The following is a 42,610-nucleotide window of genomic DNA, read 5'->3' as shown; positions in this document are numbered from 1 at the left end:
CCATACCGATCCGCCGCGGCGGATAAGCCCCTCATGTTATGGTGGTACTGCACAACAATGTGGGAGAGTAGGTAGCCGCCATATTTATTTAAGAAAAGCCTTTCAGTAATGAGAGGCTTTTTTTATGCATCTACTTCAAATAGTTGATCATCCATCTAACTCCAATCCTCTCTACCCCCTTGACATCATAAACATTTTATTATGCAGACCATACCGATCCGCCGCGGCGGATAAGCTAATCTTGATATGTTGTTACTGCACAATAATGTAAAAATGAATGTTGAAGTTAAATTGATGCTCGAAATGCCTTCTTGTATGCAGATGCTTTTTTGCATCCACTTGAAATACTTGATCATCCATCTAACTCCAATCCACTCTACCCCCCTGAAATCATACACATTTTATTATGTAGCCCATACCGATCCGCCCCGGCGGATAAGCCCCTCATGTTATGGTGGTACTGCACAACAATGTAAGAGTGAAGGTTGTAGTAATATTGATGCTAGAAATGCCTTCTTGTATACAGATGCCTTTTTGCATACACTTGAAATAGTTGATAATTTATTTTTAAGTATTGGTAAGATGTGCTTCTCGAAGAGGATTAAAATTTATAAGGAAAATGACACTTTATCGTTTTAATCTAACAAAATACCAGCTTATTTACTCCTGAATAACAGCTTTATACAGCTATCACAACTTTTTTCAACGTAACGCTTTTATTTATTCTGTAATGAAGAAATTAATAAATTATAAATGTTGTTGTTTTTGAATTTGTTTGTTAGTATTGAGAAATTTATTTCGCATGTGGTTTAGTATGTTATGCTTTTCTAGTAACATGTGTAATGCATTTTTTAGTGTAATGCGCTTACTTTTTAAAATATTAAACAGCATTATTTATTTTATAAATAATACAATATTCAGAGGACTTAGTATTTTCATTAGAAAATATGACTATAACACAACAAGCCTGTCAGAAAGTACCTGGTTTTGAAAATTTTTATAATAAATTTTTAAGAAGGATGTGTATAGATGACAGAGCGGATAGTACAAGTAAAAATTATGGGAGAAGTTTAGCTCATTTAGCATTACATTATTTGATTATTCCTATTCATTTAAGTTTAGATGAGATACAAGATTATTTGTATTTAATTAAACCTAAAGTAGACGGTGCTTCTTATAGCAATTTTAAATTTACAGTTTGTGCGTTGCGTTATGTATATAGAATGGAAGGATTAGATGAATTACGCATTCAACTTCCTGTATTAAAGAAAGGGAGGAAGTTGCCTATTGTATTAAGTAAGCAAGAAATAACTGCAATGATGAACTGTGCTTGTTTAATGAAACATAGGGTATTAATTGCGCTATTATATGGATGTGGTTTGCGTTGTTCAGAGGTTAGAAATATAAAGGTATATGATATAGACCTCGAAAGAGCTGTTGTACATATTAGACAAGCAAAAGGGCGTAAAGATAGATATGTTCCTTTGGGTACAAATTTGACAACCATATTAGAAAAGTATATTCGGCTATTTAAACCAACAGATTGGCTTTTTACTGGCAGTAGATGGGCCAATAATACTAGTAGATTTTTTTCTGTGTATGAACATCAATATGGACAGCGTAGTGTTCAATGGGCTGTTGCAAGGGCTGCACAACTTGCAGGCGTAAAAAAGCATATTAATGTGCATAGTTTACGGCATACTTATGCAACTCATTTACTTGAAGATGGTGTAAATATTTTGACAATAAAAGAACTTTTGGGGCATGCGAATGTGAAAACTACTATGATTTATTTACATGTTGCCCAGATTAACCATAGTAAAAGTTGTAGTCCACTTGATAGTTTAAAGGGATTAAAAGTAATTGGAAGTGTACAAGCAAGTTTGAATTTTGAATAAAATCGTATAGCTGTTTTATATGCACTACTGCTGATTAATGCTACACTGTTGACATAGCCCTGATAGTAGCGGCTACCCTGCAGCTGAAGCCCATGTGGGTGGGCTTTGTGGCGAAGCGTAGTAGCGAATAGCAGGATCAATAGTTGATTAATGGTTATTTGTTGGTAGCTCCAAAACTTTATTTTAATTATTATTTAATGTTTAAACATTGAAATTTATACTATATTTGTACTCTAAAAAATTAATTTATGAGTATTATTGATAATTTAAAATGGCGCTACGCTACTAAGCGTATGAATGGTAGTGTAGTTAGTGATGCAGATCTAGCTACTATATTAGAGGCTATAAACCTGACCGCAACTTCGTATGGTTTACAACCGTTTTCAGTATTGGTTGTAACTAATAGCGACATCAAAACCAAATTGCAAGCAGCGGCTTATGGCCAACCTCAGTTAGTAGAGAGTTCGCATGTATTGGTTTTTGCTATACCAGAAAAACTAACTGCTGCTGATGTAACCACATTTATTGAACATGTAGCTGCTGTAAGAAGTATACCTGTTGAAGCATTAGATGGGTATAAGCAAATGATTGTTGGTACTGTTGAAAGTTTAACAGCCGAACAACAACAAACATGGGCTGCTAAGCAAGCTTATATTGCCTTAGGTACAGCACTAACTGCAGCTGCAGAATTAAAAGTAGATGCTTGCCCAATGGAAGGCTTTAGTAAAGAGCAATTTGATGAAATTTTAGGTTTAAAAGCAAAAGGTTTAACATCAGCAGTGATTTTACCGCTTGGTTACCGATCAGAAGAAGATGCAACATCGCAATATATTAAAGTGAGAAAACCAATTGATACATTGGTACATTATGTAAAATAATAGTTAGTTAGTCAATAAAAAAATGCACTTTTAAAGTGCATTTTTTTTATTGACTATTATTTTGATTTATATTCTGCCAGGATAAATTTTAAGTGCTTCTTCTAAACACTCTGCAGCGGCTAAAATAGCATCAGTATTTAAAACATAGGCCAGCCTTACTTCATTTTTACCTAAACCTTTGGTACTGTAAAAGCCTGTTGCAGGGGCCATCATTAAAGTAGCACCTTCGTACGAAAACTCCTCTAATAACCACTGGCAAAATTTATCACAATCATCGATAGGTAATTTTGCCATTACATAAAATGCACCACCTGGGTTGGGGCAAAATACACCATCAATTTTGTTTAAAGCAGCAACAAGTGTGTCTCTCCTTAATTTGTACTCCGCTTTGGTAGTATCAAAATAATCATCTGGTAAATCAACAGCGGCTTCACCTAAAACTTGTGCATAGTATGGCGGACTTAACCTTGCTTGTGCAAATTTCATGGCAGCATCCATTACTGATTTATTTTTTGAGATGAAAGCACCAATTCGTCCACCACATGCACTGTAACGTTTGCTAATGGTATCCATTAATACAACATGTTGCTCTGCACCTTTAAGATGCATGGCACTGATATGTTGACCTTCGTAACAAAACTCCCTATAAGCTTCATCAGCAAATAAAAATAGTTGGTGTTTGATGATGATATTTTTGAGTGTTTCCATTTCAGCAGCACTGTATAAATACCCTGTTGGGTTGTTAGGGTTACACAGTACTATGGCTTTTGTTTTTGGTGTAATGGCTTTCTCAAATTCTTCAATAGGGGGTAAGGCAAAACCTGTTTCAATAGTGCTACTGATTGGTACAACTTTTACATCCGCTTGTACAGCAAAGCCATTATAATTTGCATAAAATGGTTCAGGAATAATGACTTCATCGCCAGCATCTAAACAAGCCATAAAACCAAAAAGTATTGCCTCACTGCCTCCAGTAGTAACAATAATATCGTTGGCTGTGATATCAATATTATTTTTAGCGTAGTATTCGGTTAACTTTTTACGGTAGCTTTCGTTTCCAGCACTATGGCTGTATTCCAGCACATGTACATCACAATTTTTTACAGCATCAATACATGCTTGTGGTGTTACAATATCAGGTTGGCCTATATTTAAATGATATACTTTAGTACCTCTTTTTTTTGCAGCTTCTGCAAAGGGAACTAATTTTCTTATAGGTGATGCAGGCATTGTAAGCCCACGTTTACTTATTTGTAGCATAATGTAAAGATACTATTTACTGCAATTTTAAAGTTAAAAAGCTGTTTAATTTATGGTGCCTGCAACCCATTGTAATGTTATGTTTGCTTTTTGTGCTTTAAATTTTAATTCGATTGATTTTTGTATTGATTCGAGTAACTTATTTTCTCGAGTGTTCACCAAAAATAAACTGCTTTCACCGTTATTAAATTTGAGTAACTCATTACGCAATAGTTGTGAATAATTGTTGATGATACTATTGGTTGCTGTCCATTGTGTTTGGTATGTAATAATTTGATTAGTATAATCGGCAATTTTATTATTGATTTCTTGTTGCTTTTGCTGTAAGGCTAATTGCGTTTCAGTAATTTTTAATTTAGCCATTTTGTAGGCGCCTCTACCTTCTCTAAAGCGTAAGGGAATTTTAATATCGATAGCCCATTTGTAATTGTTTTGAATAAAATTATTATTTACATTTTTAAGTACATTGTACTGATTATTTAAAAGGTTTGATTTTAAATTGACGGTTGGTAACAGGCTTTGAAATTTTAATTTTTTTTCAACATTTAAGCCATCTAGCTTAAAAAAGTACTGCTGAATTACCGGGTTGTTATTAGTACTATTAGGGTTTATGTTTAAATTGAGTTGCAATGAATCAGGTACCACATTTTCGAGTAAGTTGATGGGTGTTTGCTGTGGCGACCATAAAAAATTATTAATTTGATATTGAGCAGATTTCAATTTTATAAAAGCATCATTTTTTTGAATGATGAATGATTGGTACTGAGCATAAGCCTCAATAGTATCCATTAAAGGTTTATCGCCATTGATGAATTGTGATTTAACCAACTGCAAACGGTTATTACTATTGATAGCGTAGTTATTAAAAATCGTGAACAACTCATAGGCAGCGGCCCATTGATAGTAGGCTTCATAAGCATCTAACAATAAGTTGTTGATTAAAATTTGTTTTTGTGCATTATCATAACCCAATGCTATTTTGGCTTGTTGAAGTGTAGCCCTTCTACTATCAATGAAAAGCCCTTTTGCTAGTGGTATTTCAATACCAGCATAACTCGATTGGCCTTTGGTTACTTCTGTTGTAATAAATTGACCACCATTGTTTTCAATACCAGTTTTAATATCACCAATAGGTAATGGTATTTTTAATGATGCATCATTGTAGTAAAAATAATTTTTATCATTAAACGTTTTACGATCTGCCTCATATTGAATGGTTGGGTCAAAAGCACCTTTAGCCATTAAAATATTGGCATTGGCTTTATCAACCTGAATATTTGCAATTTTAGCAAGTGGATGATTGTTTTTTGTTTGTTGAATAAAATCAGCCAATGTTAAAATATTTGTTGCTTGTTGCGCCTTAACTTCAGCAATACATACAAGTGATAATACAATATTTAAAAATAATATTTTCATTATTTTTTTGGTTTTTCTTTTTGAACTGTGTAAAACTCAGGAGGAAAGCCATTAATGTTACGCCATAATTCGTAAATAATTGGTACATCTTTTAACAGTGCAATACCTTGTGCACCACTACCCATTTTTAAACTTTTTGGCCAAGGTTTATCTTTTTTATCCTCTGTAACCAATACTCTAAATTTACCATTGGTACTCACATTACTTTCAATTGCAGTGATAACACCCCCAAAGGTGCCGAAGCTGTTTTGCGGCCAACCACTAAAAACAATAGCTGGTATACCATCAAAAACAAATCTTACTTTTTGACCTTTATTAATGAGCGGTAAATCCATTGGCTCAACATACATTTCCACAGCGTAGTCAAAATGGTCAGGAACAATTTCAGTAATCATTTCACCTTCTTTCAAAAGCTCTCCAATACCGGCTTTTTTGGCTTTGGTAATTTGTCCGCTTTGAGGTGCTGTTATGTAGTATAGTTTATTACGAGCATCGTAGTTAGATAAAATATTTTCAAGTTTACTGATATCTGCTTGTGTAGATGCTGCATTTGAAAGTGATCCAAACTTTTCACCATTCGCTTTTGATATTTTATCAGCATACTCCATTTCAATAACTCCTTTTTCAATTTGTAAATTGAGTAGTTCTTGTTTGCTTTGCAATAATTTATTTTCCGCACCAACTTTTTTTGCAAAACCGTTTTGATAATTGATTCTTCGTTTTTCAAAATCAACTAATGAAATAGCACCACTGTCAAGCATATTTTTACCAGCATCTAATTGGCGCTTGTATACCATTAATTCGTTTGTTACGGCTATAACATCAATGCTATCGTTTTTAACTTTAAGTTGTTGTTGTTGAAATTTATTATTGATAGATGCTTGCTTTAAACTATTGCCCTGCGATAGTACACTGGTTTGAACAGTAGCGGTGGTGGCTTTGTTTTCATAAGCAGCCGCACTCATTTTTTTTGCTTCTATTTGTTGTTGTGTACGTTGAATGAGTGCAGGGTCAAAATATTCTACTTTTATTTCGCCCATTTGCAAAATGGTGTCACCTGCTTTTACAAAGTCGCCTTCTTTAACATACCACTTTACAATTTTTCCTGGAATGATGGTATTAATTTCTTGCGGACGTTGCTCTTGCATAATGGTTGTTACATTACCTTTTGCACGTATGTTTTGTGTCCACGGTAAAGCTAACACTACAATAAGTGTTATAAAAATTGCCCAACGCCACCATCTTCTTTTACTGGGTGCCCCAATTTTATAAATGTTTTTAAATGCATTTTGTTCGGCAATAGGTTCGGGTGTATCTAAATTTTTAAATAAATATTTGTGTTGTTGCATAGCTTATAAATTTATTTCAAGATGGTACCATCGGTTAATTCATGATAAGTAATATTGTTGACAGGTATATCGTTATTTGAAATAATGATACAAGTAATTTTTTTTGAGTGTATGTATTGTAACAATGCTTGTTGTTGAGCAGGTTTTAAATGACTTAGCGGATCTTCTAACAACAATATTGAAGGGTTACCTAACAGTGCTCTTAATAATAATAAGTTTTGTTTATTGTGTTGGTTTATTCTTTTACCTGTTGGTTCTATTTTAGTATTGTAACCATCTTTTGTGCCATTAATAAATTCATTAAAGCCAATTATTTTTGCAATAGGTAAAATTTCTTCCATCGTAATTAGTTTGTTACCCATTGTGAGGTTATCAATAATGCTGCCTCTAAAAATATCTTGCTTATTAAGCATAATGCCTGTTACTTTCCTTATTGATTGTATGTTGTAATTGTGTAACGGCACGTCGTTAAATGAAATACTACCACTGTAATTACTTAAAGCCCCAGTTAATATTTTTATGAGTGTAGATTTGCCTGCTCCAGATGAGCCTTTAATTATATTTATTTGATTGGCATTAAAATGAAGTGTAATATTTTTTAGCGCTTCACTACCATCAGGGTATGTATATGAAACATCTTTTAAATGTATATCAATTGGCTGTGTAGTGTTAAACTGTACGCTGCCATTTTCTTCTACATCACTATCGACAATTTTACCTAGTTTTTCAATGGATGTTAAACTTGTATAAACATGATCCATACTTACAATTAGTTTTTCAATTGAATTTATAATTAAAATAATCACAATATCTGCAGCAATAAATTGACCAATATTTATTTGTTGGTTTAGCAATAACCAAGTACCAACAATAAGCATGGCTGAAATGATGAGTATTTTAAAACCAACTAAGCTTTTAAACTGTGTAGCTAATATTTTAAAATGATTGGTGCGTTGGTTCAAATACCTCGATAGTAATTCATCCGTTTTTATATTATGCAATTGATTTTCTTTGCTGAATTTAAATGTATTGATAGTTCTAGCAACTTCTTGCAACCAATCTGCAATAGCATATTTGTAATTACTAGCTTGAATACTTGTTTCAAAACCTTCTGACGATGTTGCTTTTAAAATGATAGCCAATAGTATCAATAAAATTGCACCAAATGCTATAAATATGGGGTGATAAAATGAAAGTAGTAATAACCCTAAAGCTATTTGTGTAATAGCAGTTGGTACATCTAATAAAATTTTTTCGATACCTTTTATAAGATTGGTGATATCAAAATACCTGTTCACCACTTCTGGTAAATAAAACTGATCCATTTTTTGTAAATCAATATTGGGCAGCTTATCACTAATTTCAAAAGAATATCTTGCAAATATTTTTTGTCTTATACGTTCAATCACTTGCATTTGCCTTACTTGTACAATACCATTTACGATAACACCCAGTATCACAACTGTTATTAAAACAATAATTGATGTAGAGAGACTAGCTGCCATTACAAAACCAATAATGGATTGTATACCTAATGGTAAAGTGAGTGCAATTAAACCAGCAATAATGGCATAAAAGTAAACGCTGCCAACATCTTTTTTATCGACCAAAATGGTTTTATTAAGTTTTTTTATAGCGTTTCTCAATGAAGGTTTTTGAGCCATAATATTTTATTTTAAGCAAAGTTATAAAACTATTTTTAATAATAGTAATACTATTACAAATAATATTTTATTAACAATAAGTAAATGTTTTACTATATTTGCAAAAAGTAAGTGTATGCAGTTACAGTTTAATGTAAAAATGAACGACAAGCTATTTCTGCGCAACCCAGAAGGGACTGAAATAGGGAAACTTATTATTAGACAATCAATTAAAATGATTGCTGATATGGGTTATGAGTTATTTACTTTTAAGAAACTAGCCATAGAAATTAATAGTACGGAAGCTACTGTATATCGTTACTTTGAAAATAAACACAGGCTATTGATATACCTAGTTGATTGGTATTGGGCATTTATAGAGTTTCAAGTAATGTATCAAATAAATAACCTCACTACTGCTGAAGATAAAATAAAAAAGGTAATAGATATTTTAGTTTGGGAAGATAATGCTGCAACTGTTTTTAGTGAGTTAGATGTTACATCGCTTTACTACATTGCAATAGCAGAGGGCAGTAAAACTTATTTAAGTAAAGATGTTGATGTAAATAACAAAGACTTTTTATTTAAGCCTTACAAAGATTTATGTGCAAGGGTTGCTGGTTTATTTAAAGAGTATAATAAAAATTATAAGTATGCAGCATCTTTAGCAAGCACCATTATTGAAACATCGCACCAACAATATTTTTTCATGCATCATTTGCCTCGATTGTGCGACTTTTCTAAAAAGAAAAATCCAAAAGAGATTGAAGCATATTTAGAGCACATTGTTTTTAGTGCTTTAAATGTTCGTTAAACACAAGTATACCAATCAGCATTTTTAATTAATTGTGCAGGGTAATTATCTGGTTCATAGTTACCATGTAATACTTTTTGCAACATTGTTTTTTTGTTAGCACCTGTTACTAAGAATAACCTGTGTTGGGCATTATTTATAAATGGAGCCGTAAAAGTTATTCTATCCATATTTACTTCATTTACATAAATATTTTTAACCAATGCTGTGGTTTCATGTAATATACTTGTGTGTGGAAATAATGAAGCGGTATGTCCGTTATCGCCCATGCCTAGTAGTACAATATCAAATACAGGAAAATTGTTTTTAAAAAATTGTTGAATGGTTAGTTGATATGCAGCAGCAGCTGCTGCAGGTGTTAAGTGAACGGGTATAGTAAAAATGTTTTCTTTTGGTATGGGCACTTCATTTAACAGTACTTGATAAGCTTGGTAACTATTATTTTGAGGATCATTTGCAGGAACACAACGCTCATCACTCCAAAATATAAAAGTTTTTTTCCAGTCAATTTTGCTTTGATATGCTGGTTGTACCAATACTTGGTAAAGTATGTTTGGCGTACTTCCGCCTGAGAGGGCAACACAAAATCGTCCGTTTTTTTTTATGGCTGCTAATCCTGCAGCAATAATATAATCTGCTGCTGCTATGGCTAACGTATTTGTATTGCTGAAGTTTTTAATTTTATGTGCCATAATGTTAGTTTGAAATGGGTACGGTTGTCCAGTTATTACCATCTCTAGCAATTAAAGCTTCTGCGGTTTCTGGGCCATTAGTGCCTGCAACATAATTTGGGAAATTTACAGAAGGGTTGTCTGTCCATGTTTGTAAAATAGGATTGATAATTTCCCAAGCTGCTTCTACTTGGTCAGCCCTCATAAACAATGTGGCATCACCTTCAATAACATCTAGCAATAAGGTTTCGTAACCTTCAGGTATGCCAGCTGCATAAGTGTCTTTATAATTGAATACCATATCAACAGGCGATAGTTGCATTTTTAAACCTGGTTTTTTGGCTTGAAAACGAATGCGAATGCCCATTTCGGGTTGTATGTTAATAATCATTCTATTGGGTTGCCAGTTTTCAATGGCTTCATCGGGAAATGATTGGTGTGGTACAGGCTTAAATTGTACCGTAATTACAGAATTGGTTTGTTGCATGCGTTTACCGCTACGAACATAAAATGGTACGTTACTCCAACGCCAATTATCAACAAAAAATTTGATGGCTGCAAAGGTTTCAGTATTAGAGTTTGGGTCTACATTTTTTTCTGTTCTGTAACCAGGTACTTGGTCACCTTCTTGCCAACCTGCACCGTATTGCCCTCTAGCAGCATATTCATGTACCGCCTCTCTATTAATTTTTCTGATGGCATGTAAAACATCTGCTTTTTTATTGCGAATTTCATCCGCATCAAAACTTACGGGTGGTTCCATAGCAATTAAACAAAGTAGCTGCATTACGTGGTTTTGAATCATATCTCTCAGGGCTCCGCTATGGTCATAGTATGCACCTCTATCTTCTACACCAATTTTTTCGCTTACTGATATTTGAACATGATCAATAAAATTGCGATTCCATATAGGCTCAAATAATGCATTGGCAAAGCGAAATGCCAATATGTTTTGAACAGTTTCTTTACCTAGGTAATGATCTATTCTGTACAATTGTTTTTCATCAAATATGGATAATAATTTTTCGTTTAATTGTTTTGCAGTGGCTAAATCAGTACCAAATGGTTTTTCAATAACGAGTCTTGCAAATTCTTTATCAGCTGCTAAACCTGTTTCGTGCAATTTTTCTGCAATGTCTTCAAAAAATTGAGGATTTACAGCTAAATAGTAAATTTTATTAATTGATTCGCCAGCTTCTTTCTCAAATACTTGTATATCTTTTTTTAAATCGTTGTAAATCGTTTTATTATTGAAATCACCTGAACGATATTCAATAAATGGTGCAAAGGCATCCCATTCTTTTTTTTGTGCTTTGCCTCTTCTGCTAAATTGATTTACACCATCATGAAGTTTTTCAACAAATTTGGATGTTTCCATTTCTGTTCGTCCAATACAAATAATTTTAAATTGTTCATTAAGCCATTCATCAATATTTAAATTAAATAAAGCAGGTATTAGTTTACGCCAAGTTAAATCACCTGAACCTCCAAATATGGTAATAATGGTAGGTTTAGTTTTTGTTGCTGAACTCATATATAGGTATTAAAAAGTATTATAAAATTATTGAATATTGGTATGCCATTTTGTATGGAATGTACCTTCTTTATCGGTACGTTCATAGGTATGTGCACCAAAAAAATCACGTTGGGCTTGTATAAGGTTCGCTGGTAGCCAAGCACTTTTATAAGCATCAATATAATGTAAACTTGCTGTAAGCGACGGTGTGGGTATACTGAAGTTTATTGCATTTACAATGGTATCACGTAATGATGGTAATACTTTATTTATTTCAGTACTTATATGATTGCTTACTAAAATATTTTGAAGTGTAGGCTCTTGTTCGTATGCTTGCATAATAGTTTCAAGCATTGCTGCTCTTATAATACAGCCACCTCTCCAAATAGATGCAATTGTTTTCAAGTTTAAATCGTATGCATGGGTTGATGATGCATTTTGCAATAATGCTAACCCTTGTGCATAGGTAATTAAAAAGCCAGCATAGAGGGCATCTTCAATTTGTTGTATGTTAATATTTGCTGTTGATCCATTTGTTGTAGTTGCTAAAATTGAAGCAGCTTTCACTCTTTCGTTTTTCATTGATGATAATGTACGAGCTGCTACTGCGGCATCAATACTAGGTGTGGGTGATCCTATGGTCATTGCATCTTTACTCGTCCATGCACCTGTACCTTTTTGGTGTGCAGTATCAGCAATTTTATCAATTAACATTGCTTCACTTAAATCATCTTCTTGTAAAAAAATCGCAGCAGTAATTTCAATTAAAAAAGATTGTAGTTTGCCTTTATTCCATTCACTAAAAACTTCGTGTATGGCTTTGTTATTTAAGCCGCAAATATTTTTTAAAACATGGTAGGTTTCAGCAATCATTTGCATTAATGCATATTCAATACCATTATGTACCATTTTTACATAATGCCCAGCAGCACCTTTACCCATATAGGCTGTGCATGGTGTGCCGTTTACTTTTGCGGCGATGGCATTGAGCATAGGTGCTAATAGTTCATAAGCTTTTACATCGCCACCGGGCATAATACTAGGGCCAAAACGAGCACCTGTTTCGCCACCAGAAACACCTAAACCTACAAAATGGATACCGTCTTTTAATAAATAATCAATTCTGTTTTGGGTATCTGCAAAGTAGGAGTTGCCACAATCTACAATCACATCATCTTTACTAATAATTGGTTTTAAAGTTTCAATAACGGCATCTACAATTTTACCAGCAGGTACCAAAAGCATAATTACCCTTGGTGTGTTTAGTGAAGCTACAAATTGGTTAATGTTATCGAATGCTCCAATATTACTGTTGTTTGTTAATGATTTTAAACGATTGACTTGTTCGGTATTTTTATCGTACCCGGCAACACTAAAGCCGTGGTCGCTCATGTTAAGTACTAAATTGCAACCCATGGTGCCAAGGCCTATCATGCCATATTGGTATAATGATTTCTGCATATTTTTAAAGGCTAATTGAATATTAAAGCTAATAAAAAACCCCTGCATTGGCAGAGGTTTTTTAATTAAGTGTATGTTAAGTACTAGGCAGCAACTTTAGCTGGTTTTGTAGCTTTTACTTTTTTGGTTGTTTTGGTTGTTTTATTGGCAGCTTTAATAGGCGTTGCTACAGGTGCAGCTGCAGCTGGAGCAGTAGTGGTACCTTTTAATTTTGCATATTCTTCTGCCGTTAAAACTTCACCTTTAAAACCGATGCTTTTGGTATCATCAGTACCTGCAAATTTTACGTTCATGTGCTTGTCAATTGGGCCTAAACCTGCTGCATTAAATGTAGCGGTAATTTTACCTGTTTTTCCTGGCTTAATAGGCTCTTTCGTAAAATCGCCAATAGTACAACCGCATGTTGGCGTAGCTTGTTCAATAATTAAATCTTTTGTACCAATATTGGTAACAATAAAAGTTGCTACGGCTGGTACACCTTGTGGAATTTTACCAAAATCAATTACTTCGTTTGTGATTTTAGCTACATCGTCAGACTTTACTTGTGCAAATGCTGCTGATGACAATACTACTGCTGATAATGCAAAAAATAATTTTTTCATAATAACTATTGCTTTTGTGTTGTTTTAATTAATTTTTTAAATCGTTTACGGCGCCATTAGCTGGTGCACTAGTGGTAGGTGTTTTCCATACCTCACCTTTAATTAAGATTACTTTAGATTGTGTTCCGTTGTATGTAATGGTAATGGCTTTTGAAAATGGCCCTTCAGCAGCTGCATTGTATCCTACTTTAATTTCAGCTGATTTGCCTGGTTCAATTACATTTTCTTTATTCCATTCAGGAGTAGTACATCCGCAACTAGCTTGTACATTATCTAATTTAAAAGCTGTTTTACCTTCGTTAAATACAGTGAATGTATGCGTTACAGGTTTTCCTTGTGGTATTTTACCAAAATTATATTCGGTTTCCTTTACGCCTAAAGTTTCAACAGGTGCAACTGCAACAGGAACATCACTAGCTGTTTTAACAGTACTTACGCTTGTTTGTGCATTTGAAACGTAGCTAATTGCAAGTAAACTGAATGCAAAAAGTATTTTTTTCATATTATAAATTTTCATTTCAAAGATACAAAATTCATTTGTTTTGAAATAAATTCTATTCTCCTTAGGTGTTTTTTAACAAACCGCCTTAAAAACAATAAATTTGCAACTTCAAAGAGAAACGAAACCATGAATCAATCAGATATTACCTCACAAGAAAAGTTAAGTTTTGATACGTTTAAAGCAGCCGTATTAAATGATTACAAATATGCATGTATAAGTCGTGAAACGAGTTTGTTAGGTCGTAAAGAAGTATTAACAGGTAAAGCAAAATTTGGCATTTTTGGCGATGGTAAAGAAGTACCACAAATTGCAATGGCCAAGTTTTTTAAACCAGGTGATTTTAGATCGGGCTATTATAGAGACCAAACTTTTATGTTTGCAAGTGGTTTGGCTACTGTACAGCAATTTTTTGCACAATTGTATGCTGATGCTGATGTTAACAACGACCCATTTAGTGCTGGTAGACAAATGAATGCACACTTTGCTACAAAAATGGTTGATGAAAATGGTGACTGGTTGCCTTTGGCACAATTAAAAAATATATCAAGTGATATTGCGCCAACGGGTGGGCAAATGCCCCGTGCTTTAGGTTTGGCATTTGCATCAAAGTTTTTTAGAAACGTAGATGTGTTAGCAAACGAAACTACTTTAAGTAATAATGGTAATGAAGTATGCTTTTGTACCATTGGCGATGCATCAACAAGTGAAGGTCATTTTTGGGAAACAATAAATGCCGCAGGTGTTTTACAAGTACCGTTGGCAGTGTTTGTTTGGGATAATGGATATGGCATTTCTGTACCTAAAGAATACCAAACTACCAAAGGCTCTATTTCAGAAGCTTTGGCTGGTTTTCAAAAGCAAGATGGTACCAATGGTTTTGAAATATACAAATTAAAAGGGTGGGATTATGCTGGTATGTGTGAAGTATTAGAACCAGCAATCGAAAAAATTCGAAAAACCCATATCCCTGCTATTTTTCATATTGAAGAAATAACGCAACCGCAAGGCCACTCTACTTCTGGCAGTCATGAACGATATAAAAGTATGGATCGTTTATTATGGGAAAAAGAATGGGATTGTATTAAACAAATGCGTAGCTGGATTATTGAAAATGCCTTAGCTAATGAAACTGAACTCAGTAGCATAGAAGAAGAAGCTGTACAACACGTAAAACAAAGTAAACAACAAGCTTGGGAAGCTTATTTGCAACCTATTAAAGTAATGGTTGCTGACGCAGCTAACTTATTAGAAGCCACTGGTGATGCTACTGCAAGTAAAATTGCTGCTGATTTAAAAGCCCTAAGAGAGCCTTTGCGTAGGGATATTTTTAAAGCTTTGGCTACTGTTTTGTATACGTTACCTGTTGAGCAAGCAAAAAATGTTCAACAATATTATGATGAACAGTTGGCTGCAAATACAACCATGTACGATCAATACTTGTTTAATGAAGGACCAAAATCAGCATTAAAAGTACCTGTGGTACCAGCTAGTTTTGATGACAGTAATGCCACAATTAATGGCTACGAAGTGCTAAACAAATACTTTGATCAATTGTTTGCCAACAATAAAAAGGTGGCGGCATTTGGAGAAGATTTAGGCTTTATTGGCGATGTAAACCAAGGCTTTAGTGGCTTACAAGAAAAATATGGTAGTGAGCGTATTTTTGATACAGGTATTAGGGAACTCACCATTATGGGGCAGGGTATTGGTATGGCTTTGAGGGGTTTACGCCCCATTGCAGAAATTCAATATTTAGATTATTTATTATACGGTTTGCAACCATTGAGTGATGATGTAGCAACAACACATTTTAGAACAGCTGGTCAGCAAAGTGTACCGCTTATTGTTCGTACTCGAGGCCATCGTTTAGAAGGTATTTGGCATAGTGGATCACCAATGGGTATGATTGTTAATGCGTTAAGAGGCATGCACGTGTGTGTACCCCGTAACATGACACAAGCTGCCGGTATGTACAATACGTTATTACAAAGTAACGACCCTGGTTTGGTGGTGGAGTGTTTAAATGGTTATCGTTTAAAAGAAAAATTACCAACCAATTTATCAACTTTTACGGTGCCATTTGGTGTGCCAGAAATTTTAAAAGAAGGTACAGATGTTACAATAGTTAGTTATGGCTCAACATTAAGAATTATTCAAGATGCTATAGAAACACTAAACAAAATGAATATTAGTTGTGAGTTAATTGATGTTCAAACATTATTACCGTTTGATATTCATCATCAAATAGTAGCTTCTTTAAAAAAGACCAATAGAATTATTTTTATTGATGAAGATGTACCTGGTGGAGCAGCTGCTTACATGTTTAATAAAGTAATGGAAGAGCAAAAGGGTTACCGTTATTTAGATGTTGCACCACGAACTTTAACAGCAAAAGAACACCGCCCAGGCTACGGAAGTGATGGTGATTATTTTGCAAAACCAAATGCTGAAAATATTGTTGCTACTATAAAAGCAATGATGCAAGAATAATTTTTAAACAAACACTTTAAACTTTATGGAAACAAACAACAATTACGACATTTTAGAGCAAGAAGCTTTTAACTATGTGCCAGCAAGCCAAGGTAAACGATTTGCTAATTATCTAATAGATATGATAGCATTTTATTTACTGTTTTTTCTAATTGCTGTGCTTTTAGTAATAGCTAACCCCAATGCATTAGATGAACTAAATGATGACTCTGCAGCAGGTTCATTTTTTGATAGAATACTTTCGCTGGTAATATATGGCCTACTTATGGGTATTATTGAAGGAATTTTTAAGGGGAAAACTTTAGGGAAATTAATTACCGGTACTAGAGCTGTGCAAAATGATGGCTCACCACTTACGTTTTCAAAAGCTATGACAAGGGGTTTAAGCAGAATGGTACCTTTTAATGCTTTTAGTGCCTTAGGTTCACCTTGTAACCCATGGCATGATAGATGGACGGATACCACTGTAATTGACGAAAAGCAATCAACTTATTAAAATTAAAAAAGGCAACATTTTGATGTTGCCTTTTTTAATACATATAAAATGCTATTTTAAATTATGATATACTTTTTGTACATCATCATCTTGCTCTAAATTATCTACCATTTTCAAAACCTCATTAGCTTGCTCTTCATTTAGCTCAACAGTTGTATTGGGTATTCTTGTTAATTCAGCGCTTATAAGTTCTAGTTTTCGATCTTCAATGGCCTTGTTCATGGTACCAAATTCATTGAAAGCGGCACGTACAATAATATTTCCTTCAGCATCTTCACCAATTTCTTCTAACCCATAATCAATTAATTCAAGTTCAAGTTCTTCTAAATTTTGTCCGGTATTTTTTATTTTAAATTCACCCATTCGAGTAAAAGTAAACGCAACACTACCGCTGGTACCTAAAGCGCCTTTTCCTTTTGTAAAATGCATACGTACGTTGGCTACAGTTCTGGTGGCATTATCAGTAGCAGTTTCAACTAGTACGGCAACACCGTGTGGTGCATAGCCTTCGTACACCATTTCATCATAGTTGCTGGTATCTTTACCCATTGCTCTTTTAATAGCAGCTTCAACCCTATCTTTTGGCATGTTACATGCTTTTGCATTCAGGTAACAGCGGCGTAAAGCAGGGTTATTATCTGGGTCGGGCCCTCCAGCCTTTACGGCTATGGCAATTTCTTTACCAATACGAGTAAAATCTTTGGCCATTTTATCCCAACGAGCAAACATGGCACCTTTACGTACTTCAAATATCCTTCCCATTTGTAAATTTTTATTTAGGATTGCAAATTTAATAAGTATTGTGTAATTGTTAAGCAGATTTTAAAGTGATTGTTTTATAGCGCATCCATCATCATTGCTTAAATATAATACACTACTATTAATTCGCTTTGCTGTTTTTTTATTTAAGCGTACAAAAAAGGTAACTCACTTTTTACATTTGTTTAAGCAAACTGTTGGCCATTTTTTTATTACTTCGTTGCTTAAATTTTATTATTGCAATTTAATTGGGTGGTTAAACATGGCAACATTGTTTTAAAATTACCCCCAAGCAAAAAGTTAATTTCGAATGAATAGGTTCAATTTAGTACTAGCATTTTTGATGGTGTTTTTCATGGTTCCTTCAAATGCAGGCATTTTACCTAAGGCCGTATTGGTACAACCTAAAGGTTCAAATTTTGTTAAACAACATCATGCACATGCAGCTCCATCAGCCGATTTAATTGATGTTTATATAGATGAGGCATCTGATGATGTAGAGGAAGATAACGACAATCAACTAATTATTGCAACTCATTCCAACAGCAAAATTTTTATTTGTCCTCAAGATTATATTAGAAGCACTCCTCAATTATTTAATCTCACTTTTTATGGCCATGAATTTTGGCAAACGGGTATACTTTTCTTAGTATTTCAGCAATATCTACTATAGAATATTTTCTTTTTTATGATTGAGTAAGCCTTTGAAACGCCTTGGTTAACTGTAACCTTCATCAATCATATTTTTGGTGTTGTTGTCTTTTTGGTGGCGGCATCATTTCCCTTCTTTTTATTATATCATCTTTTAAAGTATGGCATATAGTGCATTACTATGTATGGCTATTGCTAAATAAAATATAACATTTAATGAAACAGTATTTCTATTGTACAATAGCCATTGGGCTTTGTTTGCTTCAAGCTTGTAAAAACAAAAAAGAGGTTGAACCCGAAAAAAATGTAATACCAATATCAACGCCGTTGGTAACTGATACTACTATAAAAAAAGAATATGTGGCAGAGATAGAATCAATGCAGAACATTGAAATACGTGCCAAAGTAAAAGGATATTTGGAAAAAATAAATGTAGATGAAGGCCAAAATGTAAAAGCAGGTCAATTACTATTTATTATTCGTTCTCGTGAGTATGATGCCGAATTAGCAAAGGCCGCAGCAGAAGTAAAAACCGCAACATTAGAAATGCAGAATGTGCAGCTACTTGAGCAAAAAAAAATTGTTTCAAAAGCTGAACTTGCTTTGGCAGTTGCCAAATTAAATGAAGCAAAAGCTGCTTTAGGTATAGCCGAAACTAATTTATCATTTACAAAAATTGTAGCGCCTTTTGATGGAATTATAGATAGGCTAAAATTTAAAATAGGTAGTTTGATTGATGAAGGTACGCTGCTCACATCATTATCAAATAATAAAAATGTATATGCATATTTTAATGTATCTGAGTTAGAGTATTTAAATTTTGTTACCAACAAAAAAAATAATCAAGAAAGTAAAGTGGGGTTGTTATTAGCAAATAATCAACTTCATAAATACCAAGGCGTTATACAAACTATTGAAGGTGAGTTTGATAAAAATACAGGTAACATACCCTTTAGAGCCATTTTTCCTAATCCTGATTTTTTATTAAAGCATGGTGAAACTGGTAAAGTACAACTCACCATTGATTTAAAAAACGTAATGCTAATACCACAAAAAGCTACTTACGAAGTACAAGATAAAACTTATGTATTTGTGGTAGATGATAACCAAATTGTACATGCAAAAAACATTCACATACAGCAAAGGCTCCCTAATTTATATGTGATTGATGATGGTTTATTGCCCAACGATAAAATTATTATAGAAGGTGTACAAACTGTTAAGGAAGATGATAAGGTAACTACCAGTTTAATGAATCCTCGAACAGTTATTAATAACCTACAATTAATAAAATAATAAGCCACTCAAAAAAAAGAATGTATGTTTAATAAATTTATACACCGTCCTGTATTATCAATAGTAATATCATTGATTATTACATTACTTGGCGGTTTGGCATTAACGCAGTTGCCTATAACGCAGTTCCCATCAGTATCTCCACCCAAAGTAAATATTAATGCTGAGTACCCAGGAGCAAATGGTGAACTATTAATTAAAGCTGTTGTTATTCCTCTTGAAAGGGCTATTAATGGTGTTCCGGGGGTTAAATACATTACGTCTGATGCAGGTAATGATGGTACGGCCACAATTCAAGTAGTGTTTAATTTAGGTACAGATCCTAATATTGCTTCCGTTAACATTCAAAATAGGGTAGCGGCAGTAATTAATAAACTACCACCTATTGTTGTAAGGGAGGGCGTTAAAATAACAAGAGAAGAGTCAAACATGCTTATGTATGTTAACCTCTTTAGTAAAGATAGTACCCTCGACGAAAAATTTTTATACAACTTTGCTGATATTAATTTGTTATCAGAACTTAAAAGAGTTGATGGTGTTGGCTTTGCTGATATTTTAGGTAATAGAGAGTATGCCATGCGTATTTGGCTGAAGCCCGATAGAATGATGGCCTACAAAGTATCTGCCGATGAGGTGCTAAAAGCGCTGGATGAACAAAGTTTAGAAGCCTCACCTGGTAGAACCGGCGAAAGCTCCGGCAAGCAATCGCAAGCATTTGAATATGTATTAAAATATCCTGGCCGTTTTACTACAAAAGAAGGGTATGAAAACATCATCTTAAAATCAACGGCCGATGGGCAATTACTTAGAGTGAAAGATGTTGCTGATGTAGAGTTTGGAAGTTCGTACTACGATTTATATTCAAAACTAAATGGTAAACCATCTGCCGCTATTGTAATAAAACAATCATATGGTAGCAATGCCAGTGTTGTAATTGAAAATATTAAAAAACGTTTGGCAGAAATAAAAGGAACTACTTTTCCTAAAGGGATGGATTATGAAATTAGTTATGATGTATCAAAGTTTTTAGATGCCTCTATTGAAAAAGTTTTACATACACTCATAGAAGCGTTTTTGTTAGTAGGCTTAGTTGTATTTGTTTTTTTAGGTGATTGGCGCTCTACACTAATACCTGCTATTGCAGTACCAGTATCATTAGTAGGTACTTTTTTATTCATGCAATTTTTTGGTATAACGCTCAATTTAATTACACTTTTTGCTTTGGTATTAGCTATTGGTATTGTGGTAGATAATGCTATTGTAGTGGTTGAAGCAGTGCATGCAAAAATGGAATTATTACACGTGAATGCTACTACAGCTACTGAAATTGCTATGAAGGAAATAAGTGGGGCTATTATAGCCATCACTTTGGTAATGGCAGCTGTGTTTATTCCGGTAGCGTTTATGAGTGGTCCCGTAGGTATATTTTATAGGCAATTTTCTGTAACCATGGCTACGTCTATTATATTATCGGGTATTGTTGCCTTAACCCTCACACCTGCTTTATGTGCTAGTATGCTAAAAAATACACATGGTACAAATAAAAAATCATCCATAATCAACTCATTTATTGCTGCATTCAATAACGCTTTTAATAAGTTGATGGGGCGTTATAAAAACCTTTTAACAAAAGTAGTTACCAGGCGCATTGTAACGTTTGTAGCATTAATTGCATTTTGTTTTTTTACATGGATACTCAATAAAAATGTACCAGCTGGTTTTATTCCAAATGAAGATCAAGGCGTTTTTTATGCAATTATTTTAACACCTCCTGGCTCTACATTAGAGCGTACTGATGATGTGGCATCGCAGGTACAAAAAATTGCAAGCGGTATTGATGGGGTACAATCTGTATCATCATTAGCAGGGTACGAAATTTTATCAGAAGGTACAGGTGCTAATACAGGTACATGTTTAATCAATTTAAAAAGTTGGAACGAACGCAAACACTCCATGCAACAAATTATGGATGAGTTAGAAGAAAAAACTAAGAATATTAAAGGAGCTACTATTGAATTTTTTCCGCCACCTGCAGTGCCTGGTTACGGTGCTGCTGGTGGGTTTGAGCTTAGGTTACTTGATAAGGCAGGTAGTGGCGATTATAAAAGAATGGAAACCGTAAGTAAAGACTTTGTAGCTGAGCTCAACAAGCGACCTGAATTAAGTTCGGTATTTACATTTTATAGTGCCAGCTTTCCGCAATACATGCTCAATATAGATAATGATAAAGCACAACAAAAAGGTATTACTATCGATAATGCGATGAATACCTTATCAACTTTAATTGGGAGTAATTACGAAACCAATTTTATTAAATATGATCGCCAATATAAAGTGATGGTGCAAGCCCTACCACAGTATAGAGCTTTGCCAGATGATGTTTTAAAACTATATGTAAAAAATGATAAAGATGAAATGATTCCGTTTTCTGCATTTATGACTATGGATAAGGTTTATGGTTTGTCAGAAATAACACGTCATAATATGTACAACTCATCAGAAGTAAGCGGTGGTGCTGCGCCTGGGTATAGTAGTGGTGCTGCAATTGCAGCTGTTACTGAGGTAGCACAACAAAAATTGCCAAGAGGTTTTGGAATTGATTGGGCTGGTATTTCAAAAGATGAAGTAGGCCAAGGCAACCAAGCGTTGTACATCTTTTTAATTTGTTTGGCATTTGTTTACTTGTTACTTGCTGCACAATACGAAAGTTTTATTTTGCCTTTACCTATTTTATTATCACTACCAACAGGTATTTTGGGGGCCTTTTTGTTCTTGAAACTTTTTGGTTTAGAAAATAACATATTCGCTCAAATATCAATGGTAATGCTCATTGGTTTGTTGGCAAAAAATGCTGTTTTAATTGTTGAGTTTGCGGTGCAAAAACATGCAGAAGGTGCTAGTATTTTAAATGCCACTATTGAGGGAGCTGCCATACGTTTACGTCCTATTTTAATGACCTCATTCGCTTTTATAGCAGGTTTAATACCATTAATGTTAGCAACTGGTCCGGGTGCTTTGGGTAACCGTACCATAGGTTCAGCTGCGGCAGGCGGTATGCTTTTAGGTACCGTTTTAGGTGTGTTAATGGTTCCAGGGTTATACTACATATTTGGTAGTATGGCAGCCAAAAAAAAGTTAGTTGATAACGAAACCGAAAATCCATTAACTGAGTCAATGTAAACAAGAGGGTTATTGCAACCACCACTGTGTTTAATTTTTTTAAAAAATACTTAAATCATTTTTCAAATTAATACAAATGAAAATTTTTAGAATAGGTTGTTTGTTTATACCAATAACCATTTTTTATTTAAGTTGTACTGTACCCAAAGCGGTACAGTCAACCTCAATAAAACCAGCCCCAGCAACATTTGCAAATCAAACAGATAGTACCAACAGTGCTCTTATTCAATGGCATCAATTTTTTAATGATACATGCTTGGTTGCATTAATAGATACTGCATTAAAAAATAATGTAGATATTGGTATTGCTTTGCAAAATATTGAAATCGCAAAAAGTAATGTACTCATTCGTAAAAGTGCTTTGTTGCCCAACATTAATATTGGCGGTGGTGCTGGTGTGGAAAAAGTAGGGCGTTATACATCACAAGGTGCAGGCGATGCTTCAACTGAAATTACACCTGGCAAAGAAGTACCTGATAATTTAACTGATTTTAATTTTAGCCTACAAACAAGTTGGGAGTTAGATGTATGGGGTAAATTACACACAGCCAAAAAAGCGGCCTTGGCTCAATATTTAGCAACAGTTGAAGGTAAAAATTTTGTAGTAACAAATTTGGTAGCAGAAGTAGCAAATACTTATTACGAATTATTAGGCCTCGATAACCAATTGGCTATAATCAAAGAAGCTATTCAATTACAAAAAAATGAGCTTGAAGTATTAAAAGTTCAAAAGGAAGCTGCTGTAGTAACAGAGTTGGCAGTAAAGCAATTTGAGGCGCAGGTTTATAATGCTGAAAGTCAAGCTTTTGAAGTTCAACAAAATATTACTGTAGCTGAAAATAAGTTGAATTTTTTATTAGGTCGTTATCCGCAATCAATAACTAGAGCAACAGCAAACTTTATGAATCAAATACCAACTTTGGTTAATGAAGGAGTACCTGCCCAATTGCTTAACAACAGGCCTGATATTCGGCAAGCTGCTTTGGAGTTAAAGGCTACTCAATTTGAATTACAAGTAGCCAAATTAGAATTTTATCCTTCAGTAAACATCACAGCCGCATTAGGTTTACAAGCATTTAAACCTAGGTATTTAACGAAACTGCCAGCTTCAGTGTTATATAATTTTGGTACAGATGTAGCTGCACCTATTATTAATAGAAATGCTTTGAAAGCTGCATTTAGTACTGCTAATGCTGTACAAATTCAAGCGATGTACGAGTACCAAAAACAAATTTTAAATGGTTTTGTTGAAGTAAAAAATGAACTATCAAATATTAATAATTTGCAACAACAATTTGAATTTAAAACAAAGGAAGTCAATACATTAACCCAATCGATAACCATTGCTAGTGAACTATTTAAATACGCTAAAGCCAATTATTTGGAAGTTTTAACGGTACAACGAGATGCAATGGCCGCTAAAATGGAACTAATTGCTGTAAAAAAAGAACAATTAAAGGCGGTAACAAACCTTTATAAAGCTTTGGGCGGTGGTTGGCAATAAATTCTAACAAACCTATTACATATTACTCCTACTGTTATTGTAATTTTGCAATATGAGTAAAGGAAAAGTTTTGATGGCTATGAGTGGTGGTATTGATAGTACCGTAGCTGCTTTAATGCTGCACAAGCAAGGTTACGAAGTAGTAGGCATCACTATGAAAACATGGGATTATGCCACTAGTGGTGGCGATACTGGTAAAGGAAAAAAAGAAACAGGTTGTTGTAATTTAGATAGTTTTAATGATGCCAGACAAGCTGCTGTACAACACGGTTTTCCGCATTTTATTTTAGATATTAGAGAAGAATTTGGCGATTTTGTAATCGAAAATTTTGTTGACGAATATATTGCTGGTCGTACACCCAACCCATGTGTAATGTGTAATACGCATATTAAATGGCGTGCCCTCTTAAAAAGAGCGGATGCTATGAACTGCGATTTTATTGCAACTGGCCATTATGCTCAAGTGCACCAACATACCAATGGAAGGTATTTTATTAGCAAAGGTTTAGATGATACCAAAGACCAAAGCTATGCATTATGGGGGCTTCAGCAAGATTTACTAAAGCGTACATTATTGCCTTTAGGTACCTACCACAAAACTGAAATTAGGCAAATGGCACATGATTTCGGTTACCCAGAGCTTGCTAAGAAAAACGAAAGCTATGAAATTTGTTTTGTGCCTGATAATGATTACCGAGGTTTTTTAAAACGCCGTGTTGATGGGCTAGAAGAAAAAGTAGCCGGTGGTAATTTTGTTGATACAAAAGGCAATATTTTAGGGCAACATAAAGGCTATCCTTTTTATACAGTAGGGCAACGTAAGGGCTTAGATATTGCTTTGGGAAAACCTGCATTCGTAACCAAAATTTTACCAGAAAGCAATACCGTTGTTTTGGGTGATGAGGCCGATTTAAACCAAACCACCATGAATGTTACGGGCATTAACTGGATGAAATACGATGGCGTTACCGATGGTATGGAAGCTGTAACAAAAATAAGGTATAAAGATAAAGGTGCTTTGAGCCAACTTTTTGCAAGCGATAAGGGTATATCAGTTCGTTTTTTTGAAAACGTAAAAGGTGTAGCACCTGGCCAAAGTGCCGTATTTTATGAAGGTAATGATGTTATTGGCGGTGGCGTTATTCAAAGAGATACTGAAACAATCACTTTTTCAAAATAGTAAGCCATATTTTACTGTAAAATAATTTAGTATATTTAATGTATGAAAACAGTATTAGCAGCACTTTTTTGTGTGATGATGTTTGCAGCTTGTAAAAAAGAAACGGCACAAGTACAGATTACACCTATTAGTGATTATGCGCCACTAAAGGCAGGGAAATATATTACGTACTTTATTGATTCATTGGTATATGTAAATTTTGGTGCAACAGAAGCACACCGTTTTTATGAAGTAAGGTATGCAACTGCTGATTCGTTTACTGATATTTTAGGAAGAAAAGCATTTAGAATTGTACGTTCTATACGTAATTTACCAAACGGTACTTTTACACCCGATAATACTTTTGTATCAGTAAATACAGGTAATACATTTGAGTTTACTGAAAATAACTTACGCTTTTTAAAACTAGTACAACCCATTCGTAACGATTTTGCATGGAAAGGAAATTCAGCTATTGATGTAACCTCTTTGGGTACTGAGTTACAATATTTATTTGATTGGAATTATACCTACACCAATGTTGGCGAAGCCAAACGTATAGGTAATTTTAACTTTAATAATACCCTTACGGTAAATCAAAGAGATGATTCATTAAACTTGCCGATTGTTTTTCCTGGCCCAGGTGTAAGCAACCCAACCAGTATTGCCTCTAAAGATTACTCACAAGAAATTTATGCAAAAGGTATTGGCTTGGTATACAAAAAGTTTCAACATTTTGAGTACCAACTTGCTTTTGGTGGTTTTATTGGTTACGGTGTAACCCTCACTGTGGTTGATTATAATTAAAAATTGATTTTATTTCTTTCTCAAAAAAGCAATCAAATCGGTATTAGGTATTATGGTTTCGCCTGTTTGTCGCATGAGTGTTACCAATTGCCCTCTGTGGTACGTTTGGTGGTTAAATAAATGTACCAGCATTTCGTAAACGGGTTGCTTAAACTGGTCTTTTTTGCTGTTTTTATAAATAAATTCATGTTGTAAAGCTGCTTCAGTAGCCACATCTACCCATTCTTTCCATTGTTTGCTTTGTTGCAATAAATTGTTGGTAAGTTCCATAATGCTGCCTTCAAAATCTTCGCCTACCCATACTTCTCTTTCAATTAGTTTAAGGCGCTGCCACCAAACATTTTCAACTGCCCATAAATGCAATACGGTTTTATGTATATCAGCAAAACTACTTTTAGCAGGTGTATTTATTTGATCATCAGTAAGGTTATTGATGGCTTCAGTAATACGTTGGTTGGCCCATAAATTATACGCTGCGTACTGTACAAATAGTTTTTTCATTGCCTACAATTTTAATATATAGTAAAGGTAAACTTAATGCTTGGTTATTGATTTTGTTTTACTTTCAATAAAAAAAGAATATGGAGGTTTTGATACGTAAAGCATTGCAACATGATTGTGCTGCAATGATGGGGCTTATAAAAGAATTAGCAATTTATGAGAAGGAGCCACATGCAGTAACCGTTACTTTAGCACATTTTGAAGAAAGTGGTTTTGGTGAAAAGCCCGTATGGGAAGCATTTGTAGCAGAGGTTGATGGTGCAGTTATTGGTTTTGCATTGTGGTACGTACGTTATAGCACTTGGAAAGGGCAACGTATGTATTTGGAAGATTTTATTGTAACAGAACAAATGAGGGGGCAACAAATTGGTAAGCAACTGTTTGATGCCTTGTTAGCAGAAGCTCGTAAAAGACAATACAGCGGTGTAGTATGGCAAGTACTCGATTGGAATACCCCTGCAATTAATTTTTATAAGAAGTACGATGGGGTTCAATTTGATGCTGGTTGGCTCAACGCAGCCATCAATTTATAGGGAGTAAATTGTTGAATTTTACTTTTATTTCAAAGCATATAAAAGGGTAAATGTTGTTACTTTTGCAACACAAAAAAAGCTCAATAAAGCTATACTGTTGAAGTGAGTGACACAACGCTGCTCCCCAAGGCTGCAATAGCTTGTAAAAAAAGAATACAATGGCAGAAAAAATAACAATGGGTGCCGATGGCAAATTACTCGTTCCTGATCATGTAATTGTTCCATTTATTGAAGGAGATGGTATTGGTCCGGATATTTGGAAAGTAGCACAACAAGTATTTGATGCAGCTATAGCAAAAGCTTATAATGGTAAACGTGCCATTGAGTGGAAAGAAATGTTGGCTGGTGAAAAAGCTTTCAAGCAAACAGGGGAGTGGTTGCCGGCAGAAACATTACAGATTGCTAAAGAATATATCGTATCCATAAAAGGCCCATTAACTACTCCAATTGGTGGTGGTATACGTAGTTTAAATGTAGCCATGAGGCAAGATTTAGATTTGTATGCATGTGTTCGTCCTGTTAAATGGTTCAAAGGTGTACCATCGCCAGTGGTGCACCCTGAGCAGGTTGATATGACTATTTTTAGAGAAAACACAGAAGATATTTATGCTGGTATTGAGTGGAAAGCCGGCAGCCCCGAAGCTCAAAAATTTGAAAAGTTTTTGGTGGAAGAGATGGGCGTAAAAAATATTCGTTTTGTAGGCGATAGTAGCTATGGAGTAAAACCCGTAAGTAGTCAAGGTTCAAAAAGATTGGTACGAGCTGCTATTAAATTTGCGTTAGAAAATAATTTGCCTTCTGTTACTTTGGTGCACAAAGGTAATATTATGAAGTATACTGAAGGTGGTTTTAAAACCTGGGGTTACGAAGTGGCTAGAGAAGAGTTTGGTGATAAAACATTCACTTGGGATGAGTGGGATCAATTAAAGAAACAGCATGGTGAAGCACATGCCAACGAAGTACAACGCAAGGCATTGCACGAGGGTAAATTACTGGTGAAAGATGTTATTGCCGATAACTTTTTACAACAAATTTTAATTGCACCAAAAGATTATTCAGTAGTAGCAACATTAAATTTAAATGGCGACTATATTAGTGATGCATTGGCTGCAGAAGTAGGTGGTATTGGTATTGCACCAGGTGCCAATATTAATTATAAAACAGGTTATGCGGTGTTTGAAGCCACCCATGGTACTGCCCCAAAATTTGCTGGTACAGATAGTATGAACCCATCATCAGTAATATTAAGTGGTTGTATGATGTTAGAATATATGGGTTGGAAAGAAGCGGCTGATTTAATTACCTCTGCATTGCAAGCTACCATTATGCGTAAACGTGTAACGATAGATTTTTACAGCTTAATGAGTGGCGCTACCTTACTTAAAACAAGTGAATTTGGTAAAGAAATTATAGATAATATGGGCATTGTTACCGAAGAGGTACAATTAAAACAAAGCAGTAGTTTATAATACTGCATATAAAAATTTATACGAATCATAAATAAAACAAACATGGCAAAAATTAAAGTAGATAACCCCGTTGTTGAATTAGACGGTGATGAAATGACCAGAATTATATGGAAGTTTATTAAGGATAAATTGATACTTCCATATTTAGAAGTGCCTATTCAATACTATGATTTAGGTATGGAGTATAGAGATGCAACCAACGACCAAGTAACTATTGATGCAGCAAATGCTATTAAAGCTTGTGGTGTGGGTATTAAATGTGCTACAATTACCCCAGATGAACAACGTGTACAAGAGTTTGGTTTAAAGCAAATGTGGAAAAGCCCTAATGGCACTATTCGTAATATTTTAGATGGTACTGTTTTTCGTGAACCTATTGTAATGCAAAATGTACCTCGTTTGGTAACCAATTGGACGGCTCCCATTATTGTTGGCCGCCATGCTTTTGGTGATCAATACCGTGCAACTGATACGGTAATAAAAGGCAAAGGAAAATTAACCATGACCTTTATACCAGAAGATGGTGGTGAACCACAAGTGTTTGAAGTGTTCAACTTTAAAGGTGATGGTGTTGCAATGAGCATGTACAATACAGATGAAAGTATTTATGGCTTTGCAAGAAGTTGTATGAATATGGCATTAGCCAAAAAATGGCCTTTGTATTTATCAACTAAAAATACCATCTTAAAAAAATACGATGGTCGTTTTAAAGATATTTTTGAAGAAGTATACAGCAACGAATTTAAAGCTGCATTTGAAGCGGCTGGTATTACTTATGAGCATCGTTTAATTGATGACATGGTAGCTAGTGCTTTAAAATGGAATGGCAATTTTGTTTGGGCTTGTAAAAATTATGATGGTGATGTACAAAGCGATACCGTTGCACAAGGCTTTGGTAGCTTAGGTTTAATGACATCAGTATTGGTTACGCCAGATGGAAAAACAATGGAATCAGAAGCTGCACATGGTACCGTTACTCGTCACTATAGAGATCACCAAAAAGGTAAACCAACATCTACCAACCCAATTGCATCGATTTTTGCATGGACAAGAGGGTTGGCATTTAGAGGTAAGTTAGATAATAACCAACCTTTAATTGATTTTTGTAACCATTTAGAAGCTGTATGTATTGAAACTGTTGAAAGTGGTAAAATGACCAAAGACTTAGCAGTATGTATACATGGTAATAAAGTAGAACATGGTACCCACTACTTATATACAGAGGAGTTTTTAGATGCTATTGACGAAAATTTAAAAAAGAAAATGGCGTAAAGGCTATTATGAAGTTATAAAAAAAAGAGGAAGCAAATGTCTTCCTCTTTTTTTATGCAAATACTTTTGTGTTATTAATATAATTCAAAACGTACTGGTAATGTAAAGTAGGTTTTAACAGGTTTGCCTTTTATTTTACCTGGTACCCAAGTAGGCATTTTATTTACTACTCTTAAAGCTTCTTGCTCTAAACCATAGCCATTGTTTTCGCCTACAATTTTAGGGTTTATCAACTTACCATTTTCATCAATGGTAAAACCTATTCTTACTGTTGCTTCAACACCTTGGTCAGCAGCATCAGTAGGATACTCTAAATTTTTATCGAAAAAGGCTTGCATGCCTTTATAACCACCTGGGAACGAAGGTATGTAATCTACTTTTTTGTATATACCATTTGCATCAGGCATGTTATCAGTGGTAGTACCACCTTTCATGTCAATATCAGCTTCATTAATGCTAGCTTTTCCTTTTAAACCCTTTTTAGCTGGGTTGGGTTTTGCAATAGCAACAGTTCCGTCTGATGTTGCTACTTTTGAAGTATCAGCATTGTTGGGCATTGGCTGCGCCATTTCATCAACCTTATTGGTAGGCATACTAGTATCAGCAGTGGCCACAGGTGTTTCATTTGTTTTGTAGTCGTTTGATGTACATGCACTCACAGTTATAGCTGCAACAATAGCAATACCACTGAAGAGTTTTGTTGGAAAAGTAATGTGTTCCATAAAAAATGTTTTAGTTTAAGTAAGTACCTATAACCAAACATGATGCCTTTATAATTATTTGTCTTAAATCAACGATTTTAAACATATAATTTTAAAAATGGGGAAATGCTTTGCACATTTTGTAGAAATTATACAGCTAATTTTTTAGCATCTCTTGTACCAGCATATAATTCGTACTCAAATAAGCGACAATCAATTTTACTGGTGTAGAATTCAATTCTGCGTTTTGGTTTTAAACCTATTTTTTTGGCTAGTTCTAAATTTCCTGTAAAAATATAGCCTGTGTATCCTTTACATTTTTTCTTTAAAAAGTCGCCCATTAAAGCATAAGTAGTTTGTAAGGCTTCTTCCACTCCCAAACGATCACCATACTCAGGGTTAAAAAATATAACACTGTTTTCAACAGCAGGTATAGTAGCATCTTGAAAGTCGCAACATGCGGTAACAATCATATCTTCCACACCAGCGATACCTGCATTTATGGTAGTAACGTTTATAGCATCTTCACTAATATCAGACGCATAAATTTTTAATGAGGGATTTTCTATTACCTGTGCTTCAATTTCTTTTACAACGGCATCGTATTGCTGCTCATTATACCCAACTAGGTGCATAAATGCATAGTTATTTCTGTACAAGCCTGGTACTCTATTGGTAGCTATAAGGGCAGCTTCAATTGCAAGTGTGCCCGAGCCACACATAGGGTTTACAAAAGGTGTTTCACGGTTCCAATTGCTGGCATAAATTACTGCTGCGGCCAACGATTCAAGCATAGGTGCTTTGCCAGGTATTTTTCGATATCCATGTTTCGATAAAGTTTCACCTGAAGTATCAATAAAAATTTCTGCAATACTTTCTTTCCAGTAAAGATGAATGACAGCGCCATTTAATAAAGCACCAGAATCTGGGCGACTGCCAGTTTTTTCTCTAAACCTATCAGCTATTGCATCTTTTACTTTTACGTTTGCAAATAAATTATTGGTAATGGTTTCGTTGCTTACATTGCTACTTATTGAGAAGTAACCATCGGCAGGAATAATGGTTTCCCATTCCATTGTTACCAAAGTTTTGTATAAGTCATCAGCATTAAAAGCTTTAAATTCATTTATAGAAAATAACACTTGGCTGGCACAGCGAAGGTGTGCATTTAACCGAATACAATCTTGCATATTGCCCTGTAATTCCACACCTGTTTTAAATACACGTACTGGAGTATAGCCTAAAGCTGTAATTTCTTTTTCTAAATAAATGGATAGTCTGTTGCTACAAGTAACTATTATACGACTGGTAATGTTGAATATTTGCACAAAGCAAAAATACCAAACTTAATTAGTAAAATGTAGGTGATTTATAAATGGCTTAAACAAGTTGTTAAGCTATGTTGCCATTGCGGTATATTATATTGAAATGTTTTTTCAAAACTTGCTACATCTAAAATAGAATAGGCTGGTCTTTTTGCAGGAGTAGGAAATTGGCTGGTATTAATAGCATTTACAATACAAGTTGTTTGAATATGGTTAGCAATTGCTTGTGCAAAACCAAACCATGTGGTATTACCATTATTAGTAAAGTGGTAAATACCCGGCTTAAATAATTGTGTTGTAATAATGTGTACTATGGCAGCTGCTAAATCTGGAGCATAGGTAGGCGTACCTTGTTGATCATGTACTACACCAATACTTTCTTTTTCATTCATTAAGCGTAGCATTGTTTTTACAAAGTTGTTGCCATGTAAACTATATACCCATGCTGTTCTAATAATGATGGTAGCTTCGTTTTCTTGAAAAGCTAATTGTTCACCCAACAATTTTGTTTGTCCATAATAATTAATCGGGTTAGTGTTTGCATCAGTTTTATAAGGTGTTGTAGCGGTACCATCAAAAACATAATCCGTTGAAATATGAATTAATTTGGTTTGATGTTGATGGCATGCTTGTGCTAAAAATTTAACGGCTGTTGCATTTGTGGCCAAGGCATTGGCTTTTTCCGTTTCAGCTTTATCAACAGCAGTATAAGCTGCACAGTTGATGCAGTAATCAAAATGTTGGTTAGAAAATATTTGTTGTATGGCTATTTCATTTGTTATGTTTAATGAACTGCTATTGGTAAATACAAATTGATATTGACTGGCTGGTAGGGTTGCCGCCACTTGTTGTATTGCATTACCTAATTGTCCATTAGCACCTGTAACTAAAATAGTAATTGCCATAAAAATAATTTAAAAATTGTTTTTACAATCTTTGAAAAATGGTTGGTTTAAATCTTTATCAGAAATAATGGCTTTATCAGTTGGTATTTTCCAATCAATATTTAAATGTGGGTCATTATATATGATACCAGCTTCAGTTTCTTTATTGTAGTATGCATCACATTTGTACAATACTTCTGCCGTTTTACTTAAAACAGCGTAACCATGTGCAAAACCTTTTGGAACTAAAAATTGTTTTTTATTTTCAGCAGATAATTCAATTGAAAAAGACTTACCATAGGTGGCTGAAGCTTTTCTTAGATCGACCACTACATCTAAAATAGTACCACTGAGTACCCTTACAAACTTAGTTTGAGCATGAGGTTCAAGTTGGTAATGCAACCCTCTAATTACACCATACTCAGAGCTAGCTTGATTATCTTGTACAAAATTTATGTCAACCCCATCAGCTTTACAAGTATTGTAATTATAACTTTCAAAAAAATAACCTCTATTATCTTCAAATACTTTCGGTTCAAAAATCAATAGTCCTTCAAAGTCTGTTTTTGCAAAAGGCATATACTTTTTTATTTTACTCAGCTTCGCTGTATTTGTTTTTAAAAAATGTAATGGTTTCTTTTAGGCCATCTTCAAATCTTTTGGTAGGTTGGTAACCAAGTAATTGTTGAGCTGCTGAAATATCCGCTAATGAGTTTCTAATATCACCAACTCTTGGTTCACGATAAGTTGCTTCCCAATTGCTTTGTAGGCTATCTTTACAAATTTGATATAAATAGTTAACTGAAAAATTTTCACCTACCGCTACATTATATACTTTGTTTAACGCTGCTTCATTTTTAGTGAGCATGCCTTTTACATTAATTTGCACAGCATTATCAACGTAAGTAAAATCCCTGGTTTGTTCACCATCGCCATTAATGTAAACGGGTAATTGTTTCATCATACCTTTTACAAAAAGTGGAATTACGGCTGCATAAGCCCCGTCTGGGTCTTGCCGAGGTCCAAAAATATTAAAATACCTAAAGCCCATTATTTTTAAACCATATACATCAGCAAAAATTTGAGCGTACAATTCATTTGTTTTTTTTGTAGCTGCGTAGGGTGATAAACAGTTACCAATTTTTGATTCAACTTTAGGGAGCGTAGGCTCATCGCCATACACTGATGATGATGAAGCATAAACAAATTGTTTTACCCCATTATCAACTGCTGCTTTCAGCATATTTACAAAACCGCCAACATTTACTTCATTGAAATAAATTGGTTCTATAATTGATCGTGGTACTGAACCTAAAGCAGCTTGATGACTTACATAATCAATGCCTTCACATGCTTGGTTACAAACAGCTGCATCTCTTATATCGCCTTGTATAAATTCAAAAGCAGGGTATTGTTTTAAAATAGCTAAGTTGGTTTCAAAACCATTTACCATATTATCAAGAACCCTTACTTTTTTAGCGCCATGTTGTAAAAGATATGCTGCAATATGGCTACCAATAAAACCGCCACCACCGGTAACCAAAAATGAAGTATTGCTTAAATCACCTTCGTGAAATGTGTTCATGCTGTTAGGTTTAAAACTTTTATAAACTTCTGTATGTTCTATTTTTTATACTGTTGCGATAAGTACCTTTTAAATCAAAAATTAAAGCATTGTCTTTAGTTATTGATGCAAAGTATGTATCATCTAAATTTTTATAATCAGCATGCGGTACGGTTACAATTACGGCATCGTATTGATTTTGTAAAGTGGGTGTAAGCGAAAAACCATATTCATGTTTTAACTCATCACTATTAGCATGTGGATCAGTAATATCAACATTTAATGAGAAAGATTGTAGTTCTTTCACAACATCTGCTACTTTACTGTTACGTATATCGCTTACATTTTCTTTAAATGTAGCACCCATTATTAGCACTCTAGCATCTTTAACGTTTGCGGTATGCTGAATAATGTGTTGTAATACTTTTTTTGCAACATAACCAGCCATACCATCATTAATATTTCTTCCGGCTAAAATAACTTGGCTATCATAACCTAATTCTTTTGATTTATAAGTTAGATAGTATGGGTCAACACCAATGCAGTGGCCACCTACTAAGCCTGGTTGAAAACGTAAGAAATTCCATTTGGTACCAGCAGCTTCTAGTACTTCAAATGTGTTAATATTCATTCTATCAAAAATGATAGATAGTTCGTTCATTAACGCAATGTTTAAATCACGTTGGGTGTTTTCAATAATTTTAGCTGCTTCAGCAACTTTTATGGATGATGCTCTGTGTACACCTGCTTTAACTACCAATTCATAAACTTTTGCAATAACATCTAAACTTTCATCGCAACAACCACTTACCACTTTTGTAATGGTAGTAATGGTATGTTCTTTATCGCCTGGGTTAATACGCTCTGGTGAGTAACCAATTTTATAATCAGTCACCATTTTTAAGCCAGATAGTTTTTCAATTACTGGTACGCAATCTTCTTCAGTACAGCCTGGGTATACAGTACTTTCATACACTACGTAATCACCTTTTTTGATAACTTTACCGATTGTTTCGCTTGCTCTAATAACAGGTTTTAAATCGGGCACATTATGTTCGTCAACAGGGGTTGGTACAGCAACTATAAAAAAGGTTGCTTGTTTTAATACTTCTAAATCATTCGTAAATTCAATATCGCAACCATCAAATGCACTACTTTCTAATTCTTTGCTGGGATCAATTTTTTGTTGCATCAACGCAACTCTATCTGCGTTAATATCGAAACCAATTACTTTTATTTTTTTAGCAAACTCAAGTGCAATAGGTAAACCTACATAGCCTAAGCCAATAACGGCTAATTTTTGTTCTTTATTAATTAATTGCTGGTACATTAAATGTTGAATGAATGATTATTTGTTAATAAAATCTTTTGGGAGTTTATGTAACTCAGAAGCAGGTAACTGTTTAAAATAGTTATAGGTTATTTTTAAGCCCTCGGCTCTATTTACTTTTGGTCCCCAATTAAGTAACGCTTTCGCCTTGCTGATATCTGGCTGGCGTTGTTTAGGATCATCAGCTGGTAAAGGTTTATATACTATTTTTTGTTGTGTACCCGTAAGTTGAATTATTTCTTCCGCAAAATCTTTTAAAGAAATTTCATCTGGGTTACCAATATTTACTGGTTCGGCACAGTCGCTCATCAGTAACCTATAAATGCCTTCTACCAAATCATCTACGTAACAAAAACTTCTGGTTTGGCTACCATCACCAAATACTGTTAAATCTTCACCACGTAATGCTTGACCAATAAATGCAGGTAATGCCCTTCCATCATTAAGCCTCATACGAGGGCCGTAGGTATTGAAAATGCGTACAATTCTTGTTTGTACTTGGTGAAAAGTATGGTAGGCCATGGTAATAGCTTCTTGAAAGCGTTTGGCTTCATCGTACACCCCCCTTGGCCCTACGGGGTTTACATTACCCCAATAATTTTCAGTTTGTGGATGCACTAATGGGTCGCCATATACTTCACTGGTACTTGCTACTAAAATTCTGGCATTTTTTGCTTTGGCTAATCCCAAACAGTTATGCGTACCTAATGAACCTACTTTTAATGTTTGAATAGGTATTTTTAAATAATCGATTGGACTTGCTGGTGAAGCAAAATGCAAAATATAATCAAGATGCCCAGTTACATGAATAAACTTAGAAACATCGTGATGATAAAATTCAAATTGAGGTAATTTGAATAAATGTTCAATGTTTTTTAAATCGCCAGTTATAAGATTATCCATGCCTATTACATGATAACCTTCGTTAATAAAGCGATCACTTAAATGTGATCCTAAAAAACCAGCAGCACCTGTTATGAGTATTCTTTTTTGCAACTAAATAATGTTTTATTTATTTGAAATTATTTTACGACCAATACTTTCATAATGGTAGCCCAACTCTTGCATTTGCGCTGGATCAAACACATTGCGACCATCAAATATTAATTTATTTTTTAAGGCACTACTAATTTTTTCAAAATCAGGAGTTCTAAATTCGTTCCACTCTGTTGCTATTAATAGAGCATCAGCATTAAAAAGTGCTTCATATTGGTTATTTGCGTACACAATTTTATTGCCATAAACACTAATGGTGTTATTGATAGCTTCGGGATCAAACACAGCAATTGTTGCACCTTCCGCAAGTAGTGCATCTATCATATAATAAGCTGGTGCTTCTCTCACATCATCAGTATTTGGCTTAAAAGCTAAACCCCACAAAGCAAAATGCTTTCCTTTTAAATTGTTATTAAAGTATTTTTTTATTTTAGGAATGAGATGTAATTTTTGCATTGCATTTACATCCATTACAGCATCTAATATTTTAAAATCGTAGTTGATATCATCGGCTGTTTTAGCCAAAGCTTGTACATCTTTAGGGAAGCAGCTACCACCATAACCAATACCAGGGAAAAGAAATCGTTTTCCAATTCTATCATCACTACCAATACCTTTACGTACCATATCAACATCGGCCCCTAAACGCTCACACATTTGAGCTATTTCGTTCATGAAACTAATTTTAACGGCTAAAAAAGCATTGGCTGCGTATTTGGTTAATTCTGCTGATTTTTCATCCATAAAAATTAAAGGGTTTCCTTGGCGTACAAAAGGAGTGTACAAATCGTTCATCACTTTTATAGCTTTAGGTGCTGTAGTGCCAATAACAACCCTATCAGGCTTCATAAAATCATCTACAGCAACACCTTCACGTAAAAATTCTGGATTGCTCACAACATCAAAGCAGTGCTCAATATTTTTACCTGCTTGGTGTATTGTTGCACTTGCTACAATTGCATTATGAACTTTATCAGCTGTGCCCACTGGTACGGTGCTTTTATCAACTATTACTACATAGTTGTTTGGGTTTAATAGTTTGCCTAAATCATTAGCTACTCCTAAAATATATTTTAAATCTGCTGCACCATCAGCACCTGGCGGAGTTGGTAGTGCTAAAAAAATAATTTGAGCATCTACAATAGCATCCGCCAATGATTGGGTAAATTTTAAACGACCTTCTTTTTGGTTTCTTAAAAATAGTTTTTCTAACCCTGGTTCATAAATCGTTATTTCACCAGCGTTGAGTTTATTTATTTTTTGTTGATCAACATCTACGCAAGTAACTACATTACCTGTTTCAGCAAAGCAGGTGCCTGTAACCAAACCAACATAACCCGTACCTATAACTGCAATTTTCATATAAAATTATGCTTGTTTATTTATGAATTCAATTACATGCTGTGCAATGAATGTTTGTTGTTCTTCATCAAGCTCCGTATGCATCGGTAATGAAATTACCCTTTTTGTGAGCCAATCGGTAATAGGTAGTTCGTAGTGGTTATCTTCAAAAATGTCGAACATTTTTTGTTTATGAGCTGGCACTGGGTAATAAATCATTGACGGTATATCATGTTCAGCTAAATATTTATTCAGTGCATCTCTATCAGTATCATGTAATATTAAAGTATATTGATGAAACACATGGTTATTATTGGTAGCTCTAAATGGTACTTCAATTTTTGGGTTGTTGGCAAATGCCTTATCATAAAAGTCTGCAGCTTTTCTTCTTGCTGCAATATATTCATCTAAATGTTTGAGCTTAATGTCTAAAATTGCTGCTTGCATTGCATCTAAACGTGAGTTACAACCAACAACATCATGATAATATTGACGGCTTTGTCCGTGAGATGCAATCATTTTCAATTGTACAGCTAGTGCATCATCATTTGTAAAAATAGCACCACCATCACCAAAAGCACCTAAGTTTTTTGAAGGGTAAAAAGAAGTACAACCAATATGACCAATACTGCCTGTTTTTTTAACGGTTCCATCAGAAAAAGTGTAATCATTCCCTATCCCTTGGGCATTATCTTCAATTACAAATAAGTTATGTTTAGCTGCAATTTTCATGATGGCTTCCATATCAGCCGCATGGCCGTATAAATGAACAGGAACAATTGCTTTGGTTTTAGGTGTTATTGCTTTTTCAACCGCAATAGGGTCAATACAAAAAGTTTTTTGATCCACTTCAACAAACACAGGTTTAATGCGAAGTAAAGCAGCTACTTCAACAGTAGCTATGTAAGTAAAAGAGGGTGTTATTACTTCATCGCCAGGTTGTAAACCTAGGGCCATCATGGCAATTTGTAAAGCATCAGTACCATTTGCACAAGGAATTACATGTTTTGATTGATGGTATGTACCCAAATTATTGGCAAAACCGTTCACTACATCGCCCCCAATAAATCGAGAACTTTCCATTACAGCAATTACTGCTGCATCTACTTCTGTTTTTATTTTAAGATACTGTGATTTTGTATCTACCATTTGTAATTGCTTCATACATGCTTTTTTGCGGCTGCAAAGATACAATTATTGCTCACTGAATGTACCACCCCTCAACAATTGGTTTAAGCCAATATTTGCCTTTACTTTTGCTGTAACCAATTTGTTATTGATGCTGTTTTTTTATAATTTATTTATTGCGTTGTACCAATTAGGTGTACGTATTGCAAGTTTTAAAAGTACAAAGGCTACTTTATGGCTTGAAGGAAGAAAAAATATTTTCAATAAACTTCAAGTATGGCGTAACGAACTACCAGCTGATAGTAATATTATATGGGTACACTGTGCAAGTTTGGGCGAATTTGAGCAAGGGCGCCCCGTTATTGAGGCCTTAAAAAAAGATTATCCTTTACATAAAATTTTACTTACTTTTTTTTCGCCAAGTGGGTATGAAATTAGAAAGCATTATCCGCAGGCAGATGGGGTTTTTTACTTGCCAATGGATGGTAAACGAAATGCCCAACGTTTTCTTGAAATTGTACAACCTGCATTGGTAATTTGGGTAAAGTATGAGTATTGGTATTATTACCTCACTACTTTAAAAACAACAGGGGTTCCTGTATTGTTGGTATCAGCAGTTTTTAGGGCTAGTCAGCCATTTTTTAAATGGTACGGTGGTTTATGGAAAAAAGTACTGCAAAGTTTTGAAACCATTTTTGTACAAAATGCTTCATCAATTGAGCTTTTAACTGAAATTAAATTGGCTCAAAATGTAGTATTAGCAGGCGATACAAGGTTTGATAGGGTAGTGGCTGTTGCGGCTACCACTCATTCGCTGCCTGAGTTGGTGATACAATTTTGTGCAAATAGTACAGTGATAGTGGCAGGCAGTACTTGGGAAGATGATGAAGAAGTTTTAAAACATTTTATAGTACAACACCCCCACATAAAATTTATTATTGCACCACATGAAATTGACGAGGAGCATTTATTTTCAATAAAAAAAATATTGCCACAGGCAGTTTTTTACACAACGCTCAAACAACATGATGTTACCGCTCAAGTGTTGGTGATTGATAATATTGGCATGTTAGCATCACTATATAAAATAGCCACTATTGCTTACATTGGTGGGGGCTTTAATGATAGTGGCATTCATAATATTTTAGAAGCGGCTGTGTATGGTATGCCTGTAGTATTTGGACCGGAGTATCACAAATTTTCTGAGGCATTGGCATTGGTGCAACAAAAAGGCGCTTTTAGTGTTGAAACAGCCCTTGAGCTTGAAAATACTTTAAATGATTTACTCATTAATACTAACACATACGATAAGGCTTGTAATGTTAATAAAGCTTATGTGTTACAAAATAAAGGTGCTACAGAAAAAATTATGTCGCATATTTATGCAAAACGCCTTTTAACCAATTGATCAAATTGTTGTACGGTATCGTTTTGATCGCTCCAACCGAGTTTCAGTTTTAATTCTCTTCTTATCCAATATTCTGCTTCTGGGTAAATGGCGAAATTATTGATGGTTTTAATACTGCGTTCGTACATAGCCTCATCACCCCTAAATAATTCATTTAAAAACCTAAACCTGTCGTTGATGCCGATGGCTTTTTTTAAATCTTTTACTGGTGCATCTTTTAAACTATCACTGAGCTCATGTTGGGTTGATTTTAAAACATCGTTTAAGGAAGTATTGTTGGTAGGTATTACCTCGTTAATTTCTTTTTTAGGTACATCATCAGTATTTAAAGCAACTGGCTTTGCCGTAGGTAAAGGCATTGTTGTTTCAATAGCAGTAGCAACTGGTGTAGCTGATTGTCTGTTTACCATGGTCGGAATTTCATCTAACACATCAAATGTTTGTACAGGTTTATTTTGATAAATTAAATGGTTACGCTCTTCCGCTATTTTTTTTATTTCTTCTAATTCAGCCTCAACTTCAGCTTCATCAACCTGTAGCATTACTACTGTTTTTTCTTCAACGGCTGTAGCTTCGTTGGGTGTTGCTTTTAAAGGAGTGGGGTTATTGTGTTTTGCAATATGAATGGCTGTACTCCTTGCGTTTGTCATTGTTGGCGGCGTTATTGTTTTTAAATGCAATAACTCTGACTCTAACATTTTTACAATATTCAACAACTCATTTATAGAGGCATTGTGCTGCAGTTTTGAAGCTAAAAGGTTGCTCAATGTTTCCACTCTATCCATTTGCAATTTTTTTATTTTTGAAGCTTAAACAATAAAATAATTTTTTATTTGCTTCGATTATATTCCTAATCTTTGCAATACTGCGTTAAAGTTACGCAACACTATCAAAAAAAAGTAAGAATGTTTATAGAACCTAATTTAAAGGGAGAAAGAAAAGGTTGGATTGAAGTGATTTGTGGTAGTATGTTTAGTGGTAAAACAGAAGAGCTTATTCGTAGATTAAAAAGAGTTAAGATAGCCAATTTAAAAGCTGAAATTTTTAAACCTGCTATTGATGTACGCTATGATGAAGTAAATATTGTTAGTCATGATACCAATAGTATACACAGCACACCCGTTGAAAATGCACATAGTATTTTATTAATGGCACAAGATGTTGATGTTGTGGGTATAGATGAAGCCCAGTTTTTTGATGAAGAAATTGCTTATGTATGTGAACAGTTAGCTTTAAAAGGCATAAGGGTTATAGTGGCTGGTTTAGATATGGATTATTTAGGAAAACCATTTGGCCAAATGCCTAACCTACTTGCCGTGGCGGATTATATCACCAAGCTGCATGCCGTTTGTATGCGTTGCGGTGGCATGGCAAGTATATCATACCGTAAAATTGCAACTGGCGGCCAAGTGCTACTTGGTGAAAAAGATATTTATGAGCCACGTTGCAGAGAATGTGCTCAACTGCCTGCATAATTAAAAAACGAAGCCCACAATTATACATGTGGGCTTCGTTTTTAATGAAAATATTGTTTTACAATACGGTTATTTTTTTGATATTGTTTTCATCTAATTTAATAAAATAAGTACCTGGCGCCATATTAGGCAACTTAAAGTTGATGCTGTTGTTACCTTCAAAACTAGTTATTTTTTGACTGTAAATATTTCTACCACTTAAGTCTGTAACTATAATTTGCTTTGGACTGTTGGTTGCCTCTGTAAATTGTAGTGTAATATTGCCGCCTCTTGCAACTGGGCTCGGGTATACATTGAAAGTATTGGGTGTTTTATTATCTTTTATAGAAAT

General features: G+C 34.4%; 38 protein-coding genes (1 of these 38 running past the window's edge). 16 read left to right on the top strand and 22 right to left on the bottom strand.

Features of this window, described 5'->3' with window-relative positions; all coding sequences use genetic code 11:
• Positions 1-947: 947 nt before the first annotated feature.
• Positions 948-1,898: a tyrosine-type recombinase/integrase gene (locus ACFOWM_RS13165; RefSeq protein ID WP_379710915.1), complete on the top strand. Its 951-nt coding sequence runs from the start codon at positions 948-950 to the stop codon at positions 1,896-1,898.
• A gap of 248 nt (positions 1,899-2,146) precedes the next feature.
• Positions 2,147-2,776 (top strand): nitroreductase family protein, encoded by a 630-nt coding sequence (locus tag ACFOWM_RS13160; protein WP_379710913.1) that lies wholly within the window; start codon positions 2,147-2,149, stop codon positions 2,774-2,776.
• A gap of 66 nt (positions 2,777-2,842) precedes the next feature.
• Here the strand turns inward: ACFOWM_RS13160 and ACFOWM_RS13155 are convergent, their stop codons facing one another.
• From ACFOWM_RS13155 to ACFOWM_RS13140, 4 genes are read right to left on the bottom strand one after another with little or no spacing between them, the layout of a single operon-like run.
• A complete protein-coding gene (locus tag ACFOWM_RS13155) occupies positions 2,843-4,036 on the bottom strand; it encodes a pyridoxal phosphate-dependent aminotransferase (protein ID WP_379710911.1) in 1,194 nt (397 codons plus the stop codon).
• A 45-nt stretch (positions 4,037-4,081) separates the two neighbouring features.
• Positions 4,082-5,452 carry a TolC family protein gene (locus ACFOWM_RS13150; RefSeq protein ID WP_379710909.1) on the bottom strand — a complete coding sequence of 457 codons (1,371 nt, stop codon included), beginning with the start codon at positions 5,450-5,452 and terminating at the stop codon, positions 4,082-4,084.
• Positions 5,452-6,801, bottom strand: coding sequence for an HlyD family secretion protein (locus ACFOWM_RS13145; RefSeq protein WP_379710907.1), 1,350 nt, complete (start codon positions 6,799-6,801; stop codon positions 5,452-5,454). Before ACFOWM_RS13145 ends, ACFOWM_RS13150 begins: the two co-directional genes overlap by 1 nt.
• An 11-nt stretch (positions 6,802-6,812) precedes the next feature.
• Positions 6,813-8,465: an ATP-binding cassette domain-containing protein gene (locus ACFOWM_RS13140; protein ID WP_379710905.1), complete on the bottom strand. Its 1,653-nt coding sequence runs from the start codon at positions 8,463-8,465 to the stop codon at positions 6,813-6,815.
• A gap of 115 nt (positions 8,466-8,580) precedes the next feature.
• On the opposite strand from ACFOWM_RS13140, the gene ACFOWM_RS13135 reads away from it, so the two are divergent.
• Complete coding sequence (locus ACFOWM_RS13135; RefSeq protein WP_379710903.1) at positions 8,581-9,258, top strand: TetR/AcrR family transcriptional regulator; 678 nt, start codon at positions 8,581-8,583, stop codon at positions 9,256-9,258.
• Here ACFOWM_RS13135 and pgl read toward each other — a convergent pair.
• The 5 genes from pgl to ACFOWM_RS13110 form a co-directional block, all read right to left on the bottom strand.
• Entirely contained in the window at positions 9,255-9,950 is a 696-nt protein-coding gene (gene pgl / locus ACFOWM_RS13130; protein WP_379710901.1) for a 6-phosphogluconolactonase, read from the bottom strand. The genes ACFOWM_RS13135 and pgl overlap by 4 nt on opposite strands.
• Positions 9,951-9,954: 4 nt before the next feature.
• Positions 9,955-11,463, bottom strand: coding sequence for a glucose-6-phosphate dehydrogenase (zwf, locus tag ACFOWM_RS13125; protein ID WP_379710899.1), 1,509 nt, complete (start codon positions 11,461-11,463; stop codon positions 9,955-9,957).
• 27 nt (positions 11,464-11,490) lie between these two features.
• Positions 11,491-12,906, bottom strand: a complete 1,416-nt coding sequence (gene gndA, locus ACFOWM_RS13120) for an NADP-dependent phosphogluconate dehydrogenase (protein WP_379710897.1) — start codon at positions 12,904-12,906, stop codon at positions 11,491-11,493.
• Between the two features lie 83 nt (positions 12,907-12,989).
• Entirely contained in the window at positions 12,990-13,508 is a 519-nt protein-coding gene (locus ACFOWM_RS13115; RefSeq protein WP_379710895.1) for a DUF1573 domain-containing protein, read from the bottom strand.
• A gap of 28 nt (positions 13,509-13,536) precedes the next feature.
• Positions 13,537-14,010: a DUF1573 domain-containing protein gene (locus ACFOWM_RS13110; protein WP_379710893.1), complete on the bottom strand. Its 474-nt coding sequence runs from the start codon at positions 14,008-14,010 to the stop codon at positions 13,537-13,539.
• 126 nt (positions 14,011-14,136) lie between these two features.
• Here ACFOWM_RS13110 and ACFOWM_RS13105 point away from each other — a divergent pair, with 126 nt between their 5' ends.
• Together ACFOWM_RS13105 and ACFOWM_RS13100 are read left to right on the top strand one after the other, a co-directional pair.
• Positions 14,137-16,500 (top strand): alpha-ketoacid dehydrogenase subunit alpha/beta, encoded by a 2,364-nt coding sequence (locus ACFOWM_RS13105; protein ID WP_379710891.1) that lies wholly within the window; start codon positions 14,137-14,139, stop codon positions 16,498-16,500.
• A gap of 25 nt (positions 16,501-16,525) precedes the next feature.
• A complete protein-coding gene (locus tag ACFOWM_RS13100; protein WP_379710889.1) occupies positions 16,526-16,996 on the top strand; it encodes an RDD family protein in 471 nt (156 codons plus the stop codon).
• A gap of 51 nt (positions 16,997-17,047) precedes the next feature.
• Here ACFOWM_RS13100 and ACFOWM_RS13095 read toward each other — a convergent pair whose 3' ends face one another.
• Complete coding sequence (locus tag ACFOWM_RS13095) at positions 17,048-17,758, bottom strand: YebC/PmpR family DNA-binding transcriptional regulator (protein WP_379710887.1); 711 nt, start codon at positions 17,756-17,758, stop codon at positions 17,048-17,050.
• Positions 17,759-18,065: 307 nt separating this feature from the next.
• On the opposite strand from ACFOWM_RS13095, the gene ACFOWM_RS13090 reads away from it, so the two are divergent.
• The 6 genes from ACFOWM_RS13090 to ACFOWM_RS13065 all read left to right on the top strand — a co-directional run bounded on the left by ACFOWM_RS13090 (position 18,066) and on the right by ACFOWM_RS13065 (position 26,352).
• A complete protein-coding gene (locus ACFOWM_RS13090; RefSeq protein WP_379710885.1) occupies positions 18,066-18,428 on the top strand; it encodes a hypothetical protein in 363 nt (120 codons plus the stop codon).
• A 194-nt stretch (positions 18,429-18,622) separates the two neighbouring features.
• Entirely contained in the window at positions 18,623-19,702 is a 1,080-nt protein-coding gene (locus tag ACFOWM_RS13085) for an efflux RND transporter periplasmic adaptor subunit (RefSeq protein ID WP_379710883.1), read from the top strand.
• A 24-nt stretch (positions 19,703-19,726) separates the two neighbouring features.
• Positions 19,727-22,882, top strand: a complete 3,156-nt coding sequence (locus ACFOWM_RS13080; protein WP_379710881.1) for an efflux RND transporter permease subunit — start codon at positions 19,727-19,729, stop codon at positions 22,880-22,882.
• A gap of 76 nt (positions 22,883-22,958) precedes the next feature.
• Complete coding sequence (locus tag ACFOWM_RS13075; protein ID WP_379710879.1) at positions 22,959-24,386, top strand: TolC family protein; 1,428 nt, start codon at positions 22,959-22,961, stop codon at positions 24,384-24,386.
• Between the two features lie 52 nt (positions 24,387-24,438).
• On the top strand, positions 24,439-25,566 hold the full coding sequence (gene mnmA, locus ACFOWM_RS13070; protein ID WP_379710877.1) for a tRNA 2-thiouridine(34) synthase MnmA: 1,128 nt from the start codon (positions 24,439-24,441) through the stop codon (positions 25,564-25,566).
• Positions 25,567-25,608: 42 nt separating this feature from the next.
• Positions 25,609-26,352 (top strand): hypothetical protein, encoded by a 744-nt coding sequence (locus ACFOWM_RS13065; protein ID WP_379710875.1) that lies wholly within the window; start codon positions 25,609-25,611, stop codon positions 26,350-26,352.
• Between the two features lie 9 nt (positions 26,353-26,361).
• Here ACFOWM_RS13065 and ACFOWM_RS13060 read toward each other — a convergent pair whose 3' ends face one another.
• Positions 26,362-26,853, bottom strand: coding sequence for a DinB family protein (locus ACFOWM_RS13060; RefSeq protein WP_379710873.1), 492 nt, complete (start codon positions 26,851-26,853; stop codon positions 26,362-26,364).
• 80 nt (positions 26,854-26,933) lie between these two features.
• Here ACFOWM_RS13060 and ACFOWM_RS13055 point away from each other — a divergent pair, with 80 nt between their 5' ends.
• The 3 genes from ACFOWM_RS13055 (at position 26,934) to ACFOWM_RS13045 (ending at position 30,127) form a co-directional block, all read left to right on the top strand.
• Positions 26,934-27,386 (top strand): GNAT family N-acetyltransferase, encoded by a 453-nt coding sequence (locus ACFOWM_RS13055; protein ID WP_379710871.1) that lies wholly within the window; start codon positions 26,934-26,936, stop codon positions 27,384-27,386.
• Positions 27,387-27,544: 158 nt separating this feature from the next.
• Entirely contained in the window at positions 27,545-28,855 is a 1,311-nt protein-coding gene (icd, locus tag ACFOWM_RS13050; RefSeq protein WP_379710869.1) for an NADP-dependent isocitrate dehydrogenase, read from the top strand.
• A gap of 42 nt (positions 28,856-28,897) precedes the next feature.
• A complete protein-coding gene (locus ACFOWM_RS13045) occupies positions 28,898-30,127 on the top strand; it encodes an isocitrate dehydrogenase (NADP(+)) (protein ID WP_379710867.1) in 1,230 nt (409 codons plus the stop codon).
• Between the two features lie 74 nt (positions 30,128-30,201).
• Here the strand turns inward: ACFOWM_RS13045 and ACFOWM_RS13040 are convergent, their stop codons facing one another.
• The 9 genes from ACFOWM_RS13040 to ACFOWM_RS13000 all read right to left on the bottom strand — a co-directional run bounded on the left by ACFOWM_RS13040 (position 30,202) and on the right by ACFOWM_RS13000 (position 39,432).
• On the bottom strand, positions 30,202-30,849 hold the full coding sequence (locus ACFOWM_RS13040) for an energy transducer TonB (protein ID WP_379710865.1): 648 nt from the start codon (positions 30,847-30,849) through the stop codon (positions 30,202-30,204).
• A gap of 128 nt (positions 30,850-30,977) precedes the next feature.
• On the bottom strand, positions 30,978-32,156 hold the full coding sequence (locus ACFOWM_RS13035) for a THUMP domain-containing class I SAM-dependent RNA methyltransferase (protein ID WP_379710863.1): 1,179 nt from the start codon (positions 32,154-32,156) through the stop codon (positions 30,978-30,980).
• Positions 32,157-32,197: 41 nt separating this feature from the next.
• Positions 32,198-33,058, bottom strand: a complete 861-nt coding sequence (gene rfbD / locus ACFOWM_RS13030) for a dTDP-4-dehydrorhamnose reductase (protein WP_379710861.1) — start codon at positions 33,056-33,058, stop codon at positions 32,198-32,200.
• A gap of 9 nt (positions 33,059-33,067) precedes the next feature.
• Positions 33,068-33,616, bottom strand: a complete 549-nt coding sequence (gene rfbC / locus ACFOWM_RS13025; RefSeq protein ID WP_379710859.1) for a dTDP-4-dehydrorhamnose 3,5-epimerase — start codon at positions 33,614-33,616, stop codon at positions 33,068-33,070.
• 13 nt (positions 33,617-33,629) lie between these two features.
• The gene (locus tag ACFOWM_RS13020) at positions 33,630-34,622 is read right to left on the bottom strand and encodes an SDR family oxidoreductase (protein WP_379710857.1); all 993 of its coding nucleotides are present in this window, start codon (positions 34,620-34,622) and stop codon (positions 33,630-33,632) included.
• A 19-nt stretch (positions 34,623-34,641) separates the two neighbouring features.
• Positions 34,642-35,931, bottom strand: coding sequence for a nucleotide sugar dehydrogenase (locus ACFOWM_RS13015; RefSeq protein ID WP_379710855.1), 1,290 nt, complete (start codon positions 35,929-35,931; stop codon positions 34,642-34,644).
• A gap of 18 nt (positions 35,932-35,949) precedes the next feature.
• Positions 35,950-36,927, bottom strand: coding sequence for a UDP-glucuronic acid decarboxylase family protein (locus ACFOWM_RS13010; protein ID WP_379710853.1), 978 nt, complete (start codon positions 36,925-36,927; stop codon positions 35,950-35,952).
• Between the two features lie 12 nt (positions 36,928-36,939).
• On the bottom strand, positions 36,940-38,289 hold the full coding sequence (locus ACFOWM_RS13005; protein WP_379710851.1) for a UDP-glucose dehydrogenase family protein: 1,350 nt from the start codon (positions 38,287-38,289) through the stop codon (positions 36,940-36,942).
• Between the two features lie 6 nt (positions 38,290-38,295).
• On the bottom strand, positions 38,296-39,432 hold the full coding sequence (locus ACFOWM_RS13000) for a DegT/DnrJ/EryC1/StrS family aminotransferase (RefSeq protein ID WP_379710849.1): 1,137 nt from the start codon (positions 39,430-39,432) through the stop codon (positions 38,296-38,298).
• A 115-nt stretch (positions 39,433-39,547) separates the two neighbouring features.
• Between ACFOWM_RS13000 and ACFOWM_RS12995 the strand changes: the two genes are divergently transcribed.
• Complete coding sequence (locus ACFOWM_RS12995; protein ID WP_379710847.1) at positions 39,548-40,804, top strand: 3-deoxy-D-manno-octulosonic acid transferase; 1,257 nt, start codon at positions 39,548-39,550, stop codon at positions 40,802-40,804.
• Here the strand turns inward: ACFOWM_RS12995 and ACFOWM_RS12990 are convergent.
• Complete coding sequence (locus ACFOWM_RS12990) at positions 40,777-41,589, bottom strand: hypothetical protein (protein ID WP_379710845.1); 813 nt, start codon at positions 41,587-41,589, stop codon at positions 40,777-40,779. The two genes, ACFOWM_RS12995 and ACFOWM_RS12990, sit on opposite strands and share 28 nt — an antisense overlap.
• A gap of 120 nt (positions 41,590-41,709) precedes the next feature.
• Between ACFOWM_RS12990 and ACFOWM_RS12985 the strand changes: the two genes are divergently transcribed.
• A complete protein-coding gene (locus tag ACFOWM_RS12985; protein WP_379710843.1) occupies positions 41,710-42,279 on the top strand; it encodes a thymidine kinase in 570 nt (189 codons plus the stop codon).
• 58 nt (positions 42,280-42,337) lie between these two features.
• Here ACFOWM_RS12985 and ACFOWM_RS12980 read toward each other — a convergent pair whose 3' ends face one another.
• Positions 42,338-42,610, bottom strand: partial view of a M4 family metallopeptidase gene (locus ACFOWM_RS12980; RefSeq protein ID WP_379710841.1) — the 3' portion only. Its footprint extends 2,058 nt past the window's final position; the window shows 273 of its 2,331 coding nt (coding positions 2,059-2,331); its start codon lies off the right edge, out of view; its stop codon occupies positions 42,338-42,340.

It is taken from the genome of Ferruginibacter yonginensis, assembly GCF_042651465.1.
GTDB lineage: Bacteria > Bacteroidota > Bacteroidia > Chitinophagales > Chitinophagaceae > Ferruginibacter > Ferruginibacter yonginensis.
Note: the sequence above shows the minus strand (reverse complement) of the source record. Positions and strands in the feature narration are given on the sequence as shown.

Excerpts from the sequence above, each read along its gene's own strand:
- ACFOWM_RS13000 (WP_379710849.1), bottom strand. The coding sequence starts at position 39,432 with ATGAAGCAATTACAAATGGTAGATACAAAATCACAGTATCTTAAAATA.
- ACFOWM_RS13145 (WP_379710907.1), bottom strand. The coding sequence starts at position 6,801 with ATGCAACAACACAAATATTTATTTAAAAATTTAGATACACCCGAACCT.
- ACFOWM_RS13060 (WP_379710873.1), bottom strand. The coding sequence starts at position 26,853 with ATGAAAAAACTATTTGTACAGTACGCAGCGTATAATTTATGGGCCAAC.
- ACFOWM_RS13090 (WP_379710885.1), top strand. The coding sequence starts at position 18,066 with ATGAATAGGTTCAATTTAGTACTAGCATTTTTGATGGTGTTTTTCATG.
- ACFOWM_RS13080 (WP_379710881.1), top strand. The coding sequence starts at position 19,727 with ATGTTTAATAAATTTATACACCGTCCTGTATTATCAATAGTAATATCA.
- ACFOWM_RS13045 (WP_379710867.1), top strand. The coding sequence starts at position 28,898 with ATGGCAAAAATTAAAGTAGATAACCCCGTTGTTGAATTAGACGGTGAT.
- gndA (WP_379710897.1), bottom strand. The coding sequence starts at position 12,906 with ATGCAGAAATCATTATACCAATATGGCATGATAGGCCTTGGCACCATG.
- ACFOWM_RS13105 (WP_379710891.1), top strand. The coding sequence starts at position 14,137 with ATGAATCAATCAGATATTACCTCACAAGAAAAGTTAAGTTTTGATACG.
- ACFOWM_RS13040 (WP_379710865.1), bottom strand. The coding sequence starts at position 30,849 with ATGGAACACATTACTTTTCCAACAAAACTCTTCAGTGGTATTGCTATT.
- ACFOWM_RS13160 (WP_379710913.1), top strand. The coding sequence starts at position 2,147 with ATGAGTATTATTGATAATTTAAAATGGCGCTACGCTACTAAGCGTATG.
- ACFOWM_RS13150 (WP_379710909.1), bottom strand. The coding sequence starts at position 5,452 with ATGAAAATATTATTTTTAAATATTGTATTATCACTTGTATGTATTGCT.
- ACFOWM_RS13110 (WP_379710893.1), bottom strand. The coding sequence starts at position 14,010 with ATGAAAAAAATACTTTTTGCATTCAGTTTACTTGCAATTAGCTACGTT.
- ACFOWM_RS13005 (WP_379710851.1), bottom strand. The coding sequence starts at position 38,289 with ATGAAAATTGCAGTTATAGGTACGGGTTATGTTGGTTTGGTTACAGGC.
- pgl (WP_379710901.1), bottom strand. The coding sequence starts at position 9,950 with ATGGCACATAAAATTAAAAACTTCAGCAATACAAATACGTTAGCCATA.
- ACFOWM_RS13085 (WP_379710883.1), top strand. The coding sequence starts at position 18,623 with ATGAAACAGTATTTCTATTGTACAATAGCCATTGGGCTTTGTTTGCTT.
- icd (WP_379710869.1), top strand. The coding sequence starts at position 27,545 with ATGGCAGAAAAAATAACAATGGGTGCCGATGGCAAATTACTCGTTCCT.
- mnmA (WP_379710877.1), top strand. The coding sequence starts at position 24,439 with ATGAGTAAAGGAAAAGTTTTGATGGCTATGAGTGGTGGTATTGATAGT.
- ACFOWM_RS13020 (WP_379710857.1), bottom strand. The coding sequence starts at position 34,622 with ATGAACACATTTCACGAAGGTGATTTAAGCAATACTTCATTTTTGGTT.
- ACFOWM_RS13140 (WP_379710905.1), bottom strand. The coding sequence starts at position 8,465 with ATGGCTCAAAAACCTTCATTGAGAAACGCTATAAAAAAACTTAATAAA.
- rfbD (WP_379710861.1), bottom strand. The coding sequence starts at position 33,058 with ATGGCAATTACTATTTTAGTTACAGGTGCTAATGGACAATTAGGTAAT.
- ACFOWM_RS13015 (WP_379710855.1), bottom strand. The coding sequence starts at position 35,931 with ATGTACCAGCAATTAATTAATAAAGAACAAAAATTAGCCGTTATTGGC.
- ACFOWM_RS13155 (WP_379710911.1), bottom strand. The coding sequence starts at position 4,036 with ATGCTACAAATAAGTAAACGTGGGCTTACAATGCCTGCATCACCTATA.
- ACFOWM_RS13055 (WP_379710871.1), top strand. The coding sequence starts at position 26,934 with ATGGAGGTTTTGATACGTAAAGCATTGCAACATGATTGTGCTGCAATG.
- ACFOWM_RS13115 (WP_379710895.1), bottom strand. The coding sequence starts at position 13,508 with ATGAAAAAATTATTTTTTGCATTATCAGCAGTAGTATTGTCATCAGCA.
- ACFOWM_RS13065 (WP_379710875.1), top strand. The coding sequence starts at position 25,609 with ATGAAAACAGTATTAGCAGCACTTTTTTGTGTGATGATGTTTGCAGCT.
- ACFOWM_RS13135 (WP_379710903.1), top strand. The coding sequence starts at position 8,581 with ATGCAGTTACAGTTTAATGTAAAAATGAACGACAAGCTATTTCTGCGC.
- ACFOWM_RS12995 (WP_379710847.1), top strand. The coding sequence starts at position 39,548 with ATGCTGTTTTTTTATAATTTATTTATTGCGTTGTACCAATTAGGTGTA.
- ACFOWM_RS13165 (WP_379710915.1), top strand. The coding sequence starts at position 948 with ATGACTATAACACAACAAGCCTGTCAGAAAGTACCTGGTTTTGAAAAT.
- rfbC (WP_379710859.1), bottom strand. The coding sequence starts at position 33,616 with ATGCCTTTTGCAAAAACAGACTTTGAAGGACTATTGATTTTTGAACCG.
- ACFOWM_RS13095 (WP_379710887.1), bottom strand. The coding sequence starts at position 17,758 with ATGGGAAGGATATTTGAAGTACGTAAAGGTGCCATGTTTGCTCGTTGG.
- ACFOWM_RS12990 (WP_379710845.1), bottom strand. The coding sequence starts at position 41,589 with ATGGATAGAGTGGAAACATTGAGCAACCTTTTAGCTTCAAAACTGCAG.
- ACFOWM_RS13075 (WP_379710879.1), top strand. The coding sequence starts at position 22,959 with ATGAAAATTTTTAGAATAGGTTGTTTGTTTATACCAATAACCATTTTT.
- ACFOWM_RS12985 (WP_379710843.1), top strand. The coding sequence starts at position 41,710 with ATGTTTATAGAACCTAATTTAAAGGGAGAAAGAAAAGGTTGGATTGAA.
- zwf (WP_379710899.1), bottom strand. The coding sequence starts at position 11,463 with ATGAGTTCAGCAACAAAAACTAAACCTACCATTATTACCATATTTGGA.
- ACFOWM_RS13100 (WP_379710889.1), top strand. The coding sequence starts at position 16,526 with ATGGAAACAAACAACAATTACGACATTTTAGAGCAAGAAGCTTTTAAC.